Source organism: Rossellomorea aquimaris, from assembly GCF_001877785.1.
Classification (GTDB): domain Bacteria; phylum Bacillota; class Bacilli; order Bacillales; family Bacillaceae_B; genus Rossellomorea; species Rossellomorea aquimaris_A.
Window position 1 is genome coordinate 574,632 of sequence record NZ_MINN01000074.1, and the last position, 57,671, is coordinate 632,302.

The 57,671-nt window shown below is 43.2% G+C and carries 54 protein-coding genes and 1 pseudogene (2 of these 55 cut by a window edge); all 55 read right to left on the minus strand.

Features of this window, described 5'->3' with window-relative positions; translation table 11 throughout:
* Nucleotides 1-69: the start of a topoisomerase I gene (locus BHE18_RS06725; RefSeq protein WP_071617820.1), read on the minus strand. The gene continues 555 nt to the left of window position 1, outside the view; 69 of the gene's 624 nt are visible here — the first part of the coding sequence; it begins with the start codon at nucleotides 67-69; its stop codon lies beyond the left edge, outside the window.
* An 81-nt stretch (nucleotides 70-150) separates the two neighbouring features.
* A pseudogene (gene recA, locus BHE18_RS06730) lies at nucleotides 151-759 on the minus strand (recombinase RecA); the annotation flags it as partial.
* A 194-nt stretch (nucleotides 760-953) separates the two neighbouring features.
* A complete protein-coding gene (locus tag BHE18_RS06735) occupies nucleotides 954-2,189 on the minus strand; it encodes a competence/damage-inducible protein A (protein ID WP_071617821.1) in 1,236 nt (411 codons plus the stop codon).
* A 116-nt stretch (nucleotides 2,190-2,305) separates the two neighbouring features.
* Nucleotides 2,306-2,884 (minus strand): CDP-diacylglycerol--glycerol-3-phosphate 3-phosphatidyltransferase, encoded by a 579-nt coding sequence (pgsA, locus tag BHE18_RS06740; RefSeq protein ID WP_071617822.1) that lies wholly within the window; start codon nucleotides 2,882-2,884, stop codon nucleotides 2,306-2,308.
* A 75-nt stretch (nucleotides 2,885-2,959) separates the two neighbouring features.
* Nucleotides 2,960-3,859 carry a helix-turn-helix domain-containing protein gene (locus BHE18_RS06745; protein ID WP_071617823.1) on the minus strand — a complete coding sequence of 300 codons (900 nt, stop codon included), beginning with the start codon at nucleotides 3,857-3,859 and terminating at the stop codon, nucleotides 2,960-2,962.
* A gap of 19 nt (nucleotides 3,860-3,878) precedes the next feature.
* On the minus strand, nucleotides 3,879-4,670 hold the full coding sequence (locus tag BHE18_RS06750; RefSeq protein WP_071617824.1) for a DUF3388 domain-containing protein: 792 nt from the start codon (nucleotides 4,668-4,670) through the stop codon (nucleotides 3,879-3,881).
* A gap of 263 nt (nucleotides 4,671-4,933) precedes the next feature.
* On the minus strand, nucleotides 4,934-5,191 hold the full coding sequence (locus tag BHE18_RS06755) for a DUF3243 domain-containing protein (protein ID WP_071617825.1): 258 nt from the start codon (nucleotides 5,189-5,191) through the stop codon (nucleotides 4,934-4,936).
* Between the two features lie 79 nt (nucleotides 5,192-5,270).
* The gene (gene ymfI / locus BHE18_RS06760; protein ID WP_071617826.1) at nucleotides 5,271-5,987 is read right to left on the minus strand and encodes an elongation factor P 5-aminopentanone reductase; all 717 of its coding nucleotides are present in this window, start codon (nucleotides 5,985-5,987) and stop codon (nucleotides 5,271-5,273) included.
* 60 nt (nucleotides 5,988-6,047) lie between these two features.
* Nucleotides 6,048-7,337 (minus strand): EF-P 5-aminopentanol modification-associated protein YfmH, encoded by a 1,290-nt coding sequence (gene yfmH, locus BHE18_RS06765; RefSeq protein WP_071617827.1) that lies wholly within the window; start codon nucleotides 7,335-7,337, stop codon nucleotides 6,048-6,050.
* A gap of 2 nt (nucleotides 7,338-7,339) precedes the next feature.
* Nucleotides 7,340-8,614: an EF-P 5-aminopentanol modification-associated protein YfmF gene (gene yfmF / locus BHE18_RS06770; RefSeq protein ID WP_071617828.1), complete on the minus strand. Its 1,275-nt coding sequence runs from the start codon at nucleotides 8,612-8,614 to the stop codon at nucleotides 7,340-7,342.
* Nucleotides 8,615-9,489: 875 nt separating this feature from the next.
* Complete coding sequence (locus tag BHE18_RS06780) at nucleotides 9,490-10,449, minus strand: ABC transporter permease (protein ID WP_071617830.1); 960 nt, start codon at nucleotides 10,447-10,449, stop codon at nucleotides 9,490-9,492.
* Nucleotides 10,450-11,499 carry an ABC transporter permease gene (locus BHE18_RS06785; protein ID WP_071617831.1) on the minus strand — a complete coding sequence of 350 codons (1,050 nt, stop codon included), beginning with the start codon at nucleotides 11,497-11,499 and terminating at the stop codon, nucleotides 10,450-10,452.
* Nucleotides 11,492-13,027, minus strand: coding sequence for an ABC transporter ATP-binding protein (locus BHE18_RS06790; RefSeq protein ID WP_071617832.1), 1,536 nt, complete (start codon nucleotides 13,025-13,027; stop codon nucleotides 11,492-11,494). The genes BHE18_RS06785 and BHE18_RS06790 overlap by 8 nt, the downstream gene beginning before the upstream one ends.
* 281 nt (nucleotides 13,028-13,308) lie before the next feature.
* Complete coding sequence (locus BHE18_RS06795) at nucleotides 13,309-14,406, minus strand: BMP family lipoprotein (protein WP_071617833.1); 1,098 nt, start codon at nucleotides 14,404-14,406, stop codon at nucleotides 13,309-13,311.
* A 51-nt stretch (nucleotides 14,407-14,457) separates the two neighbouring features.
* Nucleotides 14,458-15,183, minus strand: coding sequence for a GntR family transcriptional regulator (locus BHE18_RS06800; RefSeq protein WP_071617834.1), 726 nt, complete (start codon nucleotides 15,181-15,183; stop codon nucleotides 14,458-14,460).
* Nucleotides 15,184-15,657: 474 nt separating this feature from the next.
* Complete coding sequence (locus tag BHE18_RS06805; protein WP_071617835.1) at nucleotides 15,658-18,018, minus strand: FtsK/SpoIIIE family DNA translocase; 2,361 nt, start codon at nucleotides 18,016-18,018, stop codon at nucleotides 15,658-15,660.
* A gap of 178 nt (nucleotides 18,019-18,196) precedes the next feature.
* The gene (locus BHE18_RS06810) at nucleotides 18,197-18,403 is read right to left on the minus strand and encodes a YlzJ-like family protein (RefSeq protein ID WP_071617836.1); all 207 of its coding nucleotides are present in this window, start codon (nucleotides 18,401-18,403) and stop codon (nucleotides 18,197-18,199) included.
* The gene (locus BHE18_RS06815; RefSeq protein WP_440480384.1) at nucleotides 18,400-19,152 is read right to left on the minus strand and encodes a ClpP family protease; all 753 of its coding nucleotides are present in this window, start codon (nucleotides 19,150-19,152) and stop codon (nucleotides 18,400-18,402) included. The genes BHE18_RS06810 and BHE18_RS06815 overlap by 4 nt, the downstream gene beginning before the upstream one ends.
* A 175-nt stretch (nucleotides 19,153-19,327) precedes the next feature.
* Nucleotides 19,328-20,995: a ribonuclease J gene (locus tag BHE18_RS06820; protein WP_071617837.1), complete on the minus strand. Its 1,668-nt coding sequence runs from the start codon at nucleotides 20,993-20,995 to the stop codon at nucleotides 19,328-19,330.
* A gap of 275 nt (nucleotides 20,996-21,270) precedes the next feature.
* On the minus strand, nucleotides 21,271-22,140 hold the full coding sequence (dapA, locus tag BHE18_RS06825; protein ID WP_268876297.1) for a 4-hydroxy-tetrahydrodipicolinate synthase: 870 nt from the start codon (nucleotides 22,138-22,140) through the stop codon (nucleotides 21,271-21,273).
* Nucleotides 22,141-22,164: 24 nt separating this feature from the next.
* On the minus strand, nucleotides 22,165-23,403 hold the full coding sequence (dapG, locus tag BHE18_RS06830) for an aspartate kinase (protein WP_071617838.1): 1,239 nt from the start codon (nucleotides 23,401-23,403) through the stop codon (nucleotides 22,165-22,167).
* A 90-nt stretch (nucleotides 23,404-23,493) separates the two neighbouring features.
* Nucleotides 23,494-24,540, minus strand: a complete 1,047-nt coding sequence (gene asd / locus BHE18_RS06835) for an aspartate-semialdehyde dehydrogenase (protein WP_071617839.1) — start codon at nucleotides 24,538-24,540, stop codon at nucleotides 23,494-23,496.
* Between the two features lie 181 nt (nucleotides 24,541-24,721).
* Nucleotides 24,722-25,315 carry a dipicolinate synthase subunit B gene (locus BHE18_RS06840; RefSeq protein WP_032088783.1) on the minus strand — a complete coding sequence of 198 codons (594 nt, stop codon included), beginning with the start codon at nucleotides 25,313-25,315 and terminating at the stop codon, nucleotides 24,722-24,724.
* On the minus strand, nucleotides 25,312-26,214 hold the full coding sequence (gene dpaA, locus BHE18_RS06845; RefSeq protein ID WP_071617840.1) for a dipicolinic acid synthetase subunit A: 903 nt from the start codon (nucleotides 26,212-26,214) through the stop codon (nucleotides 25,312-25,314). Before dpaA ends, BHE18_RS06840 begins: the two co-directional genes overlap by 4 nt.
* 1,023 nt (nucleotides 26,215-27,237) lie before the next feature.
* Nucleotides 27,238-27,471, minus strand: a complete 234-nt coding sequence (locus BHE18_RS06850; protein ID WP_032088785.1) for a YlmC/YmxH family sporulation protein — start codon at nucleotides 27,469-27,471, stop codon at nucleotides 27,238-27,240.
* A 119-nt stretch (nucleotides 27,472-27,590) separates the two neighbouring features.
* Nucleotides 27,591-28,829 (minus strand): M16 family metallopeptidase, encoded by a 1,239-nt coding sequence (locus BHE18_RS06855; protein WP_071617841.1) that lies wholly within the window; start codon nucleotides 28,827-28,829, stop codon nucleotides 27,591-27,593.
* Between the two features lie 43 nt (nucleotides 28,830-28,872).
* Nucleotides 28,873-29,847: a polysaccharide deacetylase family protein gene (locus BHE18_RS06860; RefSeq protein ID WP_071617842.1), complete on the minus strand. Its 975-nt coding sequence runs from the start codon at nucleotides 29,845-29,847 to the stop codon at nucleotides 28,873-28,875.
* Between the two features lie 126 nt (nucleotides 29,848-29,973).
* A complete protein-coding gene (gene pnp, locus BHE18_RS06865; RefSeq protein WP_071617843.1) occupies nucleotides 29,974-32,094 on the minus strand; it encodes a polyribonucleotide nucleotidyltransferase in 2,121 nt (706 codons plus the stop codon).
* Nucleotides 32,095-32,364: 270 nt separating this feature from the next.
* On the minus strand, nucleotides 32,365-32,634 hold the full coding sequence (gene rpsO / locus BHE18_RS06870; RefSeq protein ID WP_032088789.1) for a 30S ribosomal protein S15: 270 nt from the start codon (nucleotides 32,632-32,634) through the stop codon (nucleotides 32,365-32,367).
* 135 nt (nucleotides 32,635-32,769) lie between these two features.
* Nucleotides 32,770-33,714 carry a bifunctional riboflavin kinase/FAD synthetase gene (gene ribF, locus BHE18_RS06875; RefSeq protein ID WP_071617844.1) on the minus strand — a complete coding sequence of 315 codons (945 nt, stop codon included), beginning with the start codon at nucleotides 33,712-33,714 and terminating at the stop codon, nucleotides 32,770-32,772.
* A gap of 18 nt (nucleotides 33,715-33,732) precedes the next feature.
* Nucleotides 33,733-34,641 carry a tRNA pseudouridine(55) synthase TruB gene (truB, locus tag BHE18_RS06880; RefSeq protein ID WP_071617845.1) on the minus strand — a complete coding sequence of 303 codons (909 nt, stop codon included), beginning with the start codon at nucleotides 34,639-34,641 and terminating at the stop codon, nucleotides 33,733-33,735.
* A 27-nt stretch (nucleotides 34,642-34,668) separates the two neighbouring features.
* A complete protein-coding gene (locus BHE18_RS06885; protein ID WP_071617846.1) occupies nucleotides 34,669-34,869 on the minus strand; it encodes a hypothetical protein in 201 nt (66 codons plus the stop codon).
* Nucleotides 34,870-34,904: 35 nt separating this feature from the next.
* Nucleotides 34,905-35,276: a 30S ribosome-binding factor RbfA gene (rbfA, locus tag BHE18_RS06890; protein WP_032088792.1), complete on the minus strand. Its 372-nt coding sequence runs from the start codon at nucleotides 35,274-35,276 to the stop codon at nucleotides 34,905-34,907.
* Between the two features lie 54 nt (nucleotides 35,277-35,330).
* Nucleotides 35,331-35,609 (minus strand): DUF503 domain-containing protein, encoded by a 279-nt coding sequence (locus BHE18_RS06895; RefSeq protein WP_071617847.1) that lies wholly within the window; start codon nucleotides 35,607-35,609, stop codon nucleotides 35,331-35,333.
* The gene (gene infB / locus BHE18_RS06900; protein ID WP_071617848.1) at nucleotides 35,606-37,795 is read right to left on the minus strand and encodes a translation initiation factor IF-2; all 2,190 of its coding nucleotides are present in this window, start codon (nucleotides 37,793-37,795) and stop codon (nucleotides 35,606-35,608) included. The genes BHE18_RS06895 and infB overlap by 4 nt, the downstream gene beginning before the upstream one ends.
* 20 nt (nucleotides 37,796-37,815) lie before the next feature.
* A complete protein-coding gene (locus BHE18_RS06905) occupies nucleotides 37,816-38,118 on the minus strand; it encodes a YlxQ family RNA-binding protein (RefSeq protein ID WP_032088795.1) in 303 nt (100 codons plus the stop codon).
* A gap of 10 nt (nucleotides 38,119-38,128) precedes the next feature.
* Complete coding sequence (gene rnpM, locus BHE18_RS06910) at nucleotides 38,129-38,395, minus strand: RNase P modulator RnpM (protein ID WP_071617849.1); 267 nt, start codon at nucleotides 38,393-38,395, stop codon at nucleotides 38,129-38,131.
* A 12-nt stretch (nucleotides 38,396-38,407) separates the two neighbouring features.
* The gene (nusA, locus tag BHE18_RS06915) at nucleotides 38,408-39,541 is read right to left on the minus strand and encodes a transcription termination factor NusA (protein ID WP_071617850.1); all 1,134 of its coding nucleotides are present in this window, start codon (nucleotides 39,539-39,541) and stop codon (nucleotides 38,408-38,410) included.
* A 39-nt stretch (nucleotides 39,542-39,580) separates the two neighbouring features.
* A complete protein-coding gene (gene rimP, locus BHE18_RS06920; RefSeq protein WP_071617851.1) occupies nucleotides 39,581-40,048 on the minus strand; it encodes a ribosome maturation factor RimP in 468 nt (155 codons plus the stop codon).
* A gap of 181 nt (nucleotides 40,049-40,229) precedes the next feature.
* Entirely contained in the window at nucleotides 40,230-44,549 is a 4,320-nt protein-coding gene (locus tag BHE18_RS06925) for a PolC-type DNA polymerase III (protein WP_071617852.1), read from the minus strand.
* 101 nt (nucleotides 44,550-44,650) lie between these two features.
* The gene (locus BHE18_RS06930) at nucleotides 44,651-46,360 is read right to left on the minus strand and encodes a proline--tRNA ligase (protein ID WP_071617853.1); all 1,710 of its coding nucleotides are present in this window, start codon (nucleotides 46,358-46,360) and stop codon (nucleotides 44,651-44,653) included.
* 195 nt (nucleotides 46,361-46,555) lie between these two features.
* Entirely contained in the window at nucleotides 46,556-47,815 is a 1,260-nt protein-coding gene (gene rseP, locus BHE18_RS06935) for an RIP metalloprotease RseP (RefSeq protein WP_071617854.1), read from the minus strand.
* A 121-nt stretch (nucleotides 47,816-47,936) separates the two neighbouring features.
* Complete coding sequence (gene dxr / locus BHE18_RS06940; RefSeq protein WP_071617855.1) at nucleotides 47,937-49,082, minus strand: 1-deoxy-D-xylulose-5-phosphate reductoisomerase; 1,146 nt, start codon at nucleotides 49,080-49,082, stop codon at nucleotides 47,937-47,939.
* Between the two features lie 36 nt (nucleotides 49,083-49,118).
* Nucleotides 49,119-49,907, minus strand: coding sequence for a phosphatidate cytidylyltransferase (locus BHE18_RS06945; RefSeq protein WP_071617856.1), 789 nt, complete (start codon nucleotides 49,905-49,907; stop codon nucleotides 49,119-49,121).
* Nucleotides 49,907-50,698, minus strand: a complete 792-nt coding sequence (locus tag BHE18_RS06950) for an isoprenyl transferase (RefSeq protein ID WP_071617857.1) — start codon at nucleotides 50,696-50,698, stop codon at nucleotides 49,907-49,909. Before BHE18_RS06950 ends, BHE18_RS06945 begins: the two co-directional genes overlap by 1 nt.
* 219 nt (nucleotides 50,699-50,917) lie before the next feature.
* Nucleotides 50,918-51,475, minus strand: coding sequence for a ribosome recycling factor (gene frr, locus BHE18_RS06955; protein WP_071617858.1), 558 nt, complete (start codon nucleotides 51,473-51,475; stop codon nucleotides 50,918-50,920).
* Entirely contained in the window at nucleotides 51,475-52,200 is a 726-nt protein-coding gene (gene pyrH, locus BHE18_RS06960) for a UMP kinase (RefSeq protein ID WP_032088806.1), read from the minus strand. The genes frr and pyrH overlap by 1 nt, the downstream gene beginning before the upstream one ends.
* Before the next feature lie 91 nt (nucleotides 52,201-52,291).
* Complete coding sequence (gene tsf / locus BHE18_RS06965) at nucleotides 52,292-53,173, minus strand: translation elongation factor Ts (RefSeq protein ID WP_071617859.1); 882 nt, start codon at nucleotides 53,171-53,173, stop codon at nucleotides 52,292-52,294.
* A gap of 199 nt (nucleotides 53,174-53,372) precedes the next feature.
* Nucleotides 53,373-54,080 (minus strand): 30S ribosomal protein S2, encoded by a 708-nt coding sequence (gene rpsB / locus BHE18_RS06970; RefSeq protein WP_071617860.1) that lies wholly within the window; start codon nucleotides 54,078-54,080, stop codon nucleotides 53,373-53,375.
* A gap of 157 nt (nucleotides 54,081-54,237) precedes the next feature.
* On the minus strand, nucleotides 54,238-54,786 hold the full coding sequence (locus BHE18_RS06975) for a DUF6115 domain-containing protein (protein ID WP_141771821.1): 549 nt from the start codon (nucleotides 54,784-54,786) through the stop codon (nucleotides 54,238-54,240).
* An 83-nt stretch (nucleotides 54,787-54,869) separates the two neighbouring features.
* Complete coding sequence (locus tag BHE18_RS06980; RefSeq protein WP_071617862.1) at nucleotides 54,870-55,628, minus strand: FliA/WhiG family RNA polymerase sigma factor; 759 nt, start codon at nucleotides 55,626-55,628, stop codon at nucleotides 54,870-54,872.
* A gap of 27 nt (nucleotides 55,629-55,655) precedes the next feature.
* The gene (locus BHE18_RS06985) at nucleotides 55,656-56,153 is read right to left on the minus strand and encodes a chemotaxis protein CheD (RefSeq protein ID WP_071617863.1); all 498 of its coding nucleotides are present in this window, start codon (nucleotides 56,151-56,153) and stop codon (nucleotides 55,656-55,658) included.
* A complete protein-coding gene (locus BHE18_RS06990; RefSeq protein WP_071617864.1) occupies nucleotides 56,150-56,782 on the minus strand; it encodes a chemotaxis protein CheC in 633 nt (210 codons plus the stop codon). The genes BHE18_RS06985 and BHE18_RS06990 overlap by 4 nt, the downstream gene beginning before the upstream one ends.
* Nucleotides 56,783-56,791: 9 nt before the next feature.
* Complete coding sequence (locus tag BHE18_RS06995) at nucleotides 56,792-57,238, minus strand: chemotaxis protein CheW (protein ID WP_071617865.1); 447 nt, start codon at nucleotides 57,236-57,238, stop codon at nucleotides 56,792-56,794.
* A 20-nt stretch (nucleotides 57,239-57,258) separates the two neighbouring features.
* On the minus strand, nucleotides 57,259-57,671 hold the end of the coding sequence (locus BHE18_RS07000; RefSeq protein ID WP_071617866.1) for a chemotaxis protein CheA. Its footprint extends 1,609 nt past the window's final position; 413 of the gene's 2,022 nt are visible here — the last part of the coding sequence; its start codon lies off the right edge, out of view — the gene reads right to left on this strand; its stop codon occupies nucleotides 57,259-57,261.

The window sequence follows — 57,671 nt, forward strand, 5'->3', positions numbered from 1 at the left end:
ACTCTTAATATAATCCACTTGCCATTGCTCAATGTTTTTATAGGTTCTATTTCCAACTCTTACTGCCATAACAACACCTACTAATTTATTATTAGTGTAAGTTATTAAAGAACAAGCTTTTAGTTAGAATGATTAAGCAACTATTCGTTGATTTCCAAACATGACTCCGACCTTTTCACGGATCTGGTTGATGAAGATCGCAATGGTCTTCGATTTGTTGATTGCACCTGACAGCTTACGAAGTGCTTGGGACATTAGTCGGGCTTGTAGACCGACGTGCGAATCTCCCATTTCCCCTTCGATTTCAGCTTTCGGTACAAGTGCTGCCACAGAGTCGATCACGATGGCATCGACTGCACCGCTTCGCACCAATGCTTCTGCGATTTCCAATGCCTGCTCGCCAGTATCAGGCTGGGAGAGCAGCAGTTCGTCTATATTTACCCCAAGCTTCTGTGCGTATACAGGATCTAGTGCGTGCTCGGCATCAATGAATGCTGCCTGCCCGCCCTGTGCCTGTACTTCTGCAATTGCATGGAGTGCCACGGTTGTTTTACCTGAGGATTCCGGTCCATACACCTCAATAATTCTTCCGCGTGGATACCCGCCGACTCCAAGAGCCGCGTCAAGGGCAAGTGATCCGCTTGGAACGGTTACGATATTTCTGTCAGTTTTTTCCCCAAGCTTCATGACAGAGCCTTTTCCAAACTGTTTCTCTATTTGTTTCAAAGCCATATCTAAGGCTGCTTTACGATCGCTCACTATATTTCCTCCTTTAAAAATAGATTATAAAGACAACTTATAAGCTTGTCTCAAATCCAACCTATCTATACTATAAACCATGTAATAGTAGAAAACAAGAAAAAAGTCGAACATCCATTCGGTTTTTTTCACCGCCTGACAATCACAATTAAAAAACTGTCCGACGGTTAATCCGCGAACAGTTTTTAATTGGTTCATGTCAATTCTTTCAACAAATAATGCCACCCGTACTTCGCCGTACGCTTCCGATTGCCGTTCCTGCCTCCAGCAAGATTTAGAAGGAACGCTTTGGCCGGCCTGTCTTTGATTGCAAGACCGACCCACACAGTGCCAGCCTTTTTACCATCAAGATCGTCCGGTCCTGCCACTCCCGTAAAACTGATTCCGATATCCGCTGCAAAAAGAGTACGCACATTTTCAGCCAACTCAAGCGCACATTGCTCACTTACCGCAGAATGCTGTTCAAGCGTGCTTTCACTGATAGACAGAACTTTCTTTTTGATTTCATCCTGGTAACAGACCACCCCTCCCTTTAAAACAGCCGAAGCTCCAGGCAGCGAGGTGATTTCAGATTGAAAGAGTCCGCCTGTCAGGCTTTCCGCACATGATAGAGTCATGCCTTTTTCTTTTAATAACCTCATTCCCACATCGACAAGGGAATCTTGATCATATCCGTAGAAATAGTCACCGACCACATTTAATATCTTCTCTTCCACTCCATCAAGGAGTTCAACTGCCACACTTTTCAACTCGTGTTTGGCTGTGAGCCTAAGAGTGACTTCTCCATCTCCCGCAAGCGGCGCAATTGTCGGATTTGTCTGTGTTTCAATCAGTTCTTCCAATTCTGTCTCCAGCTGAGCTTCACCGATCCCAAAGAAGCGGAGGACCCGTGAATGAATGATTTCTTTCCTTTTTAACGTACTTAATATGGCAGGTATACCGTACTTGCTGAACATGGGACGCATTTCTGATGGAGGTCCCGGGAGCAGCATGTATGATAGATCATCTTTTTTCAGGAACATACCCGGTGCCATTCCGTTCTCGTTTTTCAGTGCAGCAGAGCCTTCAAGGATGAGAGCCTGCTTTTCATTATTAGGTGTCATTTGACGCTTGGTTTTCTGAAAGTATGCTTTAATCGATTCCAAGGCTTCTTCATCCATGGAAAGTCCTGTTCCAAGTGCTTTGGCAATTGTTTCTTTCGTCAAATCATCTTTCGTAGGGCCAAGCCCGCCTGTGAAGATAAGCAGATCTGCCCTTTCCTGTGCAACTTTAACAGCCTGCGACAAACGGACCGGATTATCTCCGACGCTTGTATGATAATAAACGTTCACACCTGCTTCGGCAAGCTGTTCTGATATGTATTGAGCATTTGTATTGGCAATCTGTCCTAATAATAATTCTGAACCCACTGCTATAATTTCAGCATTCATTCGGTTTTCCCCCTTAAGTAAAGTCTTGCTTAAAAAGAAAAGAGATGATTCATGAATGAATCATCTCTTATAGATTATATTGGGAATCGACATTCGTCCAGCTTCCCGCTTAAGAATCATTTAGAATTGATAAATGCTTTCTTATTGTGTTTGAAGTAATCCCAGCCGGACCAGACCGTAAAGAACATGGCAATCCATAATGCGATGGTCGCAAATGGCAGGTTGATCAATTCAAAGATGGCATTATGAAGCAGTAGTGCGGATATCGCAATAATCTGTGCCCATGTCTTGATTTTCCCCAACTGTCCTGCGGCCACCACTTCACCTTCACCTGCAAGAACGAGTCGAAGACCGGTCACTGCGAATTCACGGCTGATGATGATAATGACGATCCAGGAAGGAGCAAGTCCAAGTTCAACAAGCACAATCAAGGCTGCAGATACAAGCAGCTTGTCCGCCAAAGGATCTAAAAACTTACCGAGGTTGGTTACCATATTATACTTTCTCGCATAATATCCGTCTATCCAGTCAGTGGTAGATGCTATGATAAAAATCAGTGCACCGACAAAATGTTTCACCGGCATTTCAGCACCGAGGAAAACCATGTCTCCCCAGTTAAGAGGGGCTAGCATGATGATTAAAAATAATGGGATCAAAAAGATCCTTGAAATTGTAATTTTATTAGGTAAATTCACCTTTCTACCTCCAATACTTAGAAACAAAGATAATGACTATGGGTGGAACGGAATTTCACTGCTCCTCCATAATTATTACTGGGATTCCGCAGGTTTATACTGGATCACTATATCTTGTCGAACCGTTTCGGTTGGTATCTTATACTCCAGCGCCTTCCCATTTACATTGATATCAGTGTTGGCTGCATTACCTAGAACAAGGTATGCCTGTTGATCGGCTGTAAAATCAAATTCCTTTTTATCCTCTTTATACAGCATCCCTTGGAACAACACTTCATCTTTTGAGTTATACACGGCGACCCATGCGTCACCTTTGGCTGCCAGCTCAAGTTTGAACTGATCAGTATCCTTCAATTCATAGGTCGTTACAGTCCCCTCGGTTTTAACAGCCTCCAGGGATTGTTCCTTTTTCTCTTCGACATTTTTATCTTTCTCTTCTCCGGCCTTATTATCATTATTATCTCCGGATTCCTTTTGTTCAGTCTCTTTATCATCTGTAGGTTCTTCATCCGGCAGATCTTGCTGATCCACGGCTACAGGCTCTTTATTGGAGGTATCAGCATTGCTTGCATTGTCAGCAACCTTGGTTTGCACAAATACCCACACGGCAATCAATACCGCGATGACAAATACAGCAATCAGGATCTTTGGCAGGACATCCAAGGCTTTTGATGAACCTGCCGATACACCTTTCCTTGTCTGCACGCGGGAAAGAGAGACAGGGATTTCATCCTCGTACGCAGCGGGAATATCATCTTTATATTCTTCAAAGATGACTTCCGGCTGAAGGCCTACAGCTTCACAGTACTGCTTAATAAAAGCCCGGACATAGAATTTACCCGGCATCATGTCGTAAGATCCCTCTTCAATTCCGATTAGATAACGCTTTTGTATCTTCGTTACTCTTTGTAAGTCGTCAAGACTGAAATCTTTGGCTTCACGAGCTTCTTTAAGACGTTTTCCTAATTCCGTCACTAGTTAACACCTTCCAATTTTAAAAATCAAAACCTCCAAAATCCGAATTTTGGAAAAGGTTATTTTGTTCAGCTAACTCATATGTAATCTCTTCTTCGGGGTTGTTTCTAAGTTCAATGATATAATCAAAATCATCCAGTGAGTATTCTGAATTTTGAACGAATACATCAGGGTGCTCGATGACTTTAACAGCGGGAAGACGCATGATTTCCCTTACCAGCTGCCAGTGCTTTTCGCTTGCACGCCTTGTTGAAACGATTCCATCTATAATGAATAGATTGTCAGAAGAATATTCATCTTCGATCAGCTTGCTTCTGATTGTCTGCTTCAGTAAAGTGGACGAAACAAACAGCCATTTTTTATTGGCACATACACTCGAAGCCACAACGGACTCAGTTTTACCGACTCGCGGCATGCCCCTTATCCCTACAAGCTTATGTCCTTCCTGTTTGAAAAGTTCTGCCATGAAATCAACAAGCAGACCCAGTTCATCACGAACAAACCTGAACGTCTTTTTATCATCTGCATCACGCTGTATATAGCGTCCATGCCTGACAGCAAGTCTGTCCCTAAGTTTAGGTTCCCTTAATTTCGTCACATTAATCGTATCCATTGTCTGCAAAATCGATTCCAGGCGGGTTATCTGCTCTTCATTGTTGGCAAGAAGAAGCATTCCCCTTCTGCCTTCGTCTACACCATTGATCGTTACAATATTTATGGAAAGCATCCCTAACAATGAGGAGATATCACCTAAGAGGCCGGGACGATTTTTTTGTATTTCATACTCTAAATACCACTCTTTTCGTTCCATTGGTTCCCTCCTGAAATTATATGAGACAACATAATTCGACAACATTGGAGATATTTCGATGCTATCACTTGAAACATCTAGCTTTTATAATAAAGGATTTTCACCTAATAGAAAAGGAAAACCTATAGAATTCATACAATTTCTGCATAATACAGAGATAAACAGTTCTTTTGGATGACTCTGCCTGAAAAACCCGATTCCATTCGGGCATTACTGCGAAACGAAATGGCTGCATAAGAAAAGGAGAGGAAAATTCCCTCTCCTTAACGAGTACCGTTGTTGTTCACGAGCTTGACCATCATGTTAGCAATCGCATGCTGTTCTTCAGGAGAAGCGACTGACCATAAATCAGCCAATACTTTTTCCTGATCATTTTTAGGCTCAACCTGTTTAGCCAGGTAATCCCCGATTTGATAAGCCAAATCATTTACCGTTTCATTTTCCATTCCGGTATGCTGAGCTTGATTTAGGCGGTCACCTAAAAAGTTTTTCCAATCTGACCAGTTATCTAATACAGACATCGCAATGAACCTCCTCATATTTGAAATACAATGTTAGTTTGTATCATGAAGAGAAAAATATGCGTGTTCCGAAAAAATATTAGGTGTGCCATCCACCATTCACCGAGAGTGTCTGGCCTGTTATGTAAGAAGAATCCTCCGATAGGAGAAAAGCGATGGAAGAAGCGATTTCACTGCCTGATGCTAGTCTACCCATAGGGATTTCTTCACTGATCTGCTGGATTTCACCGTTTGAAAATGAACTCATCATATTGGTCTCGACTGCGCCTGGAGCAACTGCATTGACCCTGACTCCATTTAAAGCTGTTTCCTTCGCCAAGGCCTTTACAAAAGAAATCTGAGCCCCTTTAACCGCAGAGTAGACAACTTCGCAGGAACCTCCGATCTGTCCCCAGATGGAACTTACAATTACAATAGTGCCTTTATTCTGGATCAGTTTCGGAAGGAGCCCCTGTACTAGCAGCATCGGACTTTTTATATGAATATTGATCATCCGGTCCATCTCGGATTCCTCTTGATCCTGAAAGAGCCCCCAGCCTGCAATACCGCTGGAGTAGACTATCGCATCAAGCCGAAACATGGAGTCAATGAGCTTCTTCACTCCGCCTGGCTGAGACAAATCTGCTTGTACCGGAATCGCTTCAATACCATTGTCTTTTATTTCAATCATCAGATCATCTATACTCTTCCGGTCATTATGATAATGAAGGTATAGATTCCAGCCTTTTTCAGCAAGAGTCCGTGCAGTGCTTCTGCCGATACCGCCTGAGGCTCCTGTGATCAATGCATATTTCATACTATTTCCCCCAAACAAAATGAAGAACCGCCCCAGTTCGAAGGGCAGTTCCCGTTTTCTTTATGATTTAGGAACAACTTGACATACAGTGAATCGCTCTTCACCGATGATTTTATCCGCGACATTCTGAATATCATCATAGGTCAAGGATTCCAATGTCGGAACAACATCAAACAAATCCATTTCATTGAATGCGTAACGTGTGAATTGGTTGGCGATGAATTCAGGTGAATTCACCGCGCGCAGGAATGAACCGATTTTTTTCTTTTTCGTCCGTTCAAGCCCCTCTTCTGAAAAGAGGGAACCCTCTTTCGCTTTAAGCAGGAGTTCTTTCAGCTTCTCTGCAAGCAAGTCAGGCTTCTCGGTGTCTCCTCCGACTGTCGCAAACCCGAAACCATTTTCCTGTGTATAATCATAATGGAAAGTCTCATCAATAAGCCCCTCATTGTACAGATCAAAATAATGGGTTGAGCTTTTTCCAAACACTAAATCCAATAAGACATTCATCGACAATTCCTGTTTCAGCATCTCTTTCCCTTGCTGAGTCGGTTCCGGAGCCTTCAATCCTACCAGGCATTTAGGGGACTGAACATTCATTTCGAGAACCTGTTTCTTTTCTGCAACTGCATCAGGTTCATCCTCGAATCGACGCTTGATCTCAGGCATTTTCTCATAAGGCTTCTTTTCCTGATTGGTGCGGACCTGGTTCATGATCTGTTCTGGATCGACAGGACCCACGACAAAGAGAAGCATATTGCTCGGGTGATAAAACGTATTATAGCACTGATACAGCATATCCTTGGTAATCGGAGTAATCGACTCGATTGTACCGGCAATATCAATTTTGACGGGATGGTTTTTATACATATTCTGAATGACACCAAAATACAGCCGCCAATCCGGATTATCATCATACATCGTGATTTCCTGTCCGATGATGCCTTTTTCTTTTTCAACCGTCTTTTCGGTAAAGTACGGATCCTGCACAAAATCGACCAGGGTTTCAAGGTTTCTTTCTACATTGTCTGTGCTGGAGAATAGGTATGCGGTCCGTGTAAACGATGTGAAAGCGTTGGCAGAAGCCCCTTGCCGGCTGAACTGTTGGAATACATCCCCATCTTCTTTTTCAAACAGCTTGTGTTCGAGGAAGTGAGCGATACCATCCGGTACTTTCACAAATTCCTCTTCATTCAACGGAACAAAGTTGTTGTCAATGCTTCCGTATTTAGTCGTGAAAGTGGCATATGTCTTATTGAATCCTTTTTTAGGAAGGATATACACATCCAAGCCGTTGGACATCTTCTCATAATAGAGATTTTCTTGTATTTGATCGAAGGAAATTTTCTTCATCATTATTCCTCCATTCCTGTTAAGAAGTAAATTGTATCTAGCTCTACTTTATTTGCTGCTGCGATGATTTCTTCTTTGCTCGTCTTTTCCACTTCTTCAAGCCAGGTCCTGAGGTCGATTTGCTTCCCGGATACTGCATTATGATAGAGGACTTCGATAAGCCCCCTTGAAGTATCCACCGTTTCAAGCATCTGATTTTTTATGACGGCTTTTGTCTGTTCGATTTCACTGTCGGTGAAATCTCCTTTTTTCATGGCCTCAAGCTGCTCACTTATGATGCCTACCGCCTGATCATAGTTTTTAAATTCTATTCCCGACATGACCATCATAAGACCTTTATGACTTTCAAGACGGCTTGCTGCATAGTAGGCAAGACTTGCCTTTTCCCTCACATTTATAAATAGTTTTGAATGGGAGAATCCGCCGAAAATGCCGTTGAATACCTGAAGTGCATAATAGTCCTTATCCCCGTACTGGGTATTCGTACGGTATCCCATATTCAATTTACCTTGTTTGACATCCTGCTTTTCTTTTACTACATTTTCCTTTGATTTACGCTTCACTTCGGAAGTATCGACATCGACTGCTTCTCTCGCTGACAAGGAAAACAGACCGTCGCAGAAACGTTCAACCTGGTCGACATCGACATCACCTATGACATAGAGATCGATTTGATCTTCACTGATCACTTTTTTGTAATAATCATATAATTCACTTGGAGTGATTGGATCCACGTGATCGAGCGTTCCATTTACGTGCAGGGCGAAACGCTCTTCTTTACACATTTCTTCTACGAGCCTTGAATTGGCATAGCGCATTTTATCGTCGTATACTGCCTGTATCCTTACTTTCTGATTCCGCTTCTCCTTCTTGACCGTATCTTCGTCGAATTGCCCGTTCTCGACATTCGGATTCATCAATACGTCTGAAAGGAATTCCAGACCTTTTTCAAGAAGCGGCTCTGAATCCTTTAAAAATTTCTCGTTTGCGATTTCCACAGAGAAACTGAGGACATGATATTCCCCTTTTTTACCGAGGTCCGTGAAAAAGCTGGCACCGTATAGTTCATCTAAATAAGTGCGGAGCTTTGTAGTATTCGGGTATGTTTTTGTACTGCTTTGCATGACATGCGGAAGAAGTCCGCGAAGCGTGACAGTTTCCTGATTTAATGGAGCTTTCATTTTCATCACAAGGTTGTTTGTTTTATACTTATCGGTTTTGACGATATGTAGTGTATAGCCCTGTTTTTTCTTAACGACTTCATTAATGTCCGTCATGGTACCGTCCTCCTTGTCCATACTTGCATTTTATACATTGTAAAAAGTAATAAACACCATTATTGTGCGGTATTTTAGTTTAACTATACATGTTGTGATAGAAAGAATTCAAGCATCTTCCTCTATTGGAAAAATCGACACATGCAACTTCTATCATTATATGTTGGAAAGTATTTGTTCAGAATAGATCTTCATATATGCCGCTTAGGAATTAACTTGCGATTTCTGTTAGTACAATATGTGTAGAGAGATATGCAAACCTAAATAGAAGAGCTCTTTTTCACTCTCAACTTCATTTAATTCCATGCAACACCGCTAATGATTTCCGTGCAAAACTTCGCTTTCCGCGGGCGGTTGGTGAACCTCCTCGGTCGTACCTCCCTGCGGGAAGAAAAGCGGAAGGGCTTTGGTCAGAGGCGGGTGGCATAAGACGAATCGCCCACGAAGGCGCACTTTGCCTTCTTGGTCGATTTGACTTATGACATGTGCCTCTAAGCCCTGAAGCTGGACAGGTCTCACCTAACACGCTTCTCCCGCAGGAGTCTACGTTTTGCACTCCAATCAATCGCTAGAACCGGTCAGTTCCAATCTGAATAAATGGATTGTCCCTTATTTTAGTTAGTCCTAACCCTCCTTTTTGATGGAACAGAGGTAAGAGTCCAGCAAGAAGGCGCAAAAATCTCTAACACTCAGATAATCGTGTGTTTCACATTTTTTCATTCTGCATTTGTGGTCCCGCATTATAACCAAATGATGCAACCGTTTCTAATTCTTCATATATGAAATAGTTTCATCAATATAAAACATTACAAAGTCTGTCCAGACAAAAAAGAGTGTCTATGCTGAAGGTTCAACACAGACACTCTTTTCATTTATTAACGACTTCCCTTTACATACGGTGTACCTAATGCTTTAGGTGCATCGGCGCGGCCGATGAAACCTGTTAGTGCAAGGATTGTCAGTACGTATGGAGCGATTAAAAGATATACGCTTGGAATATTCTCGAATAAAGGTATACTGCTTCCGATGATGCTCAAACTTTGAGCAAAACCGAAGAATAAAGCTGCGCCCATTGCGCCAAGAGGATGCCATTTACCGAAGATCAAAGCAGCAAGCGCCATGAATCCCTGCCCGCTGATGGTCGCGTGGCTGAAATCAGATGAAATGGACTGTGCATACACCCCGCCGCCGACACCGGCAAATGCTCCGGAGATAATAACACCGATATAGCGCATCTTAGTTACATTGATTCCCATTGTATCAGCAGCCATAGGGTGTTCCCCGACAGAACGGAGGCGCAGGCCGAATGGTGTCTTGAACATCACATACCATACGATCACTGATACAAGTATGGCGACGAATGGCGGCCAATACGTATTCGAGAAGAAGATGTCACCGATGAAAGGTATTTTGTTCAGCAGAGGAATATCCACTTTACCGAATCCTTCAGAGATGATATCTGTTTGACCTTTACCATAAATACGCTTAACCAGGAACAGCGTCAAACCGATTGCCAGCAAGTTGATTGCAACACCAGATACAACTTGATCGGCCCTGAAAGTGATCGATGCTACAGCATGAAGCACCGCAAGTAATCCGCCCATTATCATTGCAACAAGAAGAGCCACCCACGGAGTAGCAGACCCGAATGTATCTGCAAAAGCAAGATTAAAGACGATGCTTGAAAAAGCGCCGATTACCATTAAACCTTCAAGTCCGATGTTGACAATACCGGATCGTTCTGAAAATGCTCCGCCTAAAGCAGTGAAAATAAGTGGTGAAGCCCATAATAATGTTGATGGCACAAGTATCAATAAAACATCCATGAAGCCCACTTATTTCACCCCCTTTTTACTGAATCGTTGAATTAAGTAGCGGATCATGTAGCCTGAAGCGACAAAGAAAATGATAAGAGCGATAATGATATCTACCAGTTCATTTGGAATACCCGCTTCAAGCGGCATATTCAATGCCCCGACTTTGAGTCCACCGAACAAGAGGGCAGCAAACACAACCCCGATTGCAACGTTTCCGCCCAGTAAGGCAACTGCGATCCCGTCGAACCCTACACCTGTGAAACCGCCTTTGATAGACGCATATCCAAATGTCCCGAGTCCTTCCATCGCACCAGCCAGACCCGCGAAAGCACCGGAAATGACCATTGACAAAATGATGTTTCCATTGACATTCATCCCTGCATATTGAGATGCATGCTGGTTGAATCCGACAGAGCGGAGCTCATAACCGCGGGTTGTCTTCTCCAGCAGGAACCACATGATGAATACACAGGCAAGTGCAATGAAGATCCCCCAGTGTAATCTGGAGTAATCTGTAATACTCTCGAAAAATGGTGACGATAAGGACGCAGAGTCGGCAATATAATCCGTACGATCCTTACGTTCGGTTAAAACATCCCGGATGATGGAATTCGTTACATGAAGAGCGATATAGTTCATCATGATTGTGACGATAACTTCATGTACCCGGTATTTTGCTTTCAGCAGGCCTGGGATGAACCCCCATATAGCTCCTGCAAGTGCAGCAGCAATGACAGCCATAGGCAAGTGAATGTATTTGGGCAGGTCGTCAAACGCGATCCCCACCCATACGGCTGCCAGCCAGCCGACAATAAGCTGCCCCTCTACCCCGATGTTGAAAAGTCCTGTCCTGAATGCAAATGCCACTGCAAGTCCGGCTAAAATATATGGAGTCACCTGTCTGATTGTTTCACCTACATAGTAGACCTCGCCAAAGATCCCCTGCCACAATGCAGAATATCCTGCTACAGGGTCGTACCCGCTCACAAGCATGATGATGGTTCCAACAATGATACCTAAAAGGACAGAAATGACCGGGATTAATATATTTGTTAATCGGTTAGACATTTGTGTTTTCCCCCGTTCCCTTTCCTTTAGAACCCGCCATTAACAGACCGAGTTCTTGTTCAGTCGTTTCTTTAGGATTGACAATAGCAACGATTTGTCCTTCATAAATGACAGCAATCCGGTCACTGACATTCATGATTTCATCTAATTCAAAGGACAAAAGCAATACAGCTTTCCCGTTGTCCCTTTGTTCGATCAGCCGTTTGTGGATGAATTCAATTGCGCCGACATCCAATCCCCTTGTTGGCTGAGCTGCGATCAGCAAGTCCGGATCACGGTCAATTTCCCTTCCGATGATCGCTTTTTGCTGATTTCCACCTGAAAGTGCACGGGCAAGTGTATATTCAGTCGGAGTTCTTACATCAAATTCCGTGATCAGCTTTCTGGCTTGATCATAAATCTTTTTATAATTTAAGATTCCTTTATTGGAGTATGGCTTTTTATAATAAGTCTGAAGGACCATGTTTTCCCCGATCGGGAAATCCAATACCAACCCGTGTTTGTGGCGGTCCTGAGGAATATGGCCCACTCCGGTTTCATAGATCTTCCGCGGTTTCATATTCAGGATTTCTTTGCCATTCAGCTTGATGGATCCGCTCTCGGCTTTATGAAGTCCAGTGATCGCTTCAATAAGCTCGGTTTGTCCGTTTCCATCGACACCCGCAATCCCGAGTATCTCTCCAGCCTTTACCTCGAGATTCAGACCCTTGACAACAGGTACATTCCGGTTATCTTTCACGTTAAGGTCCGATATCTCCAAAACTTTCCCGTCCGGGGTCGCCTCTGTTTTAACTGTTTTAAACGTAACCTCACGGCCGACCATAAGACTCGCCAAATCATTCGGGTTCGTTTCTGAAACTTTTACTGTTATGATTCCCTTCCCTTTTCTGATAACGGTTACATTATCACACACCTCCATAATCTCTTTGAGCTTATGAGTGATGAGAATGATTGATTTACCTTCTTTTATAAGGGTTTTCATGATTTGGATGAGTTCTTTAATTTCCTGCGGGGTCAGCACGGCGGTAGGTTCATCAAAGATCAGGATATCCGCACCGCGGTAAAGAGTCTTAAGAATTTCCACACGCTGCTGCATACCTACTGAAATTTCTGATATTTTCGCACTTGGATCGACTTTAAGTCCGTATCTCTCGGAAATGTCCAAAATATCTTTTTCAGCTTTTTTAATGTCCACGGAAGCCCCTGATTTCGGTTCCCTGCCGAGGATGATATTTTCAGTGACGGTAAATGTATCAACAAGCATAAAATGCTGATGCACCATTCCTATTCCAAGGTCGTTTGCTATGTTAGGGTTTGTGATGTTCACTTTCTTGCCCTTCACGCGTATCTCACCTTGCTCCGGTTGATAAAGTCCAAATAAGACGTTCATTAACGTTGACTTACCTGCACCATTTTCACCAAGAAGCGCATGAATTTCACCTTGTTTTAACTGAAGGGTGATATTGTCATTTGCCACGATGCCCGGGAATTCCTTTCGGATATTCAACATCTCGATTACATAATCCATTGCTTTCACTCCTTGCGTAGGCTGGGGATAAATAGTTTAGTAGTTAGAGGTCAGACCTTGGTCCGCCAGAAAAAAGGGTTTCCCCTGTTAAAACTCTAAATGAAAGATAGAAGGTAATATTTCTATACTTCAATTAAAGTTTTAAAATCACAAACCAGCAATTAGTAAATTAATACCAACCAAAAATCATCGATTAGTACTATGTATCCAGTTTTCTTTAAAGAAAAAGGGATAAGAGACCGGCATACCATGGCCCGCTTATCCCTGTTGTCAGATGACGATTATTCTGCGGAGAAAGCTTCAGCGTCTTTCAGAGATTCAGGTACTTTGATATCTCCGTTAGCGATTTTCTCTTTCCATTCGTCTACTTTCGCCATAACTTCATCTTTGTTTGAAAGTTCATCATTAAGTTCTGCAAGACCCACACCATCTTCGTTCAGGCCGTAAGAAATCACTTCTCCACCAGGGAAGTTACCTTCTTTAGCTTTGTTGGAAAGGTCTTTTACAGCGTTATCAACACGCTTCAGTGAAGAAGTCAATACGATATTGTGATCTCCTACCTTACCTTCAGCAGTTTGATCAGAGTCAACACCGATTGCCCAGATTTCACGTGAAGGGTCTTTTTCTTTCAAGTCACGTGCTTCTTTGAATAGACCATTACCTGTTCCGCCTGCTGCATGGAATACCACGTCAGCGTTTTGTGAATACATTTTTGATGCAATCGTTTGACCAAGCTCTGCTTTATCGAATGCACCAGCATAATCAGATACTACTTCTGCTTCAGGATTAACCGCTTTGACACCTGCAAGGAAACCTGAGTGGAAACGTTCGATAACCGGGATTTCCATACCGCCGATGAAACCGATTTTATTTGTTTTAGTCGTTAAACCTGCTACAACACCTGCAAGGAAAGAACCTTCCTGCTCTTTGAACGTGATGCTTGCAACGTTAGGCTGATCGACTACCGCATCCACGATAGCAAAGTGTGCATCTTTTTGCTGTTGTGCGATATCATTGATTGCACCTTCCATAAGGAAGCCGATTCCGTATACTAAGTCAAAATCTTGACGAGCTAATGTGTTTAAGTTTGTAGCATAGTCCGCATCAGATTGAGATTGCAGGTAATCGTAACCGCTTTTACCCTTTTCTAAGCCGTGTTCTTCACCGAATGCCTTTAAACCTTCCCAAGCTGATTGGTTGAATGATTTATCATCCACTCCACCAACATCTGTAACCATTGCTACTGTAAACTGATCTTCTTTACTTTTACCATCACCACTAGATGCACCTTCTTCTTTGTCACTTGAACCACATGCACCCAAAATCGTACCTGCTGCAAGAACAAAAGACAGCGCTAAACCGAATTTACGCTTTTTCACCTAGAGTACCCCCCAAAATTTGTTGTAATGAATTAGTAGAAAGACAGTTTACTAAACTCGCTTTCTCAATACATGGAAACTGAATTTGTCTGATCTGAAATAGTTTACTGAATACAGAATCGGCTCATCGTTTTCATCAAAATGCATTTGTTTGAGAACGAGTAAAGCCGTTTCGGGCTCGCAATTCAGAATCGGTGAAATCTTATCGTGGTATCCCATCGGTTCGATCTTGGCGACTGCATGAGTGATTCTTCTATTCTCCCTATTCTCAAGAACGGAAAAGATAGAATTATCTTCATGGGTAAAATTCCTTGTCAGTATCCTTTCCGGAATTTTGTCCACGCAGTAAACCACAGGTTCGCCGTTAGCTGTTCGAACACGTTCAACCAGAATCATATTCTCCGCTTCGTCACTTTGAAACCTTTTCGCATCATCCTCAGTAGCTTCTTGAGTCGTTGAGCTTAAGAAAATGGTTCCCGGCTCCATTCCGGCCTGTATGATCATATTGGAAACGCTGTTCAATTGCTCAATTCCTGAAGTGAACAAAGGTTTAGCGTTTACAAATGTGCCCACACCATGCCGGCGGATAATGACACTTTCCTCTTCAAGAATCCTCAATGCTTCCCTGAGGGTCGCTCTTGAAACTCCCAGCTGTTTGGAAAGATCAAATTCTGAAGGGAGTTTTTCTTTTTCTTTATAAACTCCTGCATCAATATCCTTTTTCAAACGGTCAATAACTTGTAAGTATAAATGTCGATTATCTGTTTTTATTGTCACTGGAACCACCACCAAATTTTCTCAAGACATCAGACCTCTGATGTATATCTTTCCTACTAATCGAAAATACTATAACACTTTTCTTTTAATAAATAAATAGCATTATGTGATTTTGTCGAAAAAAAAGACCAATAAGGCAATTCTGAAAATTATTTTGGTAAAAAATAGAATAAATAAAGGGTTTATATCATCAAAACGTTAAAAATATTACATAATATTACATATGAAATCTTGATTCTCGCTTTTTATAACATTTCTGAAACATAGTACTTATTTTTGAAAACGCTTTTAATAGTATAGCACATTAGTGGATAACCAAGAAGAAGATAGTGATAACATACAATTTTTGGAGTTTATTCATGGAATGGCTGGTTCTTTTTTCACCTAAAGTTAGCGGATATGATAGTGTGACTCATTTTCATAAAAAAAGTGAAGCTGTCCTTTATCGAAGGTCAGCTTCACTCATTAAATTTTTTATGCATTTTGCTCTTCAGAAGGTTTGCCTACAAGTACTGTCCGAGGCTTGCTTCCTTCGTAAGGGCCGACTACCCCTCTTACTTCCATCTCGTCTATCAATCGTGCAGCACGCGTATATCCGATCCTGAATCTGCGCTGCAGCATCGACACAGAGGCTGTTTGCATCTCCGCAATTAATTGCACGGCATCTTTATACAACTCATCTTCAGCTTCACCGCTCCCTGAATCCTCAGGTATATCATCCGGGATCATTTCTTCCTGATACTGTGCTCTTTGCTGGGAGATCACGAAATCCACAATATCTTCTACTTCCTCGTCCGACAGGAAGGCACCCTGTACCCTTGTCGGCTTGGATGCACCTACAGGCATGAACAGCATATCCCCCCTGCCCAGTAATTTTTCTGCTCCGCCGGAGTCAAGTATGGTTCTGGAATCTGTCTGGGAAGATACCGCAAAGGCAATCCGGGAAGGAATATTGGCTTTGATTACACCCGTAATGACATCAACGGACGGCCTCTGGGTGGCAATGATCAGATGGATCCCTGCAGCACGTGCCATTTGGGCGAGCCGGGTGATGGCATCTTCCACATCATTCGATGCCACCATCATCAAGTCTGCCAATTCATCCACGATTACGACGATGTACGGAAGCAGCGGCTGCTTCTCTTCATTTTCTATATTCTGCCTTTTCACATAGTCATTGTAGCCTTCAATATTTCTTGTTCCCGTATGCGAAAACAATTCATAGCGCCTTTCCATTTCACTGACCACTTTCTTCAGTGCCTGTGATGCTTTCTTGGCGTCCGTTACAACCGGTGCCAGCAGATGCGGAACCCCGTTATATACATTCAATTCCACCATCTTTGGGTCGATCATCATCAACTTTACTTCATGAGGTTTAGCCCGCATTAAAATGCTGGTTATGATACCGTTGATGCAGACACTTTTACCACTTCCCGTTGCTCCGGCAACAAGCAAGTGAGGCATTTTATTGAGCTCTGCAAGCACAGCTTCCCCTGTAATATCCCTGCCAAGCCCTATCTGGAGTTTTGAGTCTGGTTTATTATGCTGCTTGGATTCCAATACTTCCCGCAGGGATACCATGGCTACTTCGGAATTGGGAACTTCAATACCGATGGCTGATTTTCCTGGTATCGGTGCCTCTATCCTGATATCTTTGGCAGCAAGGGCCAGCGCCAGGTCATCACTCAGGTTAACGATTCTGCTGACTTTCACACCGACATCCGGGTGGACTTCGTACTTGGTAACGGCCGGGCCCAGATGAACCTGTGTCACCTTCGCTTTTACCCCGAAGCTTTGAAACGTCCTTTCCAGCTTTGCTGCATTTGCATGGATCAACTGATATTCATTGCTTTGGTCAGTTTGTTTTGGACTTTTTAAAAGCGTCAGAGAAGGAAGCTTGTAATCTTTATTTTCCACTTCGGTAAATGTGATGGGCGGCGTTGATTCAGATTCTTCCTCACTATTATTCTGTGACCCGGCTTCCTTAGCCTTTTCAGTATTTTCCTCTTTCTCTTTGTCCTTCTCTGAAGGCATCCCTCCGTATGCCCTTTCTGCAAAATTGGAAATGATCGGCTCAATCTTTTCTTCTTCTTCAGAATTCGGCTGTGGAACTGATGCTTCTTGCTTTTTCATATCGCTGTTTGCTTTTTGTTGTTTTTGCTGCTTCTCCACTTTTTTATTTTCTTTGGATTCCTTCCATTCACTCATGTCAGTCTTAAAAGCTGCCCATTGGCCGCTTAGGAATTCACGAAAACGCAAGCCGGCCTTCCCCAATACTTCGCCAAGCGATTTCCCCGTCACCAGGATGATGCCGATTAATATAAATGTGGCACTTACAATCCTTGCTCCCTGGGAGTCAAACAGGAAGTACGAAACAGCAAATAATATACTGCCTATCATTCCCCCGCCCAGGTCAGTTGTACTGGTTTCGCCGTTGACGTCCATCCAGAACAAATCCCATGTATTCATAATCACGCTCGGATTCTCAAAGATGCCGTCATTGGAGAGGAGATCAAATAATTTCACATGACTTAATAGTAAAAAGCTGGCGACAATGATATATAGTCCGAGCAATCGTCTGCTGAACAGCAGTGGGACTTCCCTTTTTACCATCAGGTATCCTGCGATATAGAGAACCCATAATAAGGCAGCCATATACCATTCCCCCAAGAAAAACCGAAAGAAATAGACGAATGCCTTTCCGACTGCACCAAGCTCGATGATTGAGATCAAACTCAAAGCTATCAATGCCAGCCCGGTGATTTCATATTTAATCGTTTTTTTCAGAGAATCAGTTGTTGAAGAACGTTTCTTTCGCTTTTTCCTTTTTGCCAATATGTTTCACCTAAATTCCTTAAATTCTCTGTTGGTATGTAATTGAAGAAAGGGCCGATCACTTGGGGCATATCATGTGCCTAAGGTGTCAGACCCTTCCCGGTAAAATGGATATAAGTTTACATCACAGATTCAACCTTATTATATCATATCCAATATTTACAGAAAATCCTCTTTGTTAATTCGGGATAAATTCCCCCGGACAAATTGTGCTGTTCATGTAATGTGCGGGATCACTGCTCATTATTCTGATGATACGGTATTTATCTTCGACTTTTTGAACAAGAAGGGGAACTCCCTGATGCTCCACCATCATCTGTCCGCTGAATTCTTCTGTATCTGTGGGGTATACCTGCTCCTGAGGGACCATTGTATATAAAATCATTGAATCAGACCTTCTTTTTCATCGCTTTGTTTTTTAATTTCTATCAATTCATTGATTTTCCGGATGGCAGAACCTATGCCCCCTATACCGTCAATCAATCCATATTCTACGGCGTCATCCCCTACCACGTTTGTTCCAATGTCACGGGTCAGGTTCCCTTTGGCAAACATGAGATCCTTAAATGCTTCTTCTGAAATATTACTGTGCTTGGTCACAAAGCTGACGACACGTTCCTGCATTTTATCGAGATATTCAAATGTCTGGGGAACACCGATGACCAGACCCGTCAGCCTCACAGGGTGGATGGTCATGGTGGCGGTGCTTGCAATGTACGAAAAATCACAGGATACAGCAATCGGGACCCCGATGCTGTGCCCGCCTCCCAATACTACTGATACAGTAGGCTTCGATAAAGAAGCAATCATTTCAGATATGGCAAGGCCTGCTTCAACGTCACCTCCGACAGTATTAAGAACGACCACCAACCCTTCTATTTTTGGGTTTTGCTCTATCGCCACTAATTGCGGGATCACATGTTCATATTTCGTCGTTTTGTTTTGGGGTGGAAGCTGCATATGACCTTCTATTTGTCCTATAATCGTCAAACAGTGAATATTGGAGTCTTGAGAAAGCTGAGGTACATTGGTCTGGCCAAGCTGCTGGATTTTTTCCATCAAACCTGATGGCTTGCCTTTTCCATCTTCGTCATTTTTATTCGGCTGAGCCGGCTGCTCTTCATTCATGTTCATCTGATTCTCGTTCATAGTGACATCTCCTTTTTCAAGTCCTTCTGTTGTTATTATTTTTATAAGAGTGTCATTTCATACTACTTAACGTTTGTACTGCAAAGTTTGAATCACAATATAAAGAAAAAAAGCTATCCGCTTATACTAAGCAGACAGCTTTTTCAGCATTTTTAGGAGACTACACTTCCATGATGATTGGAAGGATCATAGGGCGTCTTCTCGTTTTGTTGAATAGGTAATAGTTAAGCTGGTCGCGGATATCCTGCTTGATGGCAGACCATTCAAAAGAGCCTTTTTGGAGGTATGTCTGCACGACGTCGGTGACGATTCCCGAGGCACCTTCAATCAGTTCCTCCGATTCCCTTACATATACGAATCCCCGTGAAATGATCTCAGGTCCCGCTACAATTGCTTTCGTCTTTCGGTTGATGGTAACCACCACTGTGAAAACACCGTCTTCTGATAGAAGCTTGCGGTCGCGAAGGACGATATTTCCGACATCCCCGACTCCGCTTCCATCAATTAGTACATTCCCTGCCTGCACCCTGCCGCTCATTTTCATTTTTCCCTCTTTATATTCAAGGACATCGCCTTTATCCAGGATAAATATCTTTCTGTATGGCAGCCCGATGTCATGTGCCAGCTGAGAGTGTGCCACCAGCATCTTGTATTCCCCTTGGATCGGAACAAAATGCTTCGGTTTCATGATATTTAACATGAATTTTAAATCCTCTTGACTGCCATGTCCGGAAACATGGACTTTCTTGTTTGCTGTCAGTACATCTGCACCGGCTTTGAATAACATGTTGATTGTCCGTCCGACTATCACTTCCATCCCGGGAGATGGCGTAGCTGTGATGAGTACAGTATCGCCGGATGTGATATTGACGAGCCGGTGGGATTTCTTAGCCATCCTCTGCAGTGCTTCAAATGGTTCACCCTGGTTACCGGTGGCAACTATGACGATTTCATCATTTGGGTATTCTTCAATTTCATCAAGCGAAATCATGATTCCGTCGCGGATGTGAAGGTATCCCAGTTTTAAAGCAATATCATATACCCGCTTCAAGCTTTTGCCTACGACTGCGACTTTACGGTTGTTTTGCTCTGCAGCATCAAAGACCTGCTGCAGGCGGATCAAGTTTGAAGCAAAGCATGCAACGATGATCCTGCCTTTTGCTGTGCGGAACGTTTCAGTCAGCTGATTGGCAATGACTGCTTCCGATGTCGTGTATCCAGGTCTTTCCGCCTCCGTACTATCCGATAACAGACATAATACCCCGCTGTCACCGATTGCAGCCATCTTTCCCAGGTCCGGCCTGTATAGGTGTTTCGCGGATTGGTCGAACTTAAATTCCCCGGTATGTACAATTGCACCTTCAGATGTATGTATACACACTCCAACCGAGTCAGGGATGCTGTGGGTGGTCCTGAAGAAAGAAACCTGTACGCCATCAAAGTTCAACATACTGTCAGTATGTACTGTGAAGAATTTCACATCATCCGGAACCTTGGCGTCCTTTAATCTTGCTTTGACCAATGCATTCGTCAATTTCGTTCCATACACCGGAGCTTTTATTTTGCTTACTACATATGATATTGCACCGATGCTGTCTTCATGGCCATGTGTCAGGAAAATTCCTTTCACTCGATCTTTATTTTCAATCAAGTACTGGATATCGGGAATGACGATATCAATTCCCAGCATTTCATTTTCAGGGAACATCAGACCCGCATCGATGATGAAGATTTCATGGTCCACTTCCACTACGTACATATTCTTACCGATTTCACCTACTCCGCCTAATGGAATTATGCGGATTGCATCATTTTTTGTCTTACTCACAATTTGTGTCCTCCTATGCTGTGCTTCCCCGATCTATAATCAGTCATATTCATTATACTTGATACCTTTTTTCAAGTACAACCAATTTTATCCTGTAAAGGAACGTAAAGGTTCTTGTACGTTCTGCTGAATGATATCGAAGCTTGCATCATTTTTCTACGTAACTATTTCGATACCGGAAGTTCAAATCCTTTTTTTAATCATATATTTTTCTATTTACCCGATCACTATGTTCAAACATAAAAAAATGTGCAGGATACCCTGCACATTTTTGACTATATGCTGTTGATCAATTGGCTGAGTTTTGTTCTTTCAGCTTCGGATAATGGAATTAGCGGAAGACGTACAGAACCGACATCCAGACCTTTTAATTGCAGTGCCGTTTTTACCGGTGTCGGGCTCGGGCTAGTAAACAAGCCTTTCATAATCGGCAGCAACTTTTGATGGGTTTTGGCTGCAGAGGCAATATTGCCTTCCACAAATTGATGGATCATTTCCTGCATCTGATTCCCAATGATGTGTGAGGCAACGGAAACGATCCCGCAGCCCCCGATTGACAAGATTGGCAGTGTAAGGCCGTCATCACCGCTGTATAATGCAAAGTCATCCGTAGTTTTAGAGATGATCTCGGTCATTGCATCCAAATCTCCGCTTGCTTCTTTAACGGCTGTGATATTATCGATTTCTGACAATCTGATAATGGTTTCCGGTCCAATATTCACTGACGACCTGCCGGGTATGTTGTAGAGCATGACAGGCAGCGAAGTTGATCCAGCGATTACTTTAAAATGCTGATATAACCCTTCCTGACTCGGTTTATTATAATAAGGGGCCACCAGCATGATGGCATCGACGCCAGCCTCTTCTGCTTTTTTTGTCAACTCGATCGATGCATGAGTATTATTGCTTCCAGTTCCCGCGATGACCGGGATCCTGCCATCGACGACTTTTACGACATGACGGAATAAAGCGATCTTCTCTTCTTTTGTCAGTGTCGGCGATTCCCCCGTGGTTCCAGCTATCACCAGGGAATCAGAACCGTTATCAATCAAGTAATTTATGAGCTGAGTCGTTTTAATGAAATCTATATTTCCCTTATGGTCAAATGGAGTGACCATAGCGGTAGAAACGCGTCCAAAATTCAAGACTTACACTCCCCTTTACTAAATCTAACCTGCTTTGAATGTGCAATGGGCCTTCTCTAACTGAAACGCATCATGAAGTGCATTCACTGCACGGATTAATTCACTTTCCTTCACCAGCACCCAAATCGTCGTATGGCTGTCTGCTGATTGAAGTATTCTGATCCCATTGTCGGACAGAGATGTCACGATTGCCGAAGTGACGCCAGGAACCCCGGTCATCCCGCCTCCGACTACCGAAATCTTGGCACAGTTTTCTTCTACAGCGGGATCGTAACCTTTTTTCTTTAAAGTCGCTATCGCTTTTCCTGCAAGAGGAGAAGCCACGGTGTAAACGACCCCGCGTGGAGAGATATTGATGAAATCAACGCTGATCCCCTCATTCGCCATCGCTTTGAATACTTCAGCCTGAAGGTTATACTGATCCTTTTTTGCGAAAACTTTAATCTGGGTAAGCTGACTTACATGGGCAATACCTGTGACAGGGTGGTTTCTGAATTCTTTGTGTGCCTTCGTATTTTCGGCTGTCGTCACCAATGTTCCCTCACTCATCGAGTAGGTGGACCGTATCCTGATCGGGATACTCGAATTCATGGCAATCTCAACTGCCCTCGGGTGGATCACTTTCGCCCCCTGATAAGCCATATTACAAACTTCATTGTATGACACAACCGAAATCGGCCTTGCTTTTGCCGATATCCTCGGATCTGCCGTCATCACACCCTCGACATCTGTAAAAATATCAATATATTCAGCTTTCAGTGCAGCTCCAAGTGCAGAAGCAGAAGTGTCGCTGCCTCCCCTGCCAATTGTGGTGATATCTCCATCTTTTGTCGCACCCTGAAAACCAGCAACGACTACAGCATCATGATTTTCAAGCTCCTGGTACAAACGGCTGCATCTCATTTCTATGATTTTTGCTTTTGTAAAATCATTGTTTGTAACGAAGCCCGCCTGAGCCCCTGTCAATGCTGTTGAACGGATGCCCTTATCAAGCAGCATCGTGGAGAAAACCAGACTGGAGATAATTTCACCGCAAGATAACAGCAGGTCCTGTTCTCTTTTACTTACAAGAGCATTCTGTCCTCCGATCAAGGATAATAGAGAGTCTGTGGCGTATGGTTCTCCCTTCCTTCCCATTGCAGAGACCACTACTACCACCTTATAACCTTTATCAATCGCTCCTTTAATATGAGCAAGTGCCTTCATACGGCTTGCTTCATCCCGCACAGATGTTCCACCAAATTTTTGAACGATCACTTTCATGACTACACCTCATTGTCAATGTTCAAGAGGCATGAAGGAAGCGAATTGGCTGATAATGGGATGCGAATAGTAGAAGGATGATCCTCTTATTTATTTCACTAATCCAAGCTTAACAAGGCTTTCAGCAATCTGAACTGAGTTCCATGCTGCGCCTTTCAATAAATTGTCTGAAACAATCCACATATGGAATCCATTGTCTTCGTCTAAATCTTTACGAATCCTGCCCACAAATACATCAGGCTTTCCTACAGCATAGGCAGGCATCGGATATACCTGCTCTTCAGGGATATCCTGAAGTGTTACGCCTGGTGCTTCTTTCAGCAGGGATTGCAGTTCTTTTACTGAGACGGAATCCTTTTCTACTTCAATATATACACTTTCTGAGTGACCTGTTACAACAGGAAGCCTCACGCAAGTCGCAGATACTTTCAGTGACGGCATATGCATGATCTTCTTTGTTTCATTGATCATCTTCATTTCTTCGAACGTAAATCCATTATCCTGGAACATATCGATTTGAGGAACAGCGTTGAAAGCGATCTGGTAATGTTTCTTATCCCCTTTTACAGGAAGTACAGAGGGCTCAAATGAGTCCCCGTTTAAGATCGCCCTTGATTGTTCATGCATTTCGTCAATCGCTGCAGCCCCTGCTCCTGATACTGCCTGATAAGTAGATACAATCACTTTCGTTAATCCATATTCTTTTCGGACGGGCTCAAGAGCCGCTACCATTTGGATTGTGGAGCAGTTTGGATTGGCAATGATCCCTTTATGAAGCTTGATATCTTCTTCATTTACTTCTGGTACAACCAGTGGTACATCGGGGTCCATACGGTAAGCACTTGTATTATCCACCACGATGGCACCGCGTTTTACAGCTTCAGGAGCAAGCAGCTTGGATACACTTCCCCCGGCACTGAATAGGGCAATATCAACTCCTTCGAAGCTTTCCGGTTTAGCTTCTTCCACCTTCCATTCTTTCCCTCTGAAAGTGACAGTCGATCCTGCTGAACGGGCTGATGATAGTAAAGTCAGCTGTTTTATCGGAAAATCCCTTTTATCTAATGTATGAAGCATTTGTTGGCCGACAGCACCCGTCGCTCCGACCACTGCTACATGATAACCACTTGTATTCAAAACTCTTCTCTCCTTCCAGCCGTTTATGTTCTCTAATAGTAGTAAAAACAATTTAGTCATTTACTATAATAAAGGTTATTTTAACATAAACAATTATTTGACAATAGTGGTTTTTTTGATGATTTATAAATATGCATGAAAAGAAGGCCATCCAACCGGCAGATGATAGCCTTCAAAGAAATCAATCTAAGAATTTTTCAATTATGACTGGCTGAAGTTGTTTTCCTTCTATAGCAGCTTCAATCGTCTCTTGAATCAACGTCATTCTTGCAACCATTGACTTAGGTTTGTTTTCCGGGGCATCCTGGCCGAATGGTATAAAATAAATATCTTTGGTCGAAATCAGCCTCATTAGATTAATGCCGTTCAATCCCAATGCATCATTTGTCGATATCCCCAATACGACAGGACGGTGATTCCGCAGGGTGGCTTTTGCAGCCATAAGTACCGGTGAATCTGTCATGGCGTTCGCAAATTTACTCATCGAATTTCCGGTGAGCGGGGCGATCACCATGCAGTCCAAAGGTATTTTGGGTCCTAACGGCTCTGCTTTAACAATAGAATCGATCACCCTGTGCCCTGTGACATCTTCAATTCTCTTGATCCAGTCTTCCCCTTTTCCAAATCTCGTTTCCGTATTCATTACCGTAGAGGTCACGATTGGCATCACTTCTGCCCCGTTATTAACCAGTCTTTCAATTTCAGGGAATACTGCATCGTACGTACAATGTGAGCCTGTTAATCCAAATCCGATCCGTTTTCCTTTAATACTCAAGTTAAGCTCTCCTTTCCAGAATCAAAATCTTCTTCAAGAAGCTGCGCCAAAACATTTGCTAATATCTGACCGGCCGTTTTCGGGGCGACAATTCCAGGAAGTCCCGGTGCCAACAGCGCTTTTATCCCCCTTTTTTCCGCATAACGGAAGTCGGTCCCACCCGGTTTGGATGCCAAATCAATGATAAGGGTGTGAGGAGGCATCTTTGCAATCACATTCGCTTTTATAATGGAAGTAGGAATGGTATTAATGCAGATATCACAGTTTTCGACTTCCTTAGTCAATTGGTCCAGATGGAATGCATCCAGCCCCATTTCCGTGATCCTGGCAAGGTGTTCGCTTTTTCTTGCCCCCACTTTTACCTTAGCGCCTAAATTACTGAATGTCCTGGCCACGCTCATGCCCACTCTTCCAAGTCCCAGAACGACAATGGAAGACCCATGTATAGTAAAATCGGTATGTTGAATAGCCATCATAATTGTCCCTTCTACAGTAGGAATTGAATTATAGATGGCGACATCATCTCTCTCAAATAACTGAACCAGTTTCCGGTTTGTTGATTTCACTATGTTATCCAAGTATTTATTGCTAATTCCTGAATAGATCGTACAGTGCTCTGGCGTCTGGGATACGAGATCTTCACTGAGACAAATTTTTTCATTTGAAAAGATCGTATCGATTTCTCCTTGTAGATTCGTGCCGGGAACAGGTAAGATGATGGCATCCATTATGGAGAAATCTACCTCACCTAATTTTTCTTTCACAGCCCCTGTAAAGGCATGATCCAACTGTTCAAAACCAACCAGAGAAATCTTCGCATCCAGCTCTGTCAGCTTGCGAATGATCTCCAGCTGGCGAGCATCTCCGCCTAGAACTGCGATCTGCATTCCGGTCAACATCACTGCTTTCACCTTCTTTTAACATAATCGCTATTCTAAATCCCTTTTCACTTCAACAGTGTATGTTATCAAAACCCAATGGGTGATAAGAAAAGCGGAGGCGGCTTGCTCAGCCCCGACAAGCATAAGATCAATGGGCCGGGAAGGCGGTCTTTGCCTTCTTGGACCATTGATCTTATGACCTCGAGGGGCTAGTCGCCGTAGCTGGACAATAAGAAAAGCGGAGGGGCTTTGCTCAGAGGCGGGTGGCATAAGGCGGACCGGCCACGAAGGCGCTCTTTGCCTTCTTGGACGGTTTGACTTATGACATGTGCCTCTAAGCCCCGGAGCTGGACAATAGAAAAGCGGAGGGGCTTTGCTCAGAGGCGGGTGGCATAAGGCGGACCGGCTACGAAGGCGCTCTTTGCCTTCTTGGACGGTTTGACCATGTGCCTCTAAGCCCAGAAGCTGGACAAAAGAAAAGCGGAGGCGGCTTGCTCAGAGGCTCCAAGCATGTTTTATACCAAGATAAGCGTTGGTTAGCGATCTTCAAATATATAATCATTTACATAAAATAAACGACCAAAATAAGGGAAGATATTCCTCTTATTGAAGGATCAGCGCGAAATATGGAATAAATAGAGGGAAACATTCCCCTTATTTACTCCAAAAGTATGAAATTGGCCCCTTTCACCTTGCCTTAACGGTAAAATCTCCCCCTATCTCCCCTGATTTTAGTCCGATTCTGAAGGATAACGGTAAAATCTCCCCTTATTAAAATCAGAGGGTACTCACAAAAATCTCCATCTAGTTAAAAATCATTTATGGTAGACCTATTGGTATCACAATTAGCATGCAAATTTCAAACTGACAAAACTTTAGGGCCCCATGTTGATAAGGGTCCTAAATTCAGGGCGTATTTACCGTTAATTTTATTAACCTCTATATAATTCAACAAAAAGAAGCAGTCTTATTCAGTTGCGAATAGGACTGCTAATTGGTATGTTCATTTATTTTTGTATTCGAAATCCGAACCTGTTAGTATTAATCACTTGAAACTTCCAATATAATCATATCCGTCCCAATTGTCCTGATCTGATGCCAGGGAACCCGGATTTCGCCTGATTGTTTCCTTGACCATTTACCTGTTGGTATCACAAGGGCGTGAATCTGGCCCGATTTATCATCAAACTCTAAATCCGTGTGACCGAGCACTCCCAGCCTTTCAGCTTTCCGGTAATCCACGATTTCTTTTCCGCTTAGCTCACTCAACCTCACTGAAATCAGTCCTCCCATTTTGCTCTGTAGTACAATGTATACATTGTCCAGTATATTTAGAAGGAGTTTCTGTCACTGAATATAAAAAAGCAGGCTTTCACCTGCTTCTTGTGATGACGTTATTTAATATTCTCAGGAAGGCTTCCAGCCGGACTGATCAGCGAAACGGCATAATCATCCGTAAAGATGTCTCTCGCAATCCTATTGACCTTTTCCATTGTCACACCATCGATTTCTTCCACAATTTCATCGAGGGTACGATGTCGCTTCAATAACAATTCATTTTTTCCGTTCCTGCTCATACGGCTGTTTGTGCTTTCCAAACTCAGCATCAGATTGCCTTTCAGCTGTTCCTTACTGTTGGTGAGCTCTTTGGAAGTGATGCCTTCTGCCTTTAAGTCTTCCAGGGTATGGTGGATGGTATCAAATAACTGGTCTAATTGATTTGCCCCGGTCCCTCCATAGATCGTTACCATACCACTGTCCTGGTAAGCAGAGTGATAAGAGAACACGGAATAAGCCAATCCACGCTGCTCCCTTACCTCCTGGAATAGTCGGGAAGACATGCTTCCTCCGACAATATTGTTCAATACAATCAGATTATAAATATCACTGTGTCCGATTTGAAGGCCATCGAAGCCGAGGCAAAGATGAGCTTGTTCAGTATCTTTCTTTCGGGCCAGCTTATTGTAATGGAAAGATGGCTGTACCCTTTCTTCAGGACCCTTGCCGCCTTTATAGGAACCGAATAGTTTTTCGACTTCTTTTATGAAGCTTTCGTTCACATTTCCTGCTACGGATACGACGACTTGATCCGGTGTATACATATCATGCATATATTGCTTTAATTTTTCCTTATTAAACGTGCTCAGTGTGTCTTCTGTACCAAGAATCGGATAACCAAGCGGATGTTGTTCATAAATGGCTTTACTGAGAAGATCATGGACGATATCATCCGGAGTGTCTTCATACATCTTAATTTCTTCATAAACGACATTTTTCTCTTTGCCCATTTCTTCTTCATCGAAAGAAGAATTGAAAAACATGTCTGACAGCGTATGTAGGGCATATTCTGCATGATTGTCAAGTACCTTGGCATAATAGCAGGTATATTCCTTAGAGGTAAATGCGTTTACCTGTCCGCCGATGCTGTCGAATGATTCTGCTATTTCTCTGGCGGACTTGTTTTTGGTTCCTTTGAAGAACATATGCTCAAGAAAATGGGAAATCCCATTATTATCGGGTACTTCATTACGTGAACCTGCAGCGATCCAAACACCTATCGCAACAGATCGGACTGTAGGAATTTCTTCTAAAACGATTCTTAGTCCATTTTGGCAAGTATGTTTCTTTATCAAAAAGTGTTCCTCCTATTCATGATGCAGAGAATGATGAGTTCGCCTAATTATCGGAATCTTCAATGATCCTTTCCTCTTTGACTAAACTTGAGATCGTTCCAAGCCTCAGCTCCCTGTCTTTGATTTGGACAATTAAGCTGTTAAGCGAGTTTGCGGTTGAAGCAGTCGGGTGCATAAGGATTATCGCCCCTTTATGCAGCTTGGTCATGACACGGTTGATAAGGACATCGGGCTGAGGCTTTTGCCAATCGATGGTATCCACACTCCACATAATCGTACGCATATCCATATTGTGAGCGATTTTCACCACTTCATCCCTGTAACTTCCACTCGGCGGTGCAAACCATTTCACTTTTTTCCCGGTCGTCACTTCAATAATCTCATTTGTTTTTTTCAATTCAGCCGTCACCTTGGATGTCTCAAGAGTCTCCATATTAGGATGGGAATAAGAATGATTTCCTATCTCATGTCCTGCATCCACGATCATTTTCGCTAATTCCGGGTTGTTTTTTACCCATCTGCCTTCTAGAAAAAAGGTAGCATAAACATGATGCTTTTTCAAAGTGGCAAGCATATCGGGGATGTATTCATTCCCCCATGCCACATTTATGATAAAGGATATCATAGGTTTATCAGGATTTCCCCTGTAGACTGGAGATGGGGATAAATCAGACAAATGGGTTGCCGGCGATATTTGTTTGTATACAAGCTTATCTTCTGAAAAGCCTCGTTCCTTTTTCATATTTTGCAATGATTTTTCAACATCTATCTTTACCCCGTTATAACCGGGAGTAGCCTTCCAGACAGTGTCAATTTTTGCATCTTGAGCAGGAACGTATTTTGATTTTGCAGCTTCCTTTATTTTCTGTGTTAATTCTTCTGTACTGCTCACGCTTACCACCGCAGAATCCTGTTTCAAGCCTAGTACATATTGATCCGTTAGTGGATTATCTACTGCCAGTAATGTCAGAATAGCAATTACACAAATTCCAATCAAGTATTTTTTCCCCACCGTCATCCACCTTCCTTCATTTTAACATATGAAAAATAAGGACAAGGTAGAACGGAGTTTAAGCTGCATAGAAAAAGGCTGCCTGTCGAGAGATTGTTCTCTAACAGGACAGCCTGTCTATCTTCACAAAATTTATGCTTGATTTTGCTCTTCTTTTTCTCGTTGTTCCTTCAGGACTGCTTTTCTGGATAAATTGACGCGCCCCTGATTGTCTACATCGAGAACCTTTACAAGGATTTCATCTCCGATGGATAATACATCTTCGACTTTTCTGATGCGCTCTTCAGCGATTTCAGAAATATGAACCAGTCCGTCTTTACCGGCAAAGATTTCTACGAAAGCTCCGAATTTTTCAATCCGCTTTACTTTACCAAGATACATTTGGCCAGCTTCGACTTCTCTTACGATATCTTCGATCGTTTTCTTCGCAACCTTATTCATTTCTTCATCAGTAGAAGAGATGAAGATGGTACCATCTTGTTCGATATCGATCTTGACACCTGTATCATCAATGATTTTATTGATTTGCTTACCGCTTGGACCAATGACATCACGGATTTTATCTGGATTGATATGCATCGTAAGAATCTTAGGAGCATATTGAGACAGCGATGATCTAGATTCGCTTAATGTTGCAAGCATACTGTCAAGGATCTGCATTCTGCCGGCTTTTGCCTGCTGGAGTGCTTCTTCAAGTATCTCTCTTGATAGTCCTTCAATCTTAATATCCATTTGGAGTGCTGTAACCCCTTTAGACGTACCCGCTACTTTGAAGTCCATATCTCCAAGGAAATCTTCCATACCCTGAATGTCGGTTAGAATGGAGTAATGTTCCCCGGACTTCACAAGCCCCATAGCGATACCTGCTACAGGTGCTTTAATCGGCACACCCGCATCCATCATGGCAAGCGTACTTGCACAGATACTTGCCTGCGAGGTTGAGCCGTTGGATTCCAATACTTCAGAAACGAGTCTGATCGTATAAGGGAAATCCTTTTCATTTGGAATGATAGGCTCAAGGGCACGCTCACCAAGGGCACCGTGACCGATTTCACGGCGGCCTGGTCCTCTTATCGGACCGGTTTCCCCTACACTGAATTGAGGGAAGTTATAGTGGTGCATGAAACGCTTGGATTCTTCAATCCCCAAGCCATCCAGGATTTGGACGTCACCCAGTGCGCCTAATGTACAAATGCTGAGAGCCTGGGTTTGACCGCGTGTAAACAAACCGGAACCATGCGTTCTTGGCAGAAGGCCGACCTCAGAAGAAAGTGGACGTATTTCATCAACCTTACGGCCATCAGGACGGACTTTTTCTTCAGTGATCAGACGACGGACCTCATTTTTAACAAGCTTGTCCATGATCTTCTTTACTTGCTTCAGAGTATTATCATCGGCTTCTTTTTCTTCAAAAGATGACATGACTTTGTTTTTAACTGAAGAAATAGCTTCTTCGCGCGCATGTTTCTCCTGAACCTGGATTGCCGGGATCAATTCCTCTTCACATAGTGAACGCACTTCTTTTTCGATTTCCTGATCAAGTTCGAAAAGCTCGATCTCTATTTTTTCCTTCCCGACTTTAGCGACAATCTCTTCCTGGAAAGCAACTAATCGTTTGATTTCTTCGTGTCCGAACATGATTGCTTCCAGCATCGTTTCTTCAGGAATTTCATCTGCTCCTGCTTCGACCATGTTGATTGCATCTTTTGTTCCTGCGACCGAAAGATGGATTTCACTCTTTTCGAGCTGCTCTACTGATGGATTAATAATGAATTCTCCATCGATCAGTCCGACGATCACACCTGCAATCGGTCCCTCAAATGGAATATCAGATACAGATAACGCGAGTGAAGACCCGAACATAGCAGCCATTTCAGACGAACAATTCTGATCTACACTCATGACCATACTGATGACTTGTACTTCGTTACGGAATCCATCGGCAAATAGCGGACGGATCGGACGGTCGATTAAGCGGCTGGCCAGGATGGCTTTTTCACTTGGACGTCCTTCACGTTTGATAAATCCACCAGGAATTTTACCAACCGCATATAATCTTTCTTCATAGTTGACTGTCAACGGGAAGAAATCAAGCGGTTTCGGCTCCTTGGATGCAGTCGCACTGCTCAGTACAGCAGTATCTCCATAGCGCACCATTACTGCTCCGTTGGCCTGCTTAGCCAATTGGCCGACTTCCACCGTTAATTCTCTTCCAGCCCAGTCGATGGAAAAAGTTTGTTTAGTTTGTTCCATAAAGTGTACCCCTCTCTTTATACATCACTTAAAGGGTGTAGGTTATACCTTACCCGCAATAAATAAATACAATAATCTATATCATGCACCAAAGTGCTGTTATATTCAATTCTCATTAATATGTATTGTAGACAAATTGACGTTATATGAATACTTTTGAATGTAAATCTTTGAACACCTTACTTAAAAAGTAATGGAGAATCATACAAAGATTTCCACTTATTAAAACTAAAGAAAAAGCGGGAAATATTCCCGCTTCCTTGTCTCTGATTATCGACGTAAACCTAGTTTGTTGATTAACTCACGGTAGCGTTGTACATCTTTCTTACGCAGGTAAGATAAAAGATTACGACGGTGACCTACCATTTTAAGAAGACCGCGACGAGAGTGGTGGTCTTTCTTGTGAACGCGTAAGTGATCGTTCAGATTGTTAATTTCTTCTGTTAGGACAGCAATTTGAACTTCTGGAGATCCAGTATCGTTCTCATGTGTTTTGTATTCACTGATAAGTTCGTTTTTACGCTCTTTAGTGATAGCCATCCTTTTCACCTCCTAATGATTTCTTTCAAATCCCCTGTTACCCAGCATACGTTGGTGAATCGTGATGCCAAGCAAAGGTTCATTTCATACGCTATTTAGAATACTACTTTTTTCTACAAAAATCAAGGGTTAACATCAAATTCCCGAAAAGTACGTGATGGCCGTATCCTTATCCCTTTGAATTTGAGAAATCAACTCTTCAATACCTGAGAATTTCTGTTCATCACGTATTCTTTTATACCACTCGATATAAACCTCTTCACCGTAAATGGATGAATGGAAGTCAAACAAATGCACTTCAATGGATAAGGAATATTCATCAGGATTTTTGAACGTCGGCTTAAATCCCACGTTGCATACCCCGTCACACCATTTATTATTAATATTCATACGAACGGCATAAACTCCGTTTTTCGGTATTAAATATGGATGTGCCAATTCTATATTGGCTGTAGGAAAGCCAATTTTCCGTCCGCGTTTTTCGCCATGGATGACAGTGCCTTTCATTCTGTATGGCCTGTCCAAAAGCTTGATTACCTTTGAAACATCGCCTTCTTTCAAATGATTCCTGATTAGAGTCGAACTGATTTTGTCCTCTTCTTCAGTGAGCTTCGGCACCGTGATGGAAGTAAATCTCTCCCTGGAGTGAAAAGGCAATGTTTCCATCGTCCCCTTTCCCATCCGTCCATAAGAATAATCAAAACCAGCCACTACTTGGCGGACATTTAGATTGATGATATATTGATCGACAAACTCCTGAGGCAAAAGACCCGCAAACTCTGAAGTGAAACGTACAACAAACAGATAGTCCACGCCCAGGCTGCTGATGATTTCCTTTTTGTCTTCAAGAGGAGTAATGAAATGGATATGTTTATGCTTATGCCCCAGAACGACAGAAGGATGGGGATCGAATGTCATCACAGCACTATGTAAATGTTGATCCTCGGCCGATTGTACGGCCGTTTTGATAACCCTCTGATGGCCTTTATGGATCCCGTCAAAATAACCGAGTGCAAGGACCATCGGGGGGAAATCATCTTTTTTAAACGAATGAGGATGATGTACGGTTATTATCTTCACAGTATTTCACCTTTTTCACTAATCGTTGAATAATACTTTTACAGGCTTAATTACCCCGGGTTTTTCCGGATGGCGCTGATATATGGCTATAGGGCGGTCTTGATGATTCATCACTACTTCAATATCCCCCGGCCAATTCACAGGTTCTTCTAAACGGGCACCGTGCTTCACTTTCTCTGCTAATGTATCACTAATTTCCATTTTCGGCAAATGGGAAAGTCCCGATCCCAAGGGACGAAGAAGCTCTTCAACTCTATCTTCGTGAACATATTCCTCCACTTGCTCAAAAGTAAAACAGTCGCCTTGTGAGAAACCGGCAGATTCTGTACGGGTGAGTGAAGACATATGGGCCGGGTAGCCGAGCTGTTTGCCTATTTCAACGGCCAGTGTCCTCACATAGGTGCCTTTGCTGCATGAAACTTTAAAAGAGAAACGCGGATGCTTCCCGACCAACTCTTTCCAATCATCCAAAAGCATCAATTCGTGAATCTGAACCTTCCTTGATGGGCGTTCCACCTCAATCCCTTGACGAGCATATTCATAAAGTCTCTTGCCGTTCACCTTAACAGCTGAATACATCGGTGGTGTTTGAGTGATTTCACCTGTCAGTCTGTTTAAAATCTCCTGCACATTTTTTCTACCTATCGTTTTCTCTACAGGCTGTGATTCAACCACTTCCCCCCAGGCATCTTCAGTCGTAGTGGATGTGCCGAGTGTGACTTCTCCTTCGTACGTTTTCCCTGCTGCTGTAATGTATTCAGCTATTTTAGTGGCCCTCCCGATACATATCGGAAGCACTCCTGAAACTTCAGGATCCAATGTCCCGGTGTGCCCCACTTTCTTCGTCCGCAGTAATTTCCTCAACTTAAACACACAGTCATGAGAAGTCATTCCCCTTGGTTTCCATAATGGCAATATTCCGTTCAACTTCGTATCCTCCGATCTTAATGAAATTCAAAGGCTGTTTTCTAAAAGGTTGTTGCTTTTCGTTAATTGCCTTGCAGCCTGAAGATAGCTTGTGGACGTGCTCTTTTCGAACTCAAGTTCAAACAACAGACGGACGGACAATCCGAAAATACCCATGTTCCGGTATTTTCTTGTGTGCAATGCAACAAAGTATGTGAAAAGAGCCAATTCAAAAAAAGACTGATCCACACGAAATCATTCCCGCGTGAATCAGCCCTATCTATTTACTCGTCTTTATTCTGTGAATCTTCATCCGGTTCATCCTGCACTTTGCGAAGCAGTGTTTCAATATGATTACCGTATTCGATCGATTCATCAAACTCAAAGATAATCTCAGGTGTTTTACGGAGTCGGACCCGCTGTCCCACTTCGGAACGGATGAATCCTTTCGCCTTCGCGAGACCCTTTAGTGTATTTTCCCTTTGGTCTTCTCCACCAAGGACAGTAATGTATACTTTCGCCTGTTGAAGATCGCCTGATACCTGTACATCGGTAACAGTAACAAATCCAATACGCGGGTCTTTTATTTTTCTTCCGATAATATCGCTGAGCTCTTTCTTCATTTGCTCGCCAACTCGATTCGCACGATGGCTCATCAATATCACCCCATATTTCTGTCATTAATGTGTGTTGAATCGCGGGCATGATCCTTACAGCAATTCCCAAGTCGTATCGGTTCTTTCCCATTCGGGAAAAGAATCAATGAACTTTAATGCATTTTCTATCTCTTTTTCACTCGATGCTTTCGAGGAAGCGACTGTGACAATGGCTATTCTTGTCCTTTGCCACACATCCTGATGATCGATTTCGGAAACAGATACATTATATTTCTGCTTTAAGCGAGTGAGGACCCTTTTTAAAACAGCTCTCTTCTCTTTAAGAGAGTGAGAATCATGAATCATGCACTCACATTCAACATATGTGATCATTTACGAGTGATTTCCTCCATTACGTAGGCTTCGATTACATCGCCCTCTTTAACGTCGTTGAAGTTCTTGATCGTAATACCACATTCATAGCCTTTCGCAACTTCTTTCGCATCATCCTTGAAACGTTTTAAAGCATCAAGCTCGCCTTCAAAGATCACTACGCCGTCACGGATCAAACGGACACCGGAGTCACGGGAGATTTTACCCTCTGTTACATAGCTTCCCGCAATTGTCCCTACTTTAGACACTTTGAACGTTTGACGGACCTCTGCCTGTCCGATAATTTTTTCTTCATATTCAGGATCAAGCATACCTTTCATTGCTGCTTCAATTTCTTCCATTACTTTATAAATGATGCGGTGTAAGCGGATTTCAACACCTTCTGCTTCAGCAGCACGCTTCGCGTTGACGTCCGGTCGTACATTAAATCCGATCACAATTGCATTGGAAGCGGAAGCAAGAGTGATGTCTGACTCGTTAATCGCCCCTGCACCAGTGTGGATGATGTTAACCTTAACACCCTCAACTTCAATCTTTAACAATGATGCAGCCAAAGCTTCCACTGAACCTTGAACGTCAGCTTTAAGGACCAGGTTGAGATCCTTCATTTCACCTTGTTTCATTTGTTCGAATAGATTTTCGAGACTCACTTTGGACTTTTCACCGCGCTGTGCCTGAAGAGCCTGGGAGGCACGTGATTCACCTACAGAACGGGCTGTTTTTTCATCTTCAAACACTACAAAACGGTCACCAGCTTGAGGTACATCGTTAAGGCCCGTGATTTCAACAGGAGTGGATGGACCGACTTTTTTCACGCGGCGGCCGAGATCATTGACCATTGCACGGACCCGCCCAAAAGTGTTCCCTACTACAATCGGATCACCGATTTTAAGTGTACCGTTTTGAACTAATAAGGTAGCTACAGAACCGCGTCCCTTATCAAGCTGTGCTTCGATCACGGTTCCGTTTGCAAGACGTTCCGGATTCGCTTTCAGCTCCTCTACTTCACTGACAAGGACGATCATCTCAAGAAGGTTATCAATCCCTTCCCCGGAGAGTGCAGACAGAGGTACGAATATGGTGTCGCCGCCCCATGCTTCAGGTACGAGCTCATATTCAGTGAGTTCCTGCATCACTCTATCAGGGTTTGCTGCTTCCTTGTCCATCTTATTCACGGCAATGATAATTGGTACTTCAGCAGCCTTTGCATGGTTGATTGCTTCAACCGTCTGCGGCATTACTCCATCATCGGCTGCAACGACTATGATCGCGATATCCGTTACTTGAGCACCGCGTGCACGCATTGTAGTGAAGGCAGCATGTCCAGGAGTATCAAGGAAGGTGATTTTCTTTCCTTCAACTTCTACCTGGTAGGCACCGATATGCTGGGTGATCCCGCCGGCTTCTCCAGCTGTCACTTTGGTATTACGGATGGAATCAAGCAGAGTCGTTTTTCCGTGATCAACGTGACCCATGATGGTTACTACTGAAGGGCGCTCCTGTAACTCCGCTTCCTCATCTTCAGTGAAATATACGCTGAGGTCGGTCGTATCGATTTTGATTTCCTCTTCAACCTCTACTCCATATTCACCTGCAATCAATTCGATTGAATCCTTGTCAAGTTCCTGGTTGATCGTTGCCATGACACCAAGCATGAAAAGCTTCTTGATGATTTCTGAAGGCTCTTTATGAAGTTTTTTGGCAAGCTCTGCAACCGTCAAGGATTCAGAGAACGTAATCTTGGAAGGAAGCTCTTTCTTCTTGACAGGCTGCTGTTGCTGAGGTGCCTGCTTGAAGTTTTTATTCGGTTTGTTGTTTCTGTTATTTTTATTTCTCTTATTGTTGTTATTGTTATTATTATTGAAAGCTTTTTTCTCCTTCGACTGAGACTGCTGGCCATTCTTCTTCCCATCGCGGTTATTCGGTGCGGAATTCACCTTGCCTTTGGAAGAGGAATTATTTTCTCTGGCAGTGTTCTGTTTTTGGTTTGAATTGTTCTGAGCCGGTTTATTCCCCTGCTCTTTAGAATTACTTGAAAACATTGAATCTAACTTTTTCACGGTGTCGTCTTCTATTGTTGCCATATGGTTTGATACCTCAATATTTAATTGCTTTAGTTTTGAAATAACATCTTTGCTTGAAACATTATATTTTTTTGCATATTCATAAACACGCATCTTGCTCATATGTTCACCCCCATTGAGATTCAATCGAGCATATCAGATAATTTACCGGCAAAACCCGCATCGGATAATGCCACAACCACCCTGGCTTCTTTGCCAATTGAATGACCGAGGATATATCTGTCCTCCACAAACTTAACAGGCACATGATACGACTTGCATTTATCCATGACCTTCTTCTGAGTGTTTGCGGAAGCATCTTTTGAGAGCAGTACAAGCTTCGCCCGGCCGCTCCTTACTTCCTTGATCACCAATTCTTCACCGGAAATAATCTTCCGTGCCCGATTTGCCAACCCTAAAAGTGACATCCAACGATCTTGTTTCATACGCTAAACGTTACTCCTTCTCTACAAGACTTATCAATTCATCATAAACGGAATCGTCTATCTTAGCTTGTAATTGATTGGCTAAAGTATTTTTCTTCTTTGCCTGTAAAATAACTTCTTTGTCCTTAGAGAGGTAAGCACCGCGTCCCGATTTCTTACCTGTGGGATCAACCGATACTTCTCCTTCTTTCGAACGGACAATTCTTATCATATCTTTTTTAGGTTTCATTTCCCCTGTTGCAATACACTTGCGCAATGGTATCTTTTTGCTGCCCATGCTTTTCACCTCTTACTCTTGATCATCAAAATCAATATTCAAAGGTTCGTTATCATACTCTTCTTCTTCATCCTGTGGAAGAAAAGCTTCTTCACGGGGATAGAGTCCGAGTTCGCGTGCATCGGTCTCACTTTTGATATCAATCTTCCAGTTTGTCAATTTTGCAGCCAGGCGCGCGTTTTGTCCGCGTTTACCGATTGCGAGAGATAACTGATAATCGGGGACGACCACTCTGGTTGCTTTTTCTTCTTCATTCACCTGGACGTCCAGCACTTTGGAAGGGCTCAATGCATTTGCGACAAACGCAACCGGATTTTCAGACCAGTGTACGATATCAATTTTTTCACCTTTCAATTCATTGACGATTGCCTGCACACGGGCACCCTTCGTTCCCACACATGCACCGACCGGATCAATCTCCGAATTTTCAGCATGAACGGAAATCTTGGATCTGTCCCCTGCTTCACGGGCCACCGATTTGATCTCGACGGTACCGTCAAAGATTTCAGGTACTTCAATCTCGAACAGGCGTTTTAATAATCCTGGGTGAGTACGGGAAACAAAGATTTGAGGACCTTTGGTCGTCTTCTCGACTTTCGTGATATATACTTTGATCCGGTCATGCGGTTTATACGTTTCATTAGGCATCTGTTCACTTACAGGAAGCAGGGCTTCGATCTTGCCAAGTGCCACGTAAATGAATCTGTTGTCCTGCCGCTGTACGATACCGGTCATGATATCTTCTTCGCGATCCACGAATTCTGAATAAATGATCCCACGTTCGGCTTCCCTTACGCGTTGCGTTACAACCTGCTTGGCTGTCTGAGCTGCAATGCGCCCGAAATCCTTGGGTGTAACCTCAAGTTCGACTACGTCACCGACTTCATAGCTTGGGTTGATTTCGGCCGCGTCTTCAACTGAAATTTCAAGACGTGAATCAAAAACTTCCTCAACCACTTCTTTGCGCGCGAATACCCGCATTGTTCCCGTTTCCAGGTTCAAATCTACACGGACATTCTGTGCCTGATTAAAGTTTCGCTTGTATGCCGAAACCAAAGCGGCTTCGATGGCTTCGATGATCACATCTCTTGCGATGCCTTTTTCTTTCTCTAAAACAGTTAGAGCATCTAGTAACTGAGTGCTCATGTTGGTGTAATCCCCCTTTATAATACGGTTGTATCCTGATTAGAATGTTACAGCCAATCTTGCAATCGCAATCTTGTCTGATGGAATCTCAACCTTCTTTTTACGAGTTTTGATGGTGACTTCCAATGATAATTGTTCGGAAGAATAGGTTAGTAAAGTCCCTTCGAACGCTTTTTCTCCATTTATCGGTTCATACGTTTTAACATAAACGTTCTTGCCGACAGCTTTCTGAAAGTCCTTTTCATTCTTCAAAGGACGCTCTGCTCCTGGAGAAGATACTTCCAAGAAGTAATTATGTGGAATCGGATCAATTTCATCCAGCTTCTCACTTAGTCGTTCACTGACTATCCCGCATTCTTCAATGTCCACACCGGAATCCTTGTCGATGAAAACACGAAGGAACCAATTGGAACCTTCCTTTACGTACTCCATGTCGATAAGTTCAAGGGACATGTCATCAAGGATCGGTGTGACAAGTTCTTCTACTAGTGTAATAATTTTGCTCATACTTACCTCCTGGTCTATATGAAAATCTTGCACCAAGACTAGAAATAATCCTTAAAAACCCCATGTAATAACGAAAGAGTGGGGTGCGACCCCACTCTTCTGCTTAGAGCTATCTTTAGTATTTCCACTAAAAATATACCATAATCCACATTTTTATGCAAACAATTCCCATGGGACGGGGCTAGAAGAGGGACAATTGGTTTTTATCGGGCAGACTTTCAAGACAGCCGTGATTGTCCAGATACTCAATGATGGTCTTCGATACGCGGCCTCTTTGCTGAAGATCTTCTTTCGATAGGAATTCTCCATTTTCACGCGCCTTCACGATATTGATCGCCGCGTTTGTACCAAGTCCGGGTATGGAATTGAACGGAGGGATCAATGAATCGCCATCAATGATGAATTCTGAAGCATGCGAGCGGTAAAGATCCACCTTTTGAAATTTGTAGCCCCTCTCACACATTTCAAGTGCAAGCTCCAGCACAGTCAAAGTATTCTTTTCTTTAGGTGAAGCATCAAGGCCTTTGCTGTTGATTTCTTCTATCTTAGCACGAACTGCCTGGGAACCTCTCACCATCGCTTCAATATCAAAATCCTCTGCCCTTACCGTAAAGTAAGCTGCGTAATAAAGTAAGGCATGATGAACCTTGAAGTACGCGATCCTCACAGCCATAAGCACATAAGCTGCAGCATGGGCTTTCGGGAACATGTATTTGATTTTGAGGCAGGAATCGATATACCAGTCAGGCACACCGTTATTCTTCATTTCCTCCACCCACTCATCCTGCAGGCCTTTTCCTTTACGCACGAATTCCATGATCTTAAACGCAAGGGATGGCTCAAGCCCCTGATAGATGAGGTAAACCATGATATCATCACGGCAGCCGATTACTTCACTCAGGTTGCATATATTGTTATGGATCAGTTCTTGAGCATTTCCAAGCCATACATCCGTTCCATGTGATAACCCTGAAATCTGGACAAGCTCCGAAAATGTAGTAGGTTTGGTATCTTCAAGCATCTGCCTTACAAATCGGGTACCAAACTCAGGAATACCGAGTGTTCCGGTTTTACACATGATCTGGTCTTCAGTAACACCCAATGATTCAGTACCGCTGAAAATTTTCATAACTTCCGGATCATCGGTTGGAATCGTTTTTGGATCGATTCCGGATAAATCCTGCAACATTCTGATTACAGTGGGATCATCGTGTCCAAGTATGTCCAATTTCAGCAAGTTATCATGGATGGAATGGAAGTCAAAATGAGTCGTTCTCCATTCTGAATTCTGATCATCTGCCGGGTATTGGATAGGGGAGAAATCAAAGATATCCATATAATCCGGGACTACGATGATACCGCCTGGATGCTGTCCTGTCGTCCGTTTGACACCTGTACATCCGCTTACCAGCCTGTCTATCTCCGCTCCCCTGATTTGCAGCGCGTTGTCATTCGCATAGCCCTTTACGTATCCATAGGCGGTTTTTTCTGCAACGGTTCCTATTGTGCCTGCACGGTAGACATTTTCTTCACCGAACAGCACTTTCGTGTAGTTATGTGCCTGCGGCTGGTACTCACCCGAGAAGTTCAAGTCGATATCGGGGACTTTGTCCCCCTTGAATCCCAAGAAGGTTTCAAACGGGATATCATGTCCGTCTTTTTTATATGCGTGTCCGCAGTCAGGACAGTCTTTATTCGGCAGGTCAAAGCCTGAACCGACAGAGCCGTCATCGAAGAACTCTGATTTCTTGCATCCCGGGCACACATAATGCGGAGGCAGCGGGTTTACTTCGGTGATTTCTGTCATTGTCGCTACAAAGGAGGAACCGACAGAACCACGCGAACCGACAAGATACCCGTCATCCAGCGACTTTTTAACCAGTTTATGCGAAATCAAATAAATGACAGCGAATCCATGGCCGATGATGCTTTTGAGTTCCTTTTCCAGTCTTGCTTCAACAATTTCAGGCAGGTCTTCACCATAAATGCTTTTAGCCATCGCATAACTCATCCGGCGCATTTCTTCATCTGCACCTTCGATTTTTGGCGTATATAAGTCATCCTTGATAGGTTTAATCACTTCGACCATGTCCGCAATCTTATTGGAGTTTTCAACGACAATTTCTTTCGCTTTCTCTTTGCCCAGGAATGAGAAACAATCAAGCATCTCATTGGTTGTCCGGAAATGCACATCCGGGAGGGAATGACGGTTTAACGGATTGGCCCCGCCCTGAGATCCCACAAGGATCTGGCGGTAAATCTTATCTGTTTCATTCAAATAATGAACATTCCCAGTCGCTACAACCGGCTTATTGATCTTTTCACCCAGCTCAACGATATTTTTGATGATGTCTTCAAGGTTTTTCTGGCTTTGCACGAGATCGAGTTCAATCAAATGCTGATAGACTTCTTTAGGATGCACTTCTAAGTAATCATAAAACTGAGCCGTCTCCTCTACTTCTGCTTTTCCTTTTTGCATCATGCCTTCAAAGACTTCTCCTTTATCGCAGCCTGATCCCACCAAGATACCGGAACGGTACTTTTGCAGCTGCGACCGGGGAATTCTCGGGACTCTGTAGAAGTAATGCATATGGGAAATGGACACCAATTTATATAGATTCTTAAGCCCTTCCTCATTTTGGGCAATCAACGTACAATGATATGGCCTTGAGCGTTTATACGCATCGCCTTTACCCATATAATCGTTTAATTGATTATGATTGACAATGCCTTTTTCATAAGCGTCTTTCAGCATCTTCAATAATAGATATCCGGTCGCTTCTGCATCGTAGATGGCGCGGTGGTGCTGGGTCAATTCCACATCAAATTTCTTGGCCAGAGTGTTCAACCGATGATTCTTGAACTGGGGATATAACAATCTTGCCAGCTCCAGTGTATCGATTACCGGATTTGCCGCCTTGGGTAGACCTGCTTTTTGATATCCTGCATTCAAAAACCCCATATCGAAGGAAGCATTGTGGGCAACCAGTATATCTTCGCCCACCCATTCAAGATAATCATGAAGGACATCGTTGATTTCAGGTGCATTCTGGACCATGTCATCAGTGATGCCGGTTAAATCAATCGTCGTCGCAGACAGCGGATGATGAGGATTTGCAAAGGATTCAAAACGATCAATGATCTCGCCATCCTTGATCTTTACGGCTGCAAGCTCAATGATTGTATCGTAAACTGCCGAAAGACCTGTTGTCTCGACGTCAAATACGACATAAACAGCATCTTCCAGAGGGCGGTCGGTTTCGTTGTACCCGATCGGCACACCGTCATCCACCAGGTTTGCTTCGAGTCCGTATAGTACCTTGATGTCATTCTTCCTGCTTGCGCTATAAGCCTCAGGGAAAGACTGTGCGACAGCATGGTCCGTAATCGCGATCGCTTTATGCCCCCATTTCTTGGCTTGTGCAACAACGCTTGAAACAGAGCTGACTGCATCCATTTGGCTCATCGGGGAATGCATATGCAGCTCTACTCTTTTCTCCTCTGAGGGTGCAGTATCAAGACGAAGTACAGGTTTGATCTCATTCACATCGTTAGCGATCATAACAAGATCTCTCACGAATGTATCGTTTTGGATACTTCCGCGGCATCGTACCCACATACCTTTTTTCATATTATTCATGACAGCTGCATCTTCTTTATCACGGGAGAACATCTTGACGAGGATTGAACTGGTATAGTCTGTCACTTTGAAGGTTAACAAAGTCCTGCCGCTCCTGAGTTCCCGCGTTTCACAATCGAAGACATAACCTTCGATTGCAATGCGTCTCTCTTCATCGTAAATATCTTCTATTTTCCTGAAATCGGCATCGTCTTTAATTGAAAGACCTAGCATGAATGGTCCGCTTGGAGCATCTGAAGCTTCTTCTTTCTCGGCTTTTTCCATTTCGATTAGAGCCTGCTTCGCTCTCTCCTGGTCTTCTTTCATTTTTTCCTCTAGGAATTTTTCATAATCATTATTTTGTTCGTCCACTTTGGCTACCTCAGCATCAAGCACCAGTCTTGGAAACCCGAAATTTTCGAAAGCAGAACAAATGATTTCCCCGTATTTTCTTTTCAACTGCGTCGCTTCAGTATCGTTAGATGCCTTAACGATAATTTTGTTCCCGATTATTTCAGGTTTTTGAGTGTTGAGCAGCTTCAAGAGGGGAGGGGATATTCCCTGGATCTCTTTTATACATTCACTCCAATAATCAAGTATGGCTTGTTCGGTCATTTCCATATTCAGCACTCTCAAGCTGAAGCTTACGTTTGCGATATGCTTGAATGAGGTTTGCAGGGCCAAAGAAAAACGGCTCCATACTTTGCAGGGAATCATTTCTTCGAGTGTAAAATAAAAGTGCCACTTTCGTTCGCTTCGGTAAACTGAAAGTTTTTCTATCTCTGCATTGTTAAAGTACTTAACAAATGCATCCTCTGTCAGGCCGAGCTGCTGTAACAGCAGTTGAAACCTTTCTTTTTTGCCGAGGGACTTTTCATCCATTTCCCTTTCCCCCATTTCTATATATTATTTGTTCAATGATAACTGAAGAAAAGGGCTGACGATAAGGATCATTGCTTCCCTAATGATTCAGCCCTTTTATATTAAGATAGTGTTTTGAATAGCTCGGTCAATGTTGAAAGGAGGTCATCTTTATGAACCTCGTGCATGTCACCTGTTTTTCTTACTTTTAATTCGACGATACCTTCAGATGCTTTTTTACCGACAGTGATTCTGATCGGCAGACCGATCAGGTCTGAATCGGCAAATTTAACACCTGGACGCTCGGCTCGATCATCCATAAGTACATCATAACGGTTCTTTCTAAGCTCTTCATAAAGTTCGTTCGCTAAATCGGCTTGATCTTCATCCTTCATGTTGATCGGTATCAGATGAAGGTCAAATGGCGATAAATCGGATGGCCATAGCAGACCTCTATCGTCATTATATTGTTCTGCCACTGCCGCAAGAGTACGTGAAACCCCGATGCCGTAGCAGCCCATGATGATGGACTGAGCACGCCCGTTTTCATCAAGATACGTACTATTCATGGCATCTGAATATCTTGTCCCCAGCTTAAAGACATGTCCTACTTCAATCCCTTTCGCAAAGACGATGGTACCTTTTCCATCCGGAGAAGGGTCACCCTCCTGGATGAAACGCAAGTCCCCGTATTCGGCAGCCTTAAAGTCACGCTCAGGATTCACATTGACCAGGTGGTACCCTTCCTCATTCGCACCCGCAATACCGTTGCGGATATATTTTACAGCCTGGTCTGCAACAATCTTTATCTTGTCCCCTGTAAAACAAGGGCCTATCGAACCGACACTGCATCCCAGGATTTCCTTCGTTTCTTCAGCTGAAGCAAGTTCCACTGTTTCGGCATTCATGAAGTTCTTTACTTTAATATCATTTATTTGATGATCGCCGCGTGAAAGAATCAGTACATATTCATCGTCTACTTTAAACAATAATGACTTGATGCAGTTCTGCTCAGTTGACTGGAGGAAAGAAGCCACCTCTTCAATCGTCTTGACACCCGGGGTCGATACTTTTTGTACGTCTTTCATGTCCTCATTTATAAGTGAATACGAATCCAGCACTTCTGCCATTTCAATATTCGCAGCATACGCGGACTGATCAGAATAGGCAATCGTATCCTCTCCCACTTCTGAAAGAACCATGAACTCATGAGTGTCTTTCCCGCCCATTGCACCGGAATCGGCGATTACCGCCCTGAAATTCAAACCGCATCGGGTAAAGATGTTTGTATAAGCCTGGAATATTTGCTCATACGTTTCATCAAGGCTTTCTGATGAAGAATGGAATGAGTATGCATCCTTCATAACAAATTCCCTGCCCCGCAGCAATCCAAAGCGAGGCCGTTTTTCATCACGATACTTCGTTTGGATTTGGTAAAGGGTAAGAGGCAGACGCTTGTAGGATTTTATTTCATCTCTTACGATACTCGTTATCATTTCTTCATGAGTGGCGCCAAGTGCGAACTCCCGATCATGGCGGTCATTCATACGCATCAACTCAGGACCGTATGTCCCCCATCTCCCGGACTCTTTCCATAATTCCGATGGCTGAAGGGCAGGCATTAAGAGTTCTGCCGCACCGACGGCATCCAATTCTTCACGTACGATTTCCTCTACTTTTTTCAGGACCCTTTTCCCTAAAGGGAGAAAGCTGTATATCCCGCTAGCATTCTGTCTGATATATCCTGCACGCAGCAAAAGCTGGTGGCTTTTTATTTCCGCATCCGCAGGCGTTTCTTTCAGGGTAGGGATCAATGTATTACGTTGCTTCATTTAGCAGCACCTCAGTTACCAGATAATATATTTTAAATAATAATTATGTAATTCATAAGAAAAGAACGGAGAAACGCTCTCCATTCCCTTCTCTATTTTATCTTAAATGAACAGGCAGTTCTACCCTCATTTTCAGTAGAGAGAGGTAGAAACTGCCTGTGAATCTTTCGATATCATTAAATTGAATGATATATCTTATAAAAAGAATCGTTGAATATCATTCCAAGTAACGACCAGCATAAGCACCATTAAGAGGGCGAACCCTACAAAATGGACCATCCCTTCCATTTGACGGTCGACCGGTTTTCCACGGACCGCCTCAATTGCGAAGAAAAGAAGGCGTCCGCCGTCAAGAGCAGGTATCGGGAGTAAATTCATAATACCCAGATTGATACTCAAAATAGCTGCCCACCTCATCAAATAGAAGATCCCTGATTTTGCCACAACATCTGTAGACTGATAAATCCCGACCGGTCCTGACAGCGCATCGATTGAGAATTCACCTGATACAAGTTTCCCCAGAAGAACAAATATCATTTTCGTCCATTCATATGTCTGCTCTGCACTGTTGGTAACCACTTTCAAAGGAGACTTTTCAACCGGGCTGTGCACCCCTATTATCCCAATTTCTTTACCTTCAACTTCCTGGGGTTTAGGAGTGACGGAAAGTTCTTGTGTGGTTCCGCCGCGGTCTACGATGAAGTTAAGTTCATCTCCGGGATGTTTTTGGATGACAGTCACAATGTCTTCCCATGTGGAAATTTCTTTTCCATCAATGCTTTGAACGACATCATTCTTTTGCAATCCAGCTTCCCTCGCTGCTCCGTCTTCAGTGAGATTGCCCAGTACAGGATCATTAGTCGGCACTCCCTGAAGAAGTCCTACAAGCAGGAAGATGAAAAATGCCAGAATGAAATTAAACAGCGGACCGGCAAAGATGGCCATTGCCCGTTTCGGGAGAGATTTGGATGCAAACTGTCGATCCCACGGTGCAATCTGTGTTTCTACGCCGTCTTCAACGAAGACAGCCTCACGTGAAATGTCAAATTTCTTTAAAATCTCATCTTCATCTTCTTCGTATCCCCGGATATAAAGTCCATGCTCTAAATCCGCATCTTCAACTTCTATTACTCGGATATTCGGATATCGGTCTTTATTATTCAGGACGATTTTTTTTATCTTTTCATCCCCGTCCATTACAAGACCGATTCGATGTCCAGCCTTCAGTTCAACCATTTCAGGATCTTCTCCGGCCATGCGGACGAATCCCCCAAGCGGCAGCAGTCTGATCGTGTATGTTGTTTCGTCTTTTTTGAATGAAAACACTTTAGGACCGAAGCCTATCGCAAATTCACGGCATAGTATACCGGCACGCTTAGCGAAGATCAAGTGGCCCAGCTCATGAAAGAAAACTAAAGCGCCAAAAATAACGATAAAGGCAATTACTGTTTGCAAATAAAAAACCACCTTTTAATAACCTGGTCTCTTCAGGCCTGATAAGTACAAATCTTCAACGAAAAAAATGTCTAATATAATACTACGTTACTGTACAAGCAATCATGCACAAGCCTGTTATTTAAATCCAGCGTGCAACGGTTAATCTTGTCTGCCTATCGATTTCGCGAATGGTCTCGAGATCAGGATTCTGAATCACTTCATGATTGTCTAAAGCTCTTTCTATCAGATCTTCAATACCCAGGAAAGATATTTTCTTATCCAGAAATAGTGAAACCGCAGCTTCATTGGCTGCATTCAAGACAGTTGTCATGCTTCCCCCTGTGCGGCCTGCTTCGTAAGCAAACCGAAGGCATCTGAAACGCTCCAGATCCATCTTTTCGAAATGCAGTTTTCCGATCTCCGCCAAGTCAAGCCGCTTTGCTCCAGCTCGTTCCAGCCGGTCAGGATATGTCAATGCATATTGGATCGGTGTACGCATATCCGGTGTGCCCAGCTGGGCCATGACGGATGTATCATGAAATTGTATCATTGAATGAATGATACTTTCCCTGTGCTGCAATACATCTATTTTATCGTAAGGGATATCGAACAGCCAATGTGCCTCTATCACTTCCAGTCCCTTATTCATCATGGATGCAGAATCAATGGTGATTTTCGCACCCATCGACCAGTTCGGATGATTGAGTGCTTCGTTAACCGTCACACCAGCAAGATCTTCCCTTGTACGATCCCTGAAGCTGCCTCCTGAAGCGGTTATAATCAATTTTTCTATATTCTTTTCTTTTTCCCCTTGAAGTGCCTGGAAAATCGCAGAGTGTTCACTGTCTACCGGCAATAACGCCACGCCTTTTTCTCTTGCTGCTTCCATTACAATATGGCCGGCGGTTACCAACGTTTCTTTATTGGCGATCGCGATTATTTTACCCGCTTCAATAGCCTGAAGCGTTGGATAAAGCCCTACACTTCCAAGCACCGCATTTACAAGGATATCTGAATCCTGATGGCACGCCACCTGAACCAGCCCTTCTTCCCCCGATAAAATCTTTACACCCGAAGGAACCTCTTTCCTAAGAGTATCGGCGTCTTCCTTTAGCTGAACCGATACCATGAGGGGGTTGAACTCCGCGATCATTTTTCTTGCACCATCTATATTTTTCCCTACTGAAAAAGCAGTCAGCTTGAATTCCTCAGGGTGTTCTCTTATTACATCCAGTGTCTGGGTCCCGATCGAACCCGTTGCACCCATCAAACTTATTTTTTTCAATACTTACTCTCCTCCCGCTCTCACCCTTCCCATCTTTTACAAAAGGAAATAAAGAAGGGGTAAAACAAATAATAGACTGTCGAACCTGTCCAGCATTCCGCCATGTCCCGGCAGTAAGTGACCTGAATCCTTCACTTTGTAATGACGTTTCAACGCTGATTCCACCAAGTCTCCCATCTGACCGAATATCGACAGTATGGCCGTAACGACAATCAGTTTCGGTATGGACATGTCCAGGTCACTGAAGAATGTCATGATGACTCCGACGATGATGGCGCAGACCACGCCCCCAAAAAATCCCTCAATCGTTTTATTGGGACTGATATGCGGCCATAGTTTTTTCTTTCCGATCGCTTTACCGATGAAGTAAGCGCCTGAGTCAGTCGCCCAGATAATGAACAGGGCATAGAAAATTAAGTTAGCGCCGTTTTCAAGGAAACGAATTTCCATAAAGTAAAAATACCCGATCCCGACGTACAAAACGCTCAATAGCGCATAAGCCACATCATCGAACGTAAAACGATTCTTCGTGATGACCGTAAAAGTCAGAAAGATCAAAACGGCAAAAAACGCCAGCTCAATCTTCGAATAGCCGACATTGCTGATGACCCCTATGTATATATCGGGTATTAAAAATACCCATAGTATTCCCAGTGATATCAATCCCGGTATGGAATAGATTTTAAACCCTCTCATTTTCAGTGCTTCATAAAGACTGATTGACGCAATCAGGTACATCAATATGATAAATGGAGATTTACCATAAAGGATGATGGGTAAAAATACCGCTGCTGCAATGATTGCAGTGATAATTCTTTGTTTCATTATGATTCCTCACTTTTTATACCGCCGAATCTTCTTGAACGACCTTGATATGCTTCAATTGCTTCTGTGAATTGTTCTTTACCGAAATCCGGCCATAAACACTCTGTAAACCAAAATTCCGTGTACGCCAACTGCCAAAGCATAAAATTACTCAATCGAATCTCACCGCTGGTCCGGATCAGCAGATCAGGATCTTTCAACTCTTTGGTCATTAAATAAGTTGAAAATATTTCCTCATTCAATTGTTTTTCATCTAGTATACCATTTTGCACGTCATTTAAGACATGCCTTATTGAATCAAGTATTTCTGCACGGCTCCCATAATTCAAGGCGAAGTTCAATATAAGCCCGTCATTTTCTTTAGTTGCTTCAATTGCCTTGCTTACTGCCTTTAATGTATGCGGCGGAATTTCTTCTTTATTTCCCATCATTTTAACCTGAACATTTTCTTCAACCAGTTCAGGCAGGAACGTACCGAGAAATTCTTCCGGAAGTTTCATGAGAAACTCCACTTCCATCTTGGGACGTTTCCAGTTCTCGGTCGAAAATGCATATAAAGTCAAAGCTTCAATCCCTAATTCATTTGCCAGTTTTGTAATTCTGCGGACACATTTCATACCTTCGTGGTGCCCTGCAACTCTTGGAAGAGCTCTTTTCTGAGCCCAGCGGCCGTTGCCGTCCATGATTATGGCGACATGACCCGGGATTGGATGCTTCGCCAGTTCTAGGAATCGTTCTTCAACATCTTCATTATTCTGTTGTCGTTTCCATTGTTTAAGCTTGTTTAGCATAAGATTTCCTCCACCAACAATCCAAAAAATATTTACCTATACTATCATATCAAAAAACAAAGAAGATATCTTCAAGAAAATCCTTTATGCTGTTAAGCACAAACAAGTAATATTCTTATATTCAGCGGTTATTTATAAACGCCGCGTGCTTAAAAAAGGGCCGTCCGATAAGGAATTTGAGTTCGCTTATTGGACAGCCCCTTCATTTTATATATCGGATCAGACTTCTAAGATTTCTTTTTCTTTATCTTTTGCAATGCCATCGATTTTTGCGATGCTCTCGTCAGTGGCTTTCTGAACATCATCAGAGTATCCGCGGAGATCGTCTTCCGTGATATCCCCATTTTTCTCTTTCTTTTTCAAATCGTCATTTGCATCACGGCGGATGTTACGGATTGCAACTTTTGCATCTTCTGCTTCCTTTTTCACAAGTTTGACAAGCTCTTTCCGGCGCTCTTCCGTCAATGCAGGGACCACGATGCGAAGGATATTACCGTCACTTGTTGGTGTGATTCCCAAGTCTGACTTCAGGATCGCTTTCTCGATATCACCTAATGAAGATTTGTCATACGGTTGAATGACAAGCATCCTTGCTTCCGGAATAGAGATACCCGCCAATTGATTCACGGGCGTCGGAGCACCGTAATAATCAACTGTGATTTTATCAAGCAATGAAGCATTGGCTCTTCCCGCGCGGATGCTGGCCAATTCACGGGAAAATGTTTGAATGGCTTTTGTCATTCTTTCTTTTGCATTTGCGATGATTGTATTTGGCATTATGCTTTCCCCCTAACGATTGTACCGATATTTTCGCCAGTAATGGCTCTTTTGATATTTCCGTCTTCCATAATGGAAAACACAATGAGTGGAATGTCATTGTCCATACATAGGGATGAGGCAGTGGAATCCATAACAGCTAGACCTTCTTTCAGCACATCAAGGTAAGACAGTTCTTCATACTTGACTGCCGATTCATCCTTTTTAGGATCTGCGGAATAGACACCGTCCACATTGTTTTTCGCCATAAGGATCACTTCCGCTTCGATCTCAGCGGCACGCAGAGCTGCAGTGGTATCAGTTGAGAAGTATGGGTTCCCCGTACCTGCTGCAAATATGACAACCCTTTTTTTCTCTAAATGACGGATGGCTCTCCTTCTGATATACGGTTCTGCAACTTGACGCATATCAATCGAAGTCTGGACTCTTGTTTCGATTCCGATTTGTTCAAGGCTGTCCTGGAGTGCCAGGGAATTCATGACGGTTGCAAGCATCCCCATATAGTCTGCTGATGCACGATCCATTCCCATTTCACTACCTATTTTACCACGCCAGATGTTTCCTCCGCCAACAACGACGGCAACTTCCACACCCAGCTCGGCAATTTCTTTCACTTCTTCTGCTACGTTTTTAATCACTGATGGATTGATGCCGAAGCCGTCATTTCCAGCCAATGCCTCTCCACTCAGTTTTAGAACGACACGTTTGTATTTAGGAACGCTCATGGGAACCTCCATATGTAATAGAATTTTTCTTGAAAAATAGGGAACACGCCAGGTGTTCCCTACTTAGAGATGTATAACTTCCTTAATCCGATTACTTCTTAACCTGGCTCATTACTTCTTCAGCAAAGTTGTCTTGACGCTTTTCAAGACCTTCTCCAACTTCGTAACGGATGAAGTCTGTCAAAGTAGCTTTGTTGGACTCAAGATATTGACGTACCTTTTGATCAGGATTCTTAACGAAAGCCTGGTCAAGGATACAGATATCTTCAAAGTATTTTCCAAGGCGGCCTTCCACCATTTTTTCAACGATGTTTTCAGGCTTGCCTTCGTTAAGTGCCTGCTGCTTAAGAACTTCACGCTCACGCTCAACTTCTTCTGCAGATACTTGGTCACGTGAAACATATTTAGGGTTTAAGGCAGCTGCGTGCATAGCAACGTCTTTCGCTACGCCTGCATCAGTTGTACCTTCAACTACAGAAAGAACGCCGATGCGGCCGCCCATGTGCAGGTACTCACCGAAAGCTGCGTTATCGCCTTTTGTGCGGATTTCAAAACGGCGCAAAGTGATCTTTTCACCGATTTTAGCGATAGCTGTGTTGATGAATTCAGTAACTGTAGAACCGTTTTTCATCTTTTGATCCATCGCTTCTTCCACAGAAGCTGGTTTTTCAGCAAGCAGATGCTCTGCAAGTTCGCTGACCAGGTTTTGGAAGTTTTCGTTCTTCGCAACGAAGTCAGTTTCAGCATTCACTTCAAGGATGATGGCAGTGTTGCCTTCACTTGTGATGAAAGTAGTTCCTTCAGCAGCGATGCGGTCAGCTTTTTTAGCTGCTTTCGCGATCCCTTTTTCACGAAGGAAATCAATTGCTTTGTCCATATCTCCGTCAGTTTCAGTTAACGCCTTTTTACAATCCATCATACCAGCGCCGGTTTTTTCACGAAGTTCTTTAACCATTTGTGCAGTAATTGCCATAGTGGGTTTCCTCCTTAGTTTAACTATGTAGACTTGAATCATTTCTGCTAGTCAGTATGAACGATTATTCGCTTGTTCATTCCGCAGCATGGAGATGATCAGTCATAGACCGATATCCATGGAATAGAGGACATCGAATGGGCATACTCTTTAAAAAAAGGTGATAAGGGTAAGTCCCTCTTATCACCTTCTCTTTAAATTACTCAGCTGCTACAGCTGCTTCTTCACCTTGCTTAGCTTCTAAAATAGCATCTGCCATTTTACCTGTAAGAAGCTTAACCGCACGAATCGCATCGTCATTCGCAGGGATGACAACATCGATTTCATCCGGATCACAGTTCGTATCAACGATACCCACGATCGGGATGTTCAATTTGCGAGCTTCTGCTACAGCAATACGCTCTTTACGAGGGTCAATGATGAATAATGCATCAGGCAGTGTATTCATATCTTTGATTCCGCCTAGGAACTTAACTAAGCGTTCATGTTCTTTCTTAAGTTGAACTACTTCTTTCTTAGGAAGTACTTCAAACGTTCCGTCTTCTTCCATCTTTTCGATTTGCTTAAGACGTGAAATACGTTTTTGGATTGTTTCGAAGTTAGTAAGCGTTCCACCCAACCAGCGTTGGTTGATGTAGTACATACCAGCACGTTCTGCTTCTTCTTTAACAGATTCCTGTGCTTGCTTCTTCGTACCAACGAAAAGAACTTTACCGCCGTTACCAGCTAATTCTTTCACGAAGTTATAAGCTTCTTCTACCTTCTTAACAGTCTTTTGAAGGTCGATGATGTAGATGCCGTTACGCTCAGTGAAGATGTATCTCTTCATTTTTGGGTTCCAACGGCGAGTCTGATGTCCGAAATGTACACCAGCTTCTAGTAATTGTTTCATAGAAATTACTGACATGTGTGTTTCCTCCTAATGGTTTTAATTTTCCTCCTCCGTTTCCGTCATCTTGGAGCAGAAACTATCCTTCTGAATAGCACCATCCACTCAATCGAGAAACGTGTGTAGTCACACCATGAATACTATAGCATACCTCTTTTGCCCAGGCAAGGATTTATTATGACTTTTGATTAAATTTAATAAGTAGTTCAATCTCGGTTATTCCTTTTCCGAGTTTTTTTGCTATATCTTCAATGGAAAGACCCTTCTCATATAAATGTAATACCTGTGAAATAAGTGTTTCTTCCTCTATGACTTCCGGTAGAATCGGCGTCCATCCATTTTCCTGGTCCGTCACTCCGGCCGGCGAATTGTTCTTATACGCCTTTGCAGCATTCAGACGCTTGTTGGCTGGGGAAACGTGTCCCATGTCAGCGGGAGCAGCTTCGAAATCAGCCTCAGACTTGTCCCTTTGTGGTGCACCACTGCCTTTACGCTGGTGGAAACTGTCAATAAAAGCTTCATTCTCTTCTTTCATTTCTATGAGGTATGCTGATATCGTCTCTTCCATCTCTTCAATCATTTTCCCCTGGCGCCTTTCCAAATCAACATACCTGTTCTGCCTTGTATAGAGGACCACGATGGCAAGGAGACAAATGATATTGAGCAGAAACGAAACAAATAATAAAAAAGTGGACATGATATCACCTGTTCTTGGTTTTGGCATAAAAAAGACTCTACATTTTCATAAGAAGACAGGAACAGCCTTTCAGTCTTACAAATCTTCTCTGTTATTTCTCCTTTAGAAGGTCAGGAGTCAAGAAGGTTTCTCAATTTATAAATGGCCTTTGAATGGATTTGTGAGATCCTTGACGTTGAAAGCTTCATGATTTCACCGATTTCTGTCAGAGTCAATTCCTCTTTATAAAATAAACTTAACACAAGTTGTTCTTTTTCTGATAGTTTCCCAATGGTCAGTTCCAGCTCTGTCAAACTCTCTCCTTTTAAAATTTCCTCTTCGGGAGAGAGTGTTTTATGATCCTTCAATGAATAGCTCTGGGTTTCATGATCTTCATCCGTAAGCTGGTCATCCATGGATAATACATTGGCAAAAAAGTGTTCATTGGTTATCTGATAGACATCCTCAGCTGACATTTCCAATTCCCTCGCTACTTCTTCTGCACTTACATGCCTGAGATGCCTTTGTTCGAGCTCAAGGATTTTCGATTCGATTCTTTTAGCTTTATCCCGTGTCGAGCGGGGGAGCCAATCTTCTTTCCTTAAACCGTCAAGTATCGCTCCTCTTACCCGGAAAGAAGCATATGTATCAAATTTCAAATCCCTGGACGGGTCGAATTTCTGAAGGGCGTCGAGCAATCCCATCAACCCGAGACTTTTAATATCTTCTCTCGAGACGTTTTTCGGCAGGCCGACTGAAATCCGCGCGACATGGTAGGATACAAGCGGCATATATTTCTTTACCAACAAATCACCCGCCTCTGTATCGCGGTTTGATATCCATTTATCCCAATAGTGTTGTTCCTCGGTCCGAGCGGGCTGCTGAGACATAAGACTCCTCCTCCATAAATTTTTGACCTACAATATTTTAATTCCCTCATTCACGGTCCTTACCTGCAGGGTGAAATCCGAAACAAAGAATTCAATTGTCCTCCCTTTGCTTCCTCCTACATCCTCCCCGATGACGGGTATGTTGTTTTTCTCAAGTATTTCTCTCACAGCTTCTACATTCCGGGGACCAATTCTCATCCTGTCGCTCTTTGATGAAAGCTGGAACATCTGGGCTCCTCCGGCCATTTTACATTTCAGCCGGTGAAGGGCCGCCCCCATCCCCTTCAGACTGCGTATCAATTCCTCCACGCCTGAATCTGCATATTTAGCTGAGTTAAGCGGTCCTTCTTTGGCAATCGCGGAACTTGGAAGCATGACATGCACCATGCCGGCAATCCCTACGGTATCGTCATATAAAACGACCCCTACACAAGAACCCAATCCCGAAGTACGTATCGAACCGATGCCCCTTACAGTATTCATATCAGCGATGCCTACTTTTACGACAGTTTCTATCAGTGTCATCCTTTTACTCCAAGCGATTGAAATATGACATGAAGTGAATCGGGATCGGGGAGCAGGAAGAAATGACCGTTCACACTTTCAGATCCCGCTGCCATTTCTTTTATGGCAGTATCGATTACAATTGCATAATCACTTACCTGAGAGATTTCAATCAAGCCGAAACCAATGACTGCCCCTGCCATATCCACCGTCAAGGATGGTACTGAAGGCTGCAGGTTCAGCTGTGTAAAGTCCGCCAGTGAAGACAGATAAGATCCGGAAAGTATATTTCCCAATTCCTGCATGGCCGATAGACCCAGTTCGGAAGGATTCCTGTCTTCAAATGAAAAATGATCATCGCGGAGCATGGATTGTATAAAAGCTTCTGCCTGTTCGAGGGACAGAATAAAAAACATGCTGCCCGGAGCGTCGCCTTCTATCCTCAGAAAGATACTTACCACCACATTGTCTGCGCCGCCGGCCATATCCATCATTTCATCAAAAGAAACGATTTTTACACTGGGGACTTTCATATCAATCTGTTTATCCAATAACACTGATAATGCTGTAGCAGCATGGCCGGCACCGATATTGCCTATTTCTTTTAGTAAATCGAGATGAATGGAGTTTACGGTACGTACATATCCCATGGAATTCGCCTACAATGCTTCAAGGATTTTATCGAGATGAAGTAATATAAGCAGCCTTCTGTCTTTTTTCACTACTCCCCCGATGTATTCTGCTTCTAGCACTCCCACTACTTCGGGGGACGGTTCAACCGCTTCCTTGGAAACATCCAGTACATCATTGGCTGCATCTACAATCAATCCTACTTCTTTGTCCTCAGCCCCTGCGATAATGACCCGGCTGCTGTCGTTCGTTATCGAGGCGCTCAGCCCAAACTTGGATCGCAAGTCGATGATCGGAGTGACAACACCGCGTAAATTTATAACACCTTTTACATATGCGGGAGTCTTTGGAAGCCTCGTTATATGTTCGAGCTTTTCAATTGACCGCACTTGATTGACAGGAATGGCATATTCCTTATCTACTAATTGAAATACGATTAGTTTAAGATCTTCTGTTTTTGTTGTCGTCTCATTCATTTTTGGCTGCCCCCTATTCCCTATTTAATTAATGCATTGCAATCAACAATCAATGCCACCTGTCCGTCTCCAAGAATGGTCGCCCCGGAAATGGCAAATACATCAGTTAAATAATTGCCCAGTGACTTCAGCACAATCTCCTGCTGTCCGATAAAGGAATCGACCACAAGTCCCGCCATCTTTTCCCCTTTACGTACGATCACAGTGGAATAGTAGTCTTCTTCCATTTTTTCTTTTGGTACTTCAAAAACATCCTCAAGGAAGATAAGCGGAACTACTTTACCGCGGAAGTCGATCACTTTTTGATTGTGCGCGTTCATGATTTCCTCTTTTTTTACGATTGCTGTTTCAATAATGGAGGATAACGGTATCGCGTATTTCTCCTTCTCGATTTCAACCAGCATAACCGAAATGATAGAAAGGGTAAGCGGCA

Bases quoted from the DNA above. Each gene is read 5' to 3' on its own strand.
- BHE18_RS06735 (WP_071617821.1), bottom strand. From the start codon at position 2,189: ATGAATGCTGAAATTATAGCAGTGGGTTCAGAATTATTATTAGGACAG.
- infB (WP_071617848.1), bottom strand. From the start codon at position 37,795: ATGAGCAAGATGCGTGTTTATGAATATGCAAAAAAATATAATGTTTCA.
- BHE18_RS06995 (WP_071617865.1), bottom strand. From the start codon at position 57,238: ATGAATGAGACGACAACAAAAACAGAAGATCTTAAACTAATCGTATTT.
- rbfA (WP_032088792.1), bottom strand. From the start codon at position 35,276: ATGAGCCATCGTGCGAATCGAGTTGGCGAGCAAATGAAGAAAGAGCTC.
- yfmH (WP_071617827.1), bottom strand. From the start codon at position 7,337: ATGAAGAAAATTTCCTTCGATCAAATACAAGAAAATCTCTATTATGAG.
- dapG (WP_071617838.1), bottom strand. From the start codon at position 23,403: ATGAAAGTGATCGTTCAAAAATTTGGTGGAACATCTGTGCGGGATGAA.
- pnp (WP_071617843.1), bottom strand. From the start codon at position 32,094: ATGGAACAAACTAAACAAACTTTTTCCATCGACTGGGCTGGAAGAGAA.
- yfmF (WP_071617828.1), bottom strand. From the start codon at position 8,614: ATGACGGACATTAATGAAGTCGTTAAGAAAAAACAGGGCTATACACTA.
- BHE18_RS06790 (WP_071617832.1), bottom strand. From the start codon at position 13,027: ATGGATTATGTAATCGAGATGTTGAATATCCGAAAGGAATTCCCGGGC.
- BHE18_RS06945 (WP_071617856.1), bottom strand. From the start codon at position 49,907: ATGAAACAAAGAATTATCACTGCAATCATTGCAGCAGCGGTATTTTTA.
- BHE18_RS06925 (WP_071617852.1), bottom strand. From the start codon at position 44,549: ATGGATGAAAAGTCCCTCGGCAAAAAAGAAAGGTTTCAACTGCTGTTA.
- BHE18_RS06985 (WP_071617863.1), bottom strand. From the start codon at position 56,153: ATGACACTGATAGAAACTGTCGTAAAAGTAGGCATCGCTGATATGAAT.
- BHE18_RS06905 (WP_032088795.1), bottom strand. From the start codon at position 38,118: ATGAAACAAGATCGTTGGATGTCACTTTTAGGGTTGGCAAATCGGGCA.
- BHE18_RS06950 (WP_071617857.1), bottom strand. From the start codon at position 50,698: ATGCTAAACAAGCTTAAACAATGGAAACGACAACAGAATAATGAAGAT.
- pyrH (WP_032088806.1), bottom strand. From the start codon at position 52,200: ATGAGCGTTCCTAAATACAAACGTGTCGTTCTAAAACTGAGTGGAGAG.
- nusA (WP_071617850.1), bottom strand. From the start codon at position 39,541: ATGAGCACTCAGTTACTAGATGCTCTAACTGTTTTAGAGAAAGAAAAA.
- BHE18_RS06815 (WP_440480384.1), bottom strand. From the start codon at position 19,152: ATGAACATGAATGAAGAGCAGCCGGCTCAGCCGAATAAAAATGACGAA.
- rpsO (WP_032088789.1), bottom strand. From the start codon at position 32,634: ATGGCTATCACTAAAGAGCGTAAAAACGAACTTATCAGTGAATACAAA.
- BHE18_RS06755 (WP_071617825.1), bottom strand. From the start codon at position 5,191: ATGTCTGTATTAGATAACTGGTCAGATTGGAAAAACTTTTTAGGTGAC.
- BHE18_RS06990 (WP_071617864.1), bottom strand. From the start codon at position 56,782: ATGGGATATGTACGTACCGTAAACTCCATTCATCTCGATTTACTAAAA.
- BHE18_RS06980 (WP_071617862.1), bottom strand. From the start codon at position 55,628: ATGTCTCAGCAGCCCGCTCGGACCGAGGAACAACACTATTGGGATAAA.
- dpaA (WP_071617840.1), bottom strand. From the start codon at position 26,214: ATGTTGACCGGAATGCAGATCGCAGTTCTAGGCGGAGATGCTCGCCAG.
- BHE18_RS06750 (WP_071617824.1), bottom strand. From the start codon at position 4,670: ATGGAACGAAAAGAGTGGTATTTAGAGTATGAAATACAAAAAAATCGT.
- rpsB (WP_071617860.1), bottom strand. From the start codon at position 54,080: ATGTCAGTAATTTCTATGAAACAATTACTAGAAGCTGGTGTACATTTC.
- BHE18_RS06860 (WP_071617842.1), bottom strand. From the start codon at position 29,847: ATGACGGTGGGGAAAAAATACTTGATTGGAATTTGTGTAATTGCTATT.
- BHE18_RS06895 (WP_071617847.1), bottom strand. From the start codon at position 35,609: ATGATCACATATGTTGAATGTGAGTGCATGATTCATGATTCTCACTCT.
- tsf (WP_071617859.1), bottom strand. From the start codon at position 53,173: ATGGCAATTACTGCACAAATGGTTAAAGAACTTCGTGAAAAAACCGGC.
- rimP (WP_071617851.1), bottom strand. From the start codon at position 40,048: ATGAGCAAAATTATTACACTAGTAGAAGAACTTGTCACACCGATCCTT.
- BHE18_RS06975 (WP_141771821.1), bottom strand. From the start codon at position 54,786: ATGCCAAAACCAAGAACAGGTGATATCATGTCCACTTTTTTATTATTT.
- BHE18_RS06785 (WP_071617831.1), bottom strand. From the start codon at position 11,499: ATGTCTAACCGATTAACAAATATATTAATCCCGGTCATTTCTGTCCTT.
- ymfI (WP_071617826.1), bottom strand. From the start codon at position 5,987: ATGAAATATGCATTGATCACAGGAGCCTCAGGCGGTATCGGCAGAAGC.
- frr (WP_071617858.1), bottom strand. From the start codon at position 51,475: ATGCCAAATACAATCATCGCAAATGCAAAAGAAAGAATGACAAAAGCC.
- BHE18_RS06930 (WP_071617853.1), bottom strand. From the start codon at position 46,360: ATGAAGCAACGTAATACATTGATCCCTACCCTGAAAGAAACGCCTGCG.
- BHE18_RS06810 (WP_071617836.1), bottom strand. From the start codon at position 18,403: ATGATTTTATATACAATGGTCCCTCAGGAGCAGGTATACCCCACAGAT.
- rnpM (WP_071617849.1), bottom strand. From the start codon at position 38,395: ATGGGCAGCAAAAAGATACCATTGCGCAAGTGTATTGCAACAGGGGAA.